This window comes from Streptomyces sp. GB4-14 (assembly GCF_022696125.1).
Lineage (GTDB): Bacteria > Actinomycetota > Actinomycetes > Streptomycetales > Streptomycetaceae > Streptomyces > Streptomyces werraensis.
This window is the reverse complement of sequence record NZ_RZHO01000002.1, coordinates 4,377,971-4,435,641: the sequence shown is the minus strand read 5'-3', so window position 1 is coordinate 4,435,641 and position 57,671 is coordinate 4,377,971. Positions and strand designations below refer to the sequence as shown.

The following is a 57,671-nucleotide window of genomic DNA, read 5'->3' as shown; positions in this document are numbered from 1 at the left end:
AGCTGGTCCGGGGTCAGGTCGCGTACGTCCGTGTCGGCGTCGGCGGCCTTGGCGGCGGCCACCACCTCCCGCACGGCGCGGTCGAGCAGCAGCTCCTCCTGGCCCACGGCGAGCGTCACGGGGGCGAGGGGGTCGTCGGATGCGTTCTTCCTGGCCATCGCCGACAAGCATCCCACGGGCCACCGACAGCCCCGCCCGCCCGGGCGTTCAGCCAGGAGCCACGGCCTACGGCTCCTCGCGCCAGCCGTCCCACCCGGCGAGGAACTCGTTCAGCTCGTCCGCGTCCAGCCGGCCCGCCTCGTCCCGCAGGACGACGAGCCACTGCGCGTCCTCCGCGTCGTCCTCCCCGGCGAGCGCGTCCCGCACGAGCCGCGGCTCCTCGTCCACGCCGAAGCGCTCCGCCAGCGCCTCGGCCACCTCCTCGGCCGCGTCCCGGTCGGGCAGCACCAGCACATGTCGCACATCACTCACACGGCTCATTGTCCGGTACGGGCCCGGCCGTCCGTCCCGCCGCCCCGCACCGTGCGTCGGTCGTCGCGGGGGCGATCCCGTCGGTCATGTCCTCAATGTCGCGCCACCTCCACCTCCACCTCCCCGTCACCGCTCCTGCCGGGAACGACCGCCAGCGCCCCGTCCCGGTCGGTCCGCAGCACGGCCGCTCCCTGGGCCCGCAGCGCCTCCACCGTCCCCGGGGCCGGGTGGCCGTAGGAGTTGTCCTCGCCGGTGCTGATCAGTGCCAGGCGGGGTGCGGCGAGGCTCACCAGGCCGGGGTCCTGGTAGGCCGAACCATGGTGGGCGACCTTGAGGACGTCGACGCCGGCCAGGTGCCGCGCCGCGGGTGAGCGGGCCAGGGCGCGCTGGGCCGGGGGTTCCAGGTCGCCGAGGAGGAGCAGGCGCAGGCCGCCGGTGCGGACCAGCATGGCCACGCTGGCGTCGTTCGGCCCCTCGGCCACCGGGTGGTCTCCGGGCGGCGGCCACACCACCTCCCAGGACAGGTCACCGGTGCGGCGCCGCTCCCCCGCGACGATCCGCGTCACGGGGAGGCCCGCGGCGGCCGCGGCACCCCGGACGGCCGCCGCCTGGTCGGCCGGCTCCTCCAGAGCCGTGGTCCCGATGCCGCCCACCTCGCGCCCGCGCAGCACCCCGGTCAGCCCGGCCACATGGTCGGCGTGGAAGTGGGTCAGCACGACGAGCGGGACGCGGGTCACTCCGAGGGAGCGCAGGCAGCGGTCGACCGACTCCGGGTCGGGTCCGGCGTCCACGACCACCCCGGAGCCCTCCCCCGCCGCCAGCACCAGCGCGTCGCCCTGCCCGACGTCGCACATCACCATCCGCCAGTCCGGCGGCGGCCACCCGGTGATCGTGCGCACCAGCGGCCGGGGCTGCACCACCACCAGGACCAGCAGCAGCGCGCACGCGGCGCACCACCAGGGGTGCCGCAGCAGCCGGCGCCCCACGAGCAGCACGGCCACGGTGACCGCGCCGAGCGCCGCCGCTCCGGCCCAGCTGCCCGGCCAGTCCACACCGGCGCCCGGCATCGCCGCCCCGGTCCGGGCGACCCGAGCGATCCACCCGGCGGGCCAGCCCGCGCACCACGCCACCGCCTCGGCCAACGGCATCGCGACCGGCGCGGCGGCCAGGGCCAGGAAGCCGAGCACGGTGGCCGGAGCGAGCGCCGCCTCGGCGAGCAGGTTGCAGGGGATCGCCACCAGGCTCACCCGGGCCGACAGCACGGCGACCACGGGGGCGCACAGCGCCTGCGCGGCACCGGCGGCGGCCAGCGCCTCCGCGATCCGGGGCGGCATCCCGTGGCGGCGCAGCGCCTCGCTCCAGCGCGGGGCGAGGGTCAGCAGCGCACCGGTCGCCAGCACGGAGAGCAGGAAGCCGTAGCTGCGGGCCAGCCACGGGTCGTACAGCACAAGGAGCAGGACGGCCGTCGCCAGGGCCGGGACGAGGGATCTGCGACGGCCGGTGGCGAGCGCGAGCAGCGCCACGGAACCGCAGGCGGCGGCGCGCAGAACACTGGGGTCCGGCCGGCACACGACGACGAAGGCCAGGGAAAGCACCGCGCCCAGTACCGCCGTGGTCCGCAGCGAGATGCCGAGGCGGGGTGCGAGTCCGCGCCGCTCGGCCCGTTGCGCCAGCCCCGGCGGGCCTAAGAGCAGGGCGAGCAGGATGGTGAAGTTGGCCCCGGACACGGCGAGGGTGTGGGTGAGGTCGGTCTCCCGGAACGCCTGGTCAAGCTCCGGCGTCACCCGCGCGGTGTCCCCGACGACCAGTCCCGGGAGCAGCGCCCGCGGGTCCTGCGGCAGATCCTCGGTCGCCTCGCGCAGTCCGGCACGCAGCCGGCCCGCGAGCCGCTGCGGGGCGGAGGGTCCGCCCACGGCGTGGGGGCCGTCGCGGCCGTCCACCCGCAGCACCGCCGCGAACCGGTCGCCGCCCTCCCGCGCCGGCGCGAGCCTTGCCTCGACCCTCAGCCGGGTGGAGGGCAGCAGGGCCGGCCAGGGCGAGCCCTGCTGCTCGGCGGTGGCGGTCCGCTTCCGGTCGCCGGTGTCGACGATCAGCAGGACCGGGGCCCGCGTCGCACGTGCCGTCGTACCGGCCCGCTCCACGCGCCGCACCTCGGCCTCGATCAGCACGGACACCGGGGCCGTGTGAGGGCCGCTGACCCGGGGCCGGGTGAGCCGTGGATCCGCGGTGACCTCCACCTCCGCGACCACCCGGGCGTACTCCCGGGCCAGCTCCGGGACCGGACCGCGCCGGACGTCCGCGCCATGCAGGCCCGCCGAGCCGGCGGCTGCCGCGACGCACAGCGCGGTGGCGGCGACGGCATGCGCGGTGACGCGTGCCCCTTCCGCCGGACGCCGACGTGCCGGGAGCAGGCGGCTGCCCGCCGCGAGCAGAACGACGGCGACCAGGACCGATGCGGCCACGGTGGTCACGGCCCAGCCCGGCGGGGCGTGCAGCGTCACCGCCGCCGTGGCCCAGGCGGCGAGGGCGGGCGGGACCAGCCGGAGGTCGGTCGGTCCCTCCTCCCGGGGACGAAAGGCGCCCTGCCGTTCGGCGTCGGCGTCGGCGTCGGGAGCGACGCGGGCGCGGGCGCGGGTGCTCATGGCCGTACGAGGTCGCGCAGGTCGGCGAAGCGGCGGTCGCCGATGCCGTTGACCTCCCGCAGCTCGTCCACCGAACGGAAGCCGCCGTTGCGGGTGCGGTAGTCGACGATGTGCTGGGCGAGCACGGGGCCCACCCCGGGGAGGGTGTCGAGCTGGTCGACGGTGGCGGTGTTGAGGGAGACGGGTGCCGCGGGACCGGCCGCCGCTCCCGTGCCCGCCGGGGCCGCGGGGGCCGCCGCTCCGGCCGGCGCCGACCCGCCCACCACCAACTGCTCGCCGTCGACGAGGAACCGGGCGCGGTTGAGGCCGCCCGTCCTCGTGCCGGGCCGCACCCCGCCGGCCGCCTTCAGCGCGTCCTCGACCCGTGAGCCGGCGGGCAGCCGGTGGACGCCCGGGTTCCGCACCTTGCCGCTGACGTCGACCACGATCTCGGGAGCCGCCGTTCCGCCCGCCTGCCCGAAGGAACCGGGAGCGCCCGAGGGACCTCCTCCGGCGTCCACGCCCTCCCCCTGCGCGGCCGGTGCCGCCCTCACCACCTCCGGCGCCCGTACCGGCTGGGTGCGCCCGGTCCAGAAGTGCTGCACGGCGAACACCAGGGCGAGCGCGAGCAGCGCGGAGAGCGCCACGACACTGCGCCGCTCCAGCCCGCACCGGGCCTGCACCCACAGGGGCAGCCGCTCCCGCAGCGCGGGGCCGAGAAGCCGCCCGGACGCGGGCGCCGGCGGCGGCTCCGGCTCGGGCACGCCGTCAGGTGTCTCCCGGTCCACCGGGTCCGGGGGGCCGGCCGCGTCCCGGCCAGGGCGCGCGGCGGGCAGGCGCACCGGGTAGGTGGCAGGCTCCTGCCCCTCCGGCCCGGCGCCGAGGAACCGCCCCGGACGGGCCGCCGCATCCACATCCCCGCCCGACCCGACGACCGCCGAAGGCGACCCCGCGCGCTCCGGCAGCCGCCTCAACTCCAGCGTCCGCTCCACCTCCGAGGCCCGTCGCCGCCCGGCAGCCGTCCGAGGCCTCGTCAGCAGTGCGTGCCCGGCCACCCCCTGACGGTCCACCACCACGGCCCTGCGACGCGGCCGCGAGGGCGGCACCCCGCCCTTCACTCCCGCTAACGCGTCTCCCGTCTCCGGCCCCGGCCGTGCCCAGCTGGGCGCCCTCCTCGCCCTCCGCACCGGACGCCCGCCACGCACCACGGGCTCACCGCCGAACAGCGTCTCGGCGCGACGCCGGAGCTCCTCCTCCGGATTCTGAAGGTCACCGTCCCGGGCCCACGCGCGCGCCCTGCTCGGGCGGCCCCGGCGATGACGGTGACGGTTGTGGGACGTGCGGCCGTCGGACAGGGGGCCGCGCCCCGGACCACTCGTCGGAACAGCGGTACGTGTGTGTGATCGATGTGCCATGCGACGAGGGTCGGGCACCACCGCGACCCCGCGATGATCATGGGCAGAATGCGTGGACAGGCACCCGGTTGTGGACAACGCCGTCACCCGTTCGAGGGGGAAAACCCCACTCCGGGGCACTCCGCACTTCGGGGCATTCCCCACATCTCAGGGAACGGCCCGCTCCGAACCTCACCGCGCCGAGACCACGACCCCCAGCAGCCCCGGCCCCGTGTGCGCCCCGATCACCGCGCCCACCTCGCTGACATGCAGCTCGGACAGTCCCGGCAACCGGGTGCGGAGCCGGTCGGCCAGGGCGGAGGCGCGTTCCGGCGCGGCGAGATGGTGGACGGCGACGTCCACCTCCGCGCCTCCCGCACGGTCCGCCGCGATCTCCTCCAGGCGGGCGATCGCCTTCGACGCCGTCCGCACCTTCTCCAGCGGTTCGATACGGCCGCCGGCCAGCTGCAGCAGCGGCTTCACGGCGAGGGCGGAGCCCAACAGCGCCTGCGCCGCGCCGATCCGGCCGCCCCGGCGCAGATAGTCGAGCGTGTCGACGTAGAAGTAGGCCGAGGTGTCCGCCGCCCGCTTCTCCGCCGCGGTGACCGCCTCGTCCACGGTGCCGCCCGCCTCCGCCGTCTCCGCGGCAGCCAGCGCGCAGAATCCCAGGGCCATCGCGATCATGCCGGTGTCGACCACGCGGACCGGCACCGGCGCCTCGCGGGCCGCGAGGACCGCCGCGTCGTAGGTGCCGGACAGCTCGGCGGAGAGATGGAGGGAGACGATGCCGGCCGCACCGGACTCGGCGACCCTGCGGTAGGTGTCCGCGAAGAGCGCGGGGCTCGGGCGGGACGTCGTGACGGGACGCCGCTTCTGCAAAGCCTGGGCGAGGGAGCGGGTGGAGATCTCGGTGCCCTCCTCGAGGGCGCGGTCCCCCAGCACCACGGTCAGGGGTACCGCCGTGATGCCGTGCCGCTCCATCGTCCGGGCCGGAAGGTAGGCCGTTGAATCGGTGACGATCGCGACATGGCGGGACATGAGCTGGAGGTTACCTGCCGTGGTGGCCCTGCGGCAGCCCGGGCCCGCAGGGGCGTCGTGCGCCGCGGGGTGGCCGGTGCCGCTCGGGCGGTGGTCACGTGGTGGATTCGGGGCGCGGCTTCTTCTGCCAGGGGTAGGTGGGGCGCGGGGCGGCCGGGGCGATGGCGGGCCGCTCCTGGTCGTCGCCCTGCTGCGGGTCGGCCTCCTGGCGGGCGGTGTCCGGCCAGGTCTGGCCGGGTCCGGCGGCGTCGGCGGCCGGGGCCTCGGGCCAGCGTGGCGGCGCGGGCGTGGACGGCTGGTCCGTGGTGGTCCAGTGCCGCAGGGCGCCGGCCTCCATGTCGATCTGCGCGCTCAGCGAGTCGAGGTCGTCGTCCGCGAAGCGGCGGGCGCGGTCGCGGGTGGCCCAGCGCAGGGAGTCGGCGGAGCTGGTGATGCGCTCGGTGCGCTCGCGCAGGTCGGGCAGGCGCGCGGACAGCGTGGCGCGGTCCGGCTCGCCCTCCAGGCGGCGCAGTTCGGCGTCCAGTTCGTGGCCGTGCGCACTGAGGCGCTGGAAGAGGGAGAGGGATTCCTTCACCGAGGCGTCCTCGGCGGCGACCGCCTCCAGGGCGTCCTGCGTGGCCCGCATCGAGGTGCGCAGCTTCAGCCGGAGCTGGGCGATCTCGCCGGCCGGGCCGGGCTGCGCGAACGCCTTAGCGCGCAGGGTGTGGTCCTCGACCGTGCGGCGGGCCTGGTGGATGTGGCGGTCCGCGCTGCGCTTGGCGGCGCCGACGACCTTCACCGTGGCGTACACGCCCAGGGCCACGAAGAGCACGAAAAGCAGGGCGACCACTGCGAACACCGCTTCCACGAGGCTCCTCCTCCGGGCACGTCCGGCCTGTTCCGGCACATGTGGTGCCGCTCTTCCACGGTAAACGCAACGGGCAGGCCCGGAGTTCCGGCGGAACCCCGAACCTGCCCGCAGACGATCCGGTCGTTACCCGTAAGGGTCCGACCGGTGAGGGTCCGACCGGTGAGGGTCGGACCGGTGAGGGCCTCAGGCCGGAACGATGTTCACCAGCTTCGGCGCCCGCACGATCACCTTCCGGATCCCCGCGCCGTCCAGCGCCGCGACCACCCGCTCGTCGGCCAGCGCGGTCTTCTCCAGCTCGTCCTCGGAGATGCCCGGGGACACCTCCAGCCGGGCCTTCACCTTGCCCTTGATCTGGACGACGCAGGTGACGGTCTCGTCGACCACGTACGCCGGGTCGGCCACCGGGAAGTCCCGGTGCACCACGGAGTCGGTGTGGCCCAGCTTGCGCCACAGCTCCTCGGCGATGTGCGGGGCCAGCGGCGCGATCAGCAGCACCAGCGACTCCGCGACCGGGCGCGGCAGCGGGCCGCCCCGCTTGGTCAGGTGGTTGTTCAGCTCGGTGACCTTGGCGATGGCGGTGTTGAACCGCATGCCCTCCAGGTCGCCGCGGACGCCGTCGATCGCCTTGTGCAGGGCGCGCAGGGTGTCCTCGTCGACGTCGTCGGTGTCGACGACGGTCACCTCGCCGCTCGCCTCGTCGACGATGTTGCGCCACAGCCGCTGCAGCAGGCGGAACTGGCCGACGACCGCGCGGGTGTCCCAGGGGCGGGACACGTCCAGCGGGCCCATGGCCATCTCGTACAGGCGCAGCGTGTCGGCGCCGTACTCGGCGCAGATCTCGTCCGGGGTGACCGCGTTCTTCAGGGACTTGCCCATCTTGCCCAGCAGGCGGGTGACGCGCTCGCCCTGGTACCAGTAGCCGCCGTCGCGCTCCTCCACCTCGGCGGCCGGCACGGCGATGCCCCGGCTGTCGCGGTAGACGTAGGCCTGGATCATGCCCTGGTTGAACAGCTTGTGGAACGGCTCGGCCGAGGACACGTGGCCCAGGTCGTACAGCACCTTGGACCAGAAGCGGGCGTACAGCAGGTGCAGCACGGCGTGCTCGGCGCCGCCGACGTACAGGTCGACGCCGCCGTGCGGCATGCCCTCGCGCGGACCCATCCAGTACTGCTCGATCTCCGGGTCGACCAGCTTCTCGGAGTTGTGCGGGTCCAGGTAGCGCAGCTCGTACCAGCAGGAACCGGCCCAGTTGGGCATGGTGTTGGTCTCGCGGCGGTACTTCTTCGGCCCGTCGCCCAGGTCCAGGGTGACGTTCACCCAGTCCTCGTTGCGGGACAGCGGCGTCTCGGGCTGGGTGTCGGCGTCGTCCGGGTCGAAGGTGCGCGGGCTGTAGTCGTCGACCTCGGGCAGTTCCAGCGGCAGCATCGACTCGGGCAGGGCGTGGGCGACGCCGTCCTCGTCGTAGACGATCGGGAAGGGCTCGCCCCAGTACCGCTGGCGGCTGAACAGCCAGTCGCGCAGGCGGAAGTTGACGGTGCCCTCGCCGTGGCCCTCGCGCTCCAGCCATTCGGTGATGCGGGCCTTGGCCTCGGTGACGTCCAGTCCGTCCAGGGAGACGTGCTCGGCGGAGGAGTTGACGATCCTCGCGTCGTGGGAGACGAAGGCGTCGTCCCACGTGGCGGGGTCGGTGCCGCGGCCGTCGGTCGGCTCCACCACGCACACGACGGGCAGTTCGAAGGCGCGGGCGAACGCGAAGTCGCGCGTGTCGTGACCGGGGACGGCCATGATCGCGCCGGTGCCGTAGCCCATCAGGACGTAGTCCGCGATGAAGACGGGCACCTGCTGCCCGTTGACCGGGTTGGTCGCGTAGGCGCCGGTGAAGACGCCGGTCTTGTCCTTGGCCTCGGCCTGCCGCTCGACGTCGGACTTCGAGGCGGCCTGCGCGCGGTAGGCGGCGACGGCCTCGGCGGGCGTGGCGTGGCCGCCGGTCCACACCTCGTGGGTGCCCTCGGGCCAGGCGTCCGGGGTGAACTTCTCGACCAGCGGGTGCTCGGGCGCCAGCACCATGTAGGTGGCGCCGAACAGGGTGTCGGGGCGGGTCGTGAAGACGGTGATCTTCTCGCCGTCGATCGGGAAGTCGACGCGGGCGCCCTCGGAGCGGCCGATCCAGTTGCGCTGCTGCAGCTTGATCGCCTCGGGCCAGTCCAGGGCGTCCAGGTCGTCCAGCAGCCGGTCGGCGTAGGCCGTGATGCGCATGTTCCACTGGCGCAGCTTGGCCTTGAAGACGGGGAAGTTGCCGCGCTCGGAGCGGCCGTCGGCGGTGACCTCCTCGTTGGCCAGCACGGTGCCCAGGCCAGGGCACCAGTTGACGGGCGCGTCGGAGGCGTAGGCCAGGCGGTACTCGCTCAGCAGGTCGGCGCGCTCGACGGGGCTCAGACCGCTCCAGGAGCGGCCGCCGGGCACGGGCCGCTCACCGGACTCGAACTGCGCGACCAGCTCGGAGATCGGGCGGGCCTTCTTCGCGTCCTGGTCGTACCAGGAGTTGAAGATCTGCAGGAAGATCCACTGGGTCCACTTGTAGTAGTCCGGGTCGATCGTGGCGAACGACCTGCGCTTGTCGTGGCCCAGTCCCAGCCGGCGCAGCTGGACCTGCATGTTCTTGATGTTGGCCTCGGTGGACACGCGCGGATGCGTGCCGGTCTGCACCGCGTACTGCTCGGCGGGCAGGCCGAAGGCGTCGAAGCCCAGGGTGTGCAGGACGTTGTGCCCGGTCATGCGCTGGAAACGGGCGTAGACGTCGGTGGCGATGTAGCCCAGGGGGTGTCCGACGTGCAGACCCGCACCCGAGGGGTACGGGAACATGTCCATGATGAACTTCTTGGGCCGCGCGACCAGCTCCGCATCGCCCGCCAGGTCACCCTTGGGGTTGGGCGCCGCGTACGTGCCCTCGGCGTCCCAGAAGTCCTGCCAGCGTGCCTCGATCTCGGCGGCCAGGGCGGCCGTGTAGCGGTGCGGCGCGGCCTCCGCGGCTGCGGGGTTCGTCTCGCTCATGATCCTCAAAGCTCCATCGATCGTCTCTGCCTGCTGCTGCGACTTCCTGGAAATGAAAAAACCCCTCGCACAGGAGGGGACGCCGCGCCGATTCCGACCTGCCGGAACATCGGCGGTCGGGACTGATCAGCGCGGCTCGCTAAGCAGGAGGCGTACGGCACGCATGCGGTCAGGGTACCGCAGGGACGGATCTGGCCGCGACGCCCTTCCACGACACACTGAACGAAGGTCAAGAGTTACTTCGCGTAACAACCCCTAAGCGGACAACACAACGGCCACATTGTCTTTTGATAACAGCGCAATAACTCAAACCTGGTACTGACGGGTACGGCGAGGCTTAGAGTTCGGCAGCGGGACCGCTTTACCGAACCGTTCGGAGTTGCCCCCATGAACCCTCGTCCACTCGGCAGCCCACCCCCCGCTCGGGGCAGGTCGGCTGCGACTCCGTCGTACCCGCTGTGCGTCCGGACGTCCGGAGGTGCGTCGTGAGGCCGGACGACAGCACGGCGGACGACTGGTTCGTCGACTTCCTCAACTTCGGCGTCGGCGTCCTGTCGCTCGTGTGCCTCAGCTGCTCCGTGATCTGGGGACTCGTGGCGCAGGACCGGATCCTGCTCGGCCCGCGGCAGCGGATCATCGCGCAGGCGGTGCACCGCACCACGGCGGTCGGGGCCGTCGTCTTCCTGCTGATCCACATCGTGGTCAAGCTGGCGCTGGACCACACCTCGTGGATCGCGGCCGTGATCCCCTTCGGGCTCGTCCTCACCGACGACGAGGCCGTCATGGGGCGGAGCTTCCTGATCGGCCTCGGCACCCTGGCCGGCATGCTGATGATCTTCGTGGCGATCACGGGCATCCTGCGCAACCGCTTCGCCTCCCCTGCGGAGGTCGCCGCCCGCTGGCGCGCGGTGCACATGCTGGCCTACCCGGCCTGGTGCGCGGCGCTGGTGCACGGCCTCTACGCGGGTCGAGCGGCCAAGCCGATCTTCATGATCCTGTACGGCCTGTCGCTGTTCGGCGTGTTCGCGGCCCTGGTGCTGCGGGCCTCGCCGCGCCCGGTCAAGCGCAAGGTGGCCGACCGGATCACCTCGATGCTGGGCCTCACCGAGCAGCCCGGCAGCCGGCTGGACGAGGCCAGAGCGCGCAACGCCGAGTCCGTCCTGCCCGGTTACGGCAGCGCCCGGGACGACAGCCGGTCGCGCCCGGGGCGCCCGTCGTTCGCCGCCCCCGAGCCCGCGCCGGCCCCGGAACCGGCGAACGGGTTCGCGGCCGCCTACCGCGCGGTGTCCCCCCGGCAGTCCGCCGCGCGGAACCCGCTCACGGACGCCACCGCCCGCATGGAGATGCCGGACCTCCAGGCCACGGAGGCGATACCCCGCGTGGACTCGCCCTCCAGCACCTCGGGCAGCTGGCCGATCCCGTCCCCGCCGCCGGTCGGCGAGGCCCCTCCGTCGGCCTACGACCCCCTCAACGACACCGGATACAACATCCCGACCTACAACAATTCGGTCGCCTCCGGTTACGGGTCGAGTGATGTGTACGACACCGCTGAGACAAACACCCTCTACGGCACGTACAACCCGGGTGACACGTACAACAGCGGTCCCGCCAATGCACCAACCCCCGGTGTGCCCTCGTCGTCCTACGACTTCGACGCACCGGGGTCGGGCGAACCTTGGAACACGCCTTCCGGAGGCTTTAAGTGAACGAGGCCCTGCCCGACGTCCCCGAAGTCCGCGTCGTAGGGCTTCCCCAGCTCACGTCGGGTTTCGACCTTGTCGACAGGCTCGATCTTCAGATGCACCTCAAGGTGCACGGCCCGCTCGAGCCCCTGGGCGGTGAGCAGCTCGCGCAGCTCGCCGAACGCATCAACCTCAGGGGCCGCGGCGGCGCGGGCTTCCCCTTCCACAAGAAGCTGCGCGCGGTCGCCGAATCGGCGATCAAGCGCGGCGTCCGGCCGGTCGTCGTCGTCAACGGCAGCGAGGACGAACCGGCCTGCCGCAAGGACACGGTGCTCATCAACCGGGCGCCGCACCTCATCCTGGACGGCGCGCTGCTGTGCGCCGAGGCCATGGGTGCCCGCACGCTCGTGGTGGGGGTGACCCGTGAATCCACGCAGCGCTCGATGGAACAGGCGCTCGCCGAGCGCGGCCTGAGCAACGGCCGCCGCTCGGCGCTGCGCGCCCGTGTGCAGCGCAACCCGGTGCGCATGGTGACGGGGGCCGCCGCCTCCCTGATCCGCTCCATCGACGGCGGCCCGGCCATCCCGCCGGGGCGCAAGACCAGCGCCTCCAGGAGCGGTGTGGGCGGCGCGCCCACACTGCTGTCCAACGCCGAGACGTTCGCCCAGCTCGCCATCGCCGCCCGCATCGGCCCGGAGCGCTACGGCAACACCGGCCTGTACGACGAGCCGGGCACCGTGATGCTCACGGTGTCCGGGGCGGTGGCCCGCCCGATGGTGGTCGAGGTGCCCACCGGCGTGCCGCTGCGCTACGTGCTCCAGCTGGCCGGCGCCCCGCCGGTCCCGCAGGGGGTGCTGACGGGCGGCTACCACGGCAAGTGGATCGACGCGGCGACCGTGAACGAGGCGATCATCTCCCGCAACTCGCTGGACGCGGTGGGCGGTTCGCTGGGCGCGGGCGCGATCCTGCCGATCAGTCAGGACACCTGCCCGCTGGGCGAGTCGCTGATGGTGGCCAAGTGGCTGGCGCAGGAGAGCGCCAACCAGTGCGGCCCCTGCTACCTGGGGCTCCCGGCCGCCGCGCGCGGGCTGGAGGACATCCTGGGCGGCGGCGGCGCGGCCGCGCTCGAGGCGGTGCGGCAGGTCGCGAAGAACGTGAAGCGGCGCGGGGCATGTTCGCACCCGGACGGCTCGGCGATGTTCCTGGAGTCGACGCTGAAGGCGTTCACCGAGGACATCGCGCTGCACGCCCTCGGCAACGGCTGCGGGCGACCCGTGGCCGGCGTGCTGCCGCTGTTCGAGGGCGGCGCGGCCCCGACGGGCATCCCGGGCGGCGAGGACGAGGACAGGAACGGCCCGAGCCGTCAGAAGATCTTCGTCGACTGGACGCTGTGCCGGGGCCACGGGCTGTGCGCGGACCTCCTTCCGGAGGTCTTCCAGCTCGGTGCGGACGGCTTCCCGACGGTGGCTCAGGCGCAGGTGCCGCGGTACGCGGAGGCGAAGGCGCTGCGCGCGGTGCGCCGCTGCCCGGCGCTGGCCCTGCGCATCGAGGAATCGGCGCCCCAGGCGAAGGCGCCGTCCCGGAACCTTCCGGTGCTCTCCCAGGGCCGCGGCAGGCGCGCTCTGGGGCGCTGACGCGCCGACGGGGACAACACGCAGCCGGCCCTCTCCGGCGGTCTCAGGCCGCCCGGAGAGGGCCGTTCGCGTTCTCGGTGTGACACACGGCGCACAACGACCGAGGGCGGACCATCCGTTCGGATGGTCCGCCCTCGACTTCTGTGGAGCTAAGGAGAATTGAACTCCTGACCTCCTGCATGCCATGCAGGCGCTCTACCAACTGAGCTATAGCCCCTTGCGGTGTTCCCCCGGGTTTCCCCGGCGGCGACGCCAACTTTACACGGTCCCCCCGGCCCAACACCAAATCGGTTTCGCTTCGCCCGGTTCCGCCCGGAACGCCCGCACCCGGAGGGGCGCTCCCCTCCCTCCGGCGCTCACGCCGTCACGAACGAGTAGAAGCGTTTGAGGGTGCAGTGCTCCTCCAGCAGCCGGCCGTAGATCGGCTCCCCCTCGAGTTCCCGGTACGTCTCGATGGGGTCGCCTTTTATGATCAGCGCCCGCGCGCACTCCTCGCACCAGTACTGGTAGTCGGGGTTGATCGGCTCCATGTCACGGACGATGGGCGTGCCGCTGCCGCACCAGTCGCACTTCCGCCTGTGTGCACCCATCGGTCAGCTCCAGCTGTGGCCGCAGGCCGTGCACACGTAGGAGATCCCGCCGTTGTCGCCGAGCACCTGGGCGACGTGTGCGGAACCGCAGGAAGGGCAGCTGAGACGCGTAGAGGTCCGTCGGGTCGACACCGCTCCGAGAAGGTGGTCGACCTCCTCGAGGATGCTCGCAGGCATCACAACTCCCTCCCGTCGGGCCGCGCCCCCTTCCGGTCGTTTGATTCTGCCACGACCGGGCCAATACGGTCAGCGACGCCGTGGTACCGGTAGGGACACGGCTGTACGCCTCGTAGAGGTATACGTCGGAGAACGCCGCCGCGCTCACCTGCGGACGACAAAAGATCCCGTCTCCGCTGAGGGAGACGGGATCTTCACCATGTGGAGCTAAGGAGAATTGAACTCCTGACCTCCTGCATGCCATGCAGGCGCTCTACCAACTGAGCTATAGCCCCTGGCCGCCACATGAAGTGACTTCCTGGTTTCGCCCCGCTCGGCGGGGCGAACAAGAAGAACTTTAGCCTGCGACCTGCCAGAAAGTGAAATCCGGGTCCGGAACGCCGCGGGGCGGGTCGTACGCCCGCCGCCGGAGGCCCCGGCGGCGGGCACGGCCGTCCTCAGTCGTCGTCGCCGAGCACCGGCTCCGGCAGGGTGCCGGCGTTGTGCTCCATCAGCCGCCAGCCCCGGGCGCCCTCGCCGAGGACGGACCAGCAGCAGTTGCTGAGGCCGCCCAGGCTCTCCCAGCTGCGCGGGTCGAGGTCGAGCAGCCGGCCGATGGTGGTGCGGATGGTCCCGCCGTGGCTGACGACCACGAGCGTGCCGTCCTCCGGGAGTTTCTCGGCGTGCCGCAGCACCACGGGGGCGGCGCGGTCGGCGACCTCGGTCTCCAGTTCGCCGCCGCCTCGGCGGACGGGCTCGCCGCGTTTCCACGCGGCGTACTCCTCGCCGTACCGGGCGATGATCTCGTCGTGCGTCAGGCCCTGCCAGACGCCCGCGTAGGTCTCCCGCAGGGCCTCGTCGTGGACGACGTGCAGGCCGGTGAGCGCGGCCAGCTCGGCGGCGGTGGCCGCGGCCCGCCTGAGGTCGGAGGCGACGATCGCGTCGGGCTTCAGACCCGCGAGCAGTCGGGCGGCCCGGCGGGCCTGGGCGACGCCGGTCTCGGTCAGCTCGACGTCCGTGGAGCCCTGGAAGCGGCGCTCCACGTTCCAGGAGGTCTGGCCGTGCCGCCACAGGATGACGCGGCGGCCCCGGCGCGCGGAGCCGCTCACCTCACCGGTGGCACTCACCGCCACTCACCTCCCGGCCCGGTCGCCTCCTCGGCCTCCTGGAGCTTGGCGTGCTCGGCGGCCTTGCCCCGGGTGGCCTTGGCGTCCTCCGGGAGGTCCAGCTCGGGGCAGTCCTTCCAGAGCCGCTCCAGGGCGTAGAAGACCCGCTCCTCGCTGTGCTGGACGTGGACGACGATGTCGACGTAGTCGAGCAGCACCCAGCGGGCCTCGCGGTCGCCCTCGCGGCGGACCGGCTTGGCGCCGAGCTCCTTGCTGAGCCGCTCCTCGATCTCGTCGACGATCGACTTGACCTGGCGGTCGTTCGGCGCGGAGGCCAGCAGGAATGCGTCGGTGATGGACAGCACGTCACTGACGTCGTAGGCGACGATGTCGTGCGCGAGCTTGTCGGCGGCCGCCTGGGCGGCGGTGGTGACGAGCTCGATGGAACGGTCGGTTGCGGTCACTGCGTGGCTTTCGGTCGACGGTCGGTTGACCTCCAGGGTCTCATGGACCGCCGGACGCACCCCACGTCATTACGCGGGGTGCGTCGTCCGTCGCCTCTCGTCGCCGCTTCTCACTCCGAGCCGGGGTCGTAGTCCTGGCCGAGGACGACCGCCACGCGCGCGTTGCCGGAGATCTTGCCCTTGGTGACGGCGTCGGCGGGCAGCCCCAGGGTCTTGGCGACCTCGGCGGCGTTCTCCTTCTCCGCGGGGTCGGCGTAGACGACCTCGGAGGCGGACTCGGCGGAGCCGGCGGTGCCGCCCTCCAGGAAGGTGAAGCCGCCGTTGAGCAGCACCACGCGGGCCTTCTCGGTGTTGTCCTTGTCGCCGGTGGCGTTGCGCACGGAGACGGTGACGGCGGCGTCCCGGTCGGGGCTCTTGGCGGTGCCGCCGAGGATGTCCTTGACGACGCTGTCGCTCGCCTCGTCGGTGAGCGTGCCGTCCTCCTCGACGGGCAGCAGCGCGGTGCGGTGGTCGCCGCCCTTGGCCCGGTCGGAGAGTCCGGCGAGGAAGGTGCCGAGGTCGGCGTCGGTGAGCGGCGGCTCGATGATCTGGCCGAGGGTCTGGACGGTGGTCGTGGCGGCGTCGGGGTCGGAGGTCATCTTGCGCAGCACCCCGTGCAGCACCTGCCCGAAGCGTTCCAGCTGGGCGTCCTGGGTCTCGCCGGGGCCTCGGTGGGTGGCGTAGGCGACGGCCATCTTGCCGCTGAGGGTCTGGCCCTCGCCCTTCCTGACCAGCGGCGCCTCGCCCTTCTTCTTGGCGTCCGGGTCGGGCACGTCGGTGTCGGTGTCGACCTCGATGTTGCCGACCAGGTCGACGAGCGTGAGCAGGAAGGGCGTGTCCAGCCGCCAGGTGCCCTCGATGTCGGTGCCGAGGACGGTGTCGAGGGCGGTCCTGGTGCCCTCGGAGCCGTCGTCCTCGACGGACTTGGCGAGTGTGGTGGTGGTGCCGTCCTCGGCGGTCAGGGCGAGGGAGTTGGGCAGCAGCACGGTGGTGCCCTGCTTGGTGGTGGCGTTGTCGACGAGCAGCGCGGTGGAGGTGCCGCCGTTCTCGGTGTCGTGCAGATGGACGACGAGGACGTCCCGCTTCTGCGCGCCCGCGGCGGTGGTGGTGCCGGTGCCCTTGTCGGAGGCGGAGAGTCCGGGCAGCTTCCCGGCGTACCAGAGGTAGCCGACGCCGCCGGCGACGACCAACGCGAACACCACGGTCAGGGCGATGATCCGGCTGCGGGCGCGGCGGCGGGCCTCCTCGCGGCGCTCGGTGCGGTTCTCGGTGAACTTGAGCCAGTCGATGACGTCCTCGGAGTCGTCGTCGGGCTCCTCGACGAAGGCGAACTGCTCGGTGCGGTACTCGGGGGCGGAGCCGGCGCCGTCGTCCCTCCCGTCGTCGGCCGGGCGGGCCTGCTGCGGGACGTGCGCGGTGCGCTCGGGGGCGTGGCCGGGCTGCTCCGGTATGTACGCGGTCTGCTCGGTCGTCCGGGGCTGCTGTCCGGTGCCGTCGGGGTGCGCGCCCTGCGCGCCGCCCTGCCCGTACGGGTCGTAGGCGGGCTGCTGGTGGCCGCCCGTGGCGTACGGGTCGTAGCCGTAGCCGCCGCCGTTCCCGTACGGGTCGTACCCGGGCTGCTGCTGCCCGCCGGTCGCGTACGGGTCGTAGTCGTAGCCCTGCTGACCCTGGTGGCCCTGCTGGGTCTGCCCGCCCTGCTGCCCGTAGGGGTCGTACTGCTGCTGTGTCCGCCGGCCGTCGGCCTGCCGGTAGACCGGCCGGCCGTACTCGTCGTAGCCGACGAGCTCGTACGGGCCCCCGTCCCCGTACCCCGCGTCGTATCCGTCGTTCACCGGTGCCCCTCTCGGCTCACTCGCCGCGATACAGCTGGCGCTTGGCGATGTAGCGCACGACACCGTCCGGCACCAGGTACCAGACGGGGTCTCCCTTGGCGACTCTCGCACGGCAGTCCGTGGAGGAGATGGCGAGGGCCGGGACCTCCACGAGCGAGACTCCGCCCTCGGGCAGGCCGGCGTCGGTCAGATGGTGGCCGGGCCGGGTCACGCCGATGAAGTGTGCCAGGGAGAACAGTTCCTCGCTGTCGCGCCAGGTCAGGATCTGGGCGAGGGCATCGGCGCCGGTGATGAAGAACAGGTCCGTGTCCGGGTTGAGCGCGTCGAGGTCGCGCAGGGTGTCCACGGTGTAGGTGGGTCCGCCGCGGTCGATGTCGATGCGGCTGACCGAGAACTGGGGGTTCTCGGCGGTGGCGATGACCGTCATCAGGTAGCGGTCCTCGGCGGGCGAGACCGCGCGGTGGCTCTTCTGCCACGGCTGGCCGGTGGGGACGAAGACCACCTCGTCGAGGTGGAACTGCGCGGCCACCTCGCTGGCCGCCACCAGGTGCCCGTGGTGGATCGGGTCGAAAGTGCCGCCCATGACGCCCAGACGGCGCTTGCCCCGCGCGACGGGGCCGGTGCCGGGGCCGGTAGGCATGTCCTGCTCTCCCATGCGTGCAGACCCTACCGGCCCGGTCTGGGGGCCCCGTGCGCCAGTGCCCTCGGGGCGGGCTCCCGGCGGCTCAGCGGTCGCGGTTGAAGCGGGTGGTGATCCACAGCAGGAGCAGCAGCGCGAACAGGGCGCCGCCGCCGGTGAGGTAGGGGCTGAGGCTCTCGTGGTTGCCGCCGTGCTCTCCGCCCTCGGCGGCGAGGGTGACCATCTGGGCAGCGGTGCTGGGGAAGCTCATCTTCGGCAGGACCTATCGCGTGTGGGCGGGATAAAGACGTGCGCTCATCGTATGCGGGCGGCTTTCCGGCGATCACGCCGACTCCGCCGTTGCGGGCGTGCGGCGTCGCTTCGGTGCCGTCCCGGCGCGGGGAGGCAACCGTTGCCCGGTGCCCGGTCGTCCTTCCGGTGGGGCCGCACGGAGCGGCCGTCCCCACTGCCCGCGCACGGGAATCCCGCCTAGGCTGGGTCGCCGCGGGGGGAGCGGGGGCCGCACCGGCGACCGCGCAGGTCCATCAGACGCACATGGGGGATACATGTCCGACGGCCACCAGCACAACGGGCACGAGAGGGTGCCCGGCAGGCAGCGCAGGCGTTTCCCCGGGATCTCCTCGCGTGCGTACGAACACCCCGCCGACCGGTCCGCGCTGGTGGCGCTGCGGAAGCTGAGCGGGTTCGACACGGTCTTCAAGGCGCTGAGCGGGCTGCTGCCCGAGCGGAGTCTGCGGCTGCTGTTCCTGTCCGACTCGGTGCGGGTCTCGGACCGGCAGTTCGCGCACCTCAACGACATGCTGCGGGACGCCTGCTACATCCTGGACCTGGAGAAGGTCCCGCCGATGTACGTCAACCAGGACCCGGTCCCCAACGCGATGTGCATCGGTCTCGACGAGCCGATCATCGTGGTGACCACGGGTCTGGTGGAGCTGCTCGACGAGGAGGAGATGCGGGCGGTCGTCGGGCACGAGGTCGGGCACGCGCTGTCCGGCCACTCGGTGTACCGGACGGTCCTGCTGTTCCTGACCTCGCTGGCGGTCCGGGTCGCCTGGATCCCGCTGGGCAACGTGGCGATCATGGCGATCGTGACCGCGCTGCGGGAGTGGTTCCGCAAGTCGGAGCTGTCAGCGGACCGCGCGGGGCTGCTGGTGGGGCAGGACGTCCAGGCGTCGATGCGCGGCCTGATGAAGATCGCGGGCGGCAACCATCTGCACGAGATGAACGTGGACGCGTTCCTGGAGCAGGCCGAGGAGTACGAGTCGGGCGGGGACCTGCGCGATTCCGTGCTGAAGATCCTCAACGTGCTGCCGCGTTCGCACCCGTTCACCACGGTGCGGGCGGCCGAGCTGAAGAAGTGGGCGGCCTCCCGTGACCACCAGCGGATCATGGACGGCCACTACCCGCGCCGCGAGGACGACAAGGGCGCGTCGGTACGGGACTCCTGGCGGGAGTCGGCCGGCGCCTACGCCGAGGAGGTGCGGACCTCCAAGGACCCGCTGATGAAGCTGGTCAGCGACATCGCGGGCGGGGCGGGCGACCTGGGCGACCGGGTCCGCCGCGGCTTCGGCGGCTTCACGGGATCCAAGCCGGGCCCCTCGCGCCCGGACCCCGCCGACGACGCCGACGGGAACCCGCCGCGCGACCAGGCCTGAGCGGGTGACGCGGGACAGGCCGGGCGGCCTGCCTGTGCGCCTGGGGCGCGGCCCTCGGGGCGCGCCCGGGTCTGCCCGCTCCCGCCCGGCGGCTGGTGCGCGCCGCGTGCACGGCGGCCGGGCGGGCGCGCCGAGCGCCTGACGCACCGCGCGCTGCCGACGATCGGCGGGCCGTCACGCCCGGCCGCCGCGCCGTCCGGCGGGCGCGGCGGCGTCCGGCCGCGCACCGCCGCTCACAGCCCGTGCGCGATCCGTGTGCGGGCGCCTGTCATGCGGGCGCCGGGCGCGTCAACGGGCTGCTCACAGCCGGGGCTGGGCCGCGTCCGCCAGGGTGCCGCAGAGGGCCGGGGCGGTGCTGTCGGGGGCGTAGGGGTTGGTGCCCGGTGGGGCCGTGTGCGGGGCGCGCTGGCCGGCGAGCAGGGGGTGCAGGCGCGGGGCCGGGTCCAGGGCGCAGGACTGGGGGCCCGCCTGGACGTGGGAGACGACCAGCTCCGCCTGGTGCAGCCGCAGGTCCTCGCGGTCGAAGCGGAACCGCAGCTCGCGGCGGACCGTGAACAGCGACGCCTCCGTGTCCCGGCCCGCGCCGGCCGGGCGGAGCGCGTAGACGACGGTGTGGTCGGTGGTGACCTCCAGGGTCCCGGAGTCGGCCTCGGAGGCCTGGAGGGTGCCGCGTACCCGGATGTGCGGGTCGGCCAGCCGCACGCGGGTGGGGTCGAAGCGGACGAACCATCCGGTGACCGCGTGCCGTCCGTCGGCGGCGGGCCGGTCGATGCTCTCGTCGAACTGCTCCTGCTGGCCGGAGTCGAGCAGCACCCGCACGGCGTGGGTCTCGCGGCCGGTCACCACGGCCGGGTCCAGGGCGGACCGTACGACGTAGTCCCTGGCGGTGAGCAGGGCGGACACCACCTGGTCGCCGGAGAAGTTCGCGGTGCGCCGGGTCGGCGGGAGGGGGACGCCCTCGGCGCCGGCGCGGAAGTGCGCGGCGGGGCTGTGCGCGTACAGCTGGTCGACGTCGCGGGCTCCGGGCACGGCGCCCTCAGGGGCGAGGGGCACCACGGTCATCCGTAAGGGCTCCGCGGGCCGCTCGGCGGCGGGGGTGCGGTAGGGGTGGCGTACGCCCATGTAGACGGCGGTGCCGAAGGCCACGGCGATCAGCAGGACCAGGACGAGGGCCTGCCGGGAGAGGCCGCTGCGGCGGGCCGGCGGGAGCCGGCGCACGGCGGGCGTGTGATCGGTGATGCGCTCCTGCGCGGAGAACTCCTGGAGCCGGGCAGCGCGCACGAAGGTCTCGTCGAAGACGACGGACCGGTACTCGTCGTCGCCGCCTCGGGGGGCTCCCTCGGGCGTCCCCTCGGGCGGGTCCGAAGGCTCTCCCATACCTTCAGGGTAGGTCCGGCGGGGTGCCGGTAAACGCCCGCCGGGGACCCAACTTCTGACAGGTTCTCACCAAGGCGGAGAAGGGGTCACGGCCCGCCGGTGGGGATCACGGGGACGGTCGGCCGGGAGTGGTCGGCCGACGCGGAGGGCGCGGCTCCGGCGTCTGGGCCGACGCCGGTGGTGGCGGGCGGCGGGGCGGGCTCCTGGCGCTGCGCGGACCCACCCCGGTAGACCGCCGAGAAGGCGAGCGCGACCATGCCGATGCCCATCACCAGGGCGAGCATCCAGGCGACCGGCCGGTGCCAGCGCACCTGTCTGCCGTAGGGGGAGCCGTACCCGGCCTCCAGGTCGTCGGCGTCCTCGTCGTCGGGGTCGTGGCCCCCTGCGCGGTAGCCGCCGTAGCCGTCGTGGTGCCGCCGGGAGCGGGCGCGGTGGGCCTCGGCCTCGGAGGCCTCGGCTCTGGCCTGCGCGGCGGCCAGGAGGCGCTCGACGGCGGTCGGCTCGTGCACCGCGGCCGCCTGTACGAAGGCCTCGTCGAAGACCACGGAGGCGAACTCTTCGTCCGACACCCCGCGGTCGTGGTCGTCGTCGGGCTTCCAGCCGTCAGGGAACGGCGTGCCCCCCACGTCCTCCGGCACTCGTCCAGAGTAGACCTGGGGGGTCAATTTGGGCAGACGGTACGGAAATCCGTCCGCCCACCGGACACCGCCCCGTCGAGCCGCCTCCGCGGGGCGCGCCGCTCAGCGCCGGGTGTGGCCGTCGCCGGTGACGATGTACTTCGTGCTGGTCAGCTCGGGCAGGCCCATGGGACCGCGGGCGTGCAGCTTCTGTGTGGAGATGCCGATCTCCGCGCCGAAGCCGAACTGGCCGCCGTCGGTGAACCGGGTGGAGGCGTTCACCGCGACCGTGGTGGAGTCCACCAGCTGGGTGAACCGGCGGGCGGCCTGCTGCGAGCTGGTGACGATGGCCTCGGTGTGGCCGGAGGTCCACAGCCGGATGTGCTCGACCGCCCGGTCCAGGGAGTCGACCACGGCGGCGGCGATGTCGTAGGACAGGTACTCGGTCTCCCAGTCCTCCGTGGTGGCCTCCACGACGGTGGCCCGGGAGTCCTTGGCGTACGCCATCACCCGCTCGTCGGCGTGCACGGTGACCCCGGCGTCGGCGAGGGCGTCCAGCGCGCGTGGCAGGAACTCGGCGGCGATGTCCTGGTGCACCAGCAGCGTCTCGGCGGCGTTGCACACGCCGACGCGTTGCGCCTTGCTGTTGACCAGGATGTCGACGGCCATGTCGAGGTCGGCATGGGCGTCGACGTAGACATGGCAGTTGCCGGTGCCCGTCTCGATGACGGGGACGGTGGACTCCTGCACGACCGTGTTGATCAGTGAGGCGCCGCCGCGCGGGATCAGCACGTCGACCAGGCCGCGGGCGCGCATCAGCTCCCGCACGCTGTCCCGGCTCTCCCCGGGCACCATCTGGACGGCGTCGGCGGGCAGGCCCGCGCCGTGCACGGCGTCGCGCAGCACCCGCACCAGCGCGGTGTTGGAGCGGTAGGCGGAGGAGGAGCCGCGCAGCAGGACCGCGTTGCCCGACTTCAGGCAGAGGGCGGCGGCGTCGACCGTCACGTTGGGCCGGCCCTCGTAGATGATCCCGACGACGCCGAGCGGCACCCGGACCTGGCGCAGGTCGATGCCGTTGGGCAGGGTCGAGCCGCGGACGACCTCGCCGACCGGGTCGGGCAGCGCGGCCACGTCGCGCACGTCGGCGGCGATGGCGCGGACCCGCTCCGGGGTGAGCGTGAGCCGGTCGATCATGCCCTCGCTGATGCCGGCCTCGCGCGCCTTCGCCACGTCCTGGGCGTTGGCCTCGACGATCTCGCTCGTGCGGACCTCCAGCGCGTCCGCGATGGCGAGCAGCGCGTCGTCCTTGGCGGCGCGCGGCAGCGGCGCGAGGGTGGCGGCGGCGCCCTTGGCGCGGTAGGCGGCCTGGCTGACCGGGGACATCGAGTCGAACGGCGAGAGCGTGGTCATGGAGGGAAGCGTAGTGCGCGGGCGGTGCGGCGGAGGCGTTCGTCCCACACCCCGAGACAGGGATATTCACGGTCAAAACGGGTGTGACGGGTGGGACGCGCACGCCACGGGAAGGACGCGGCACTACGGGAAGGGGTGCACCCCGACCGGGGTGGCCGGCACCGGCCCGTGCCCGGCGGCGACGCGGCTGCGGTAGGTGGCCCGGTCGATGACCTCCAGGCCCACGATCTCCCACGGCGGCAGCCCCGCGGTCCTCCGGTGCTCGCCCCACAGGCGCAGCGCCACCGCGGCCGCGTCGTGCAGGTCGCGGGCCTCCTCCCAGTAGCGGATCTCCGCGTGGTCGTCGGCGTAGCGGCTGGTGAGCAGGAACGGATGGTCGTGCGCGAGCTGTTCCAGCGCCCGCCGGACCTCCGCGACCGGCGCGGGCTCGCCGGAGACGCTGAGGGTGACGTGCCACAGGCGGGGCAGGTCGCGCGCCTCGCCGCCCCGGTACCGGTCCCCGGCCGCGACGCTGGTCAGGGCGCGCTCCTCGCCCGCCGCGCGGGAGCCGCGGCCACCGTGAGACACCGTCGTCCCAGGGCGCACTCGTCTCACGACGGCCTCCTTCACACGCGGACCGCCCGCACGCCGGGCGGAATGTGTCCCTGCGACAAAGTGGAGCAGGCCGCCGCGGATCGTGGGGCGGTTTCGCGGAACGTCCACCACCGAGGGCCGACGTTTTGGGGCATTACGGATGCAGGATCACGAGATCGTCCCTGTGTACGACCTCGCGTTCGTACCCGGGGCCGAGCTCCCGCGCGAGTTCGCGGGTGGAGCGGCCCACCAGGAGGGGGATCTCCTTGGCGTCGAAGTTGACGAGCCCGCGGGCCACCGCGCGGCCCTCCCGGTCCCGCAGCTCCACCGGGTCGCCCGCGCCGAAGTCGCCCTCGACGCCGGCGATGCCGGCCGGGAGCAGCGACTTGCGGCCCTCCACGACCGCGCGCACCGCGCCGTCGTCCAGGGTGAGCGAGCCCTGCGGGGTGGAGGCGTGCTGGAGCCACAGCAGCCGGTCGGCGGAGCGGCGTCCGGTGGGGTGGAAGTAGGTGCCGGTGTCGCCGCCGGCGAGCGCCTCGGCCGCGTGGACCGCGCTGGTCAGCACCACCTGGATGCCCGCGGCGGCGGCGATCCGGGCGGCCTCGACCTTGGTGACCATGCCGCCGGTGCCGACGCCCGCCCTGCCGGCGCTGCCGATCTCCACGTGGGCGAGGTCCTCGGGGCCCCTGACCTCGGCTATCCGTGAGGTGCCGGGGCGGGACGGGTCGCCGTCGTAGACGCCGTCCACGTCGGACAGCAGCACCAGCAGGTCGGCGCGGACCAGGTGGGCGACGAGGGCGGCGAGACGGTCGTTGTCGCCGAAGCGGATCTCGTCCGTGGCGACCGTGTCGTTCTCGTTGACGACCGGGAGGGCGCCCATCGCGAGCAGCTTGTCCAGGGTGCGGGAGGCGTTGCGGTGGTGGGCGCGGCGGCTCATGTCGTCGCTGGTCAGCAGCACCTGGCCGACGCGGATGCCGTAGCGGGCGAAGGAGGCGGTGTAGCGGGCGACGAGCAGGCCCTGGCCGACGCTGGCGGCGGCCTGCTGGCGGGCCAGGTCGCGGGGGCGGCGGCGCAGTCCCAGCGGGGCGAGACCGGCGGCGATGGCGCCGGAGGAGACGAGGACGACCTCTCGCTCCCTGCCGCTCCTGGTCTTGGCCAGGACGTCCACGAGCGCGTCCACGCGATCGGCGTCCAGTCCGCCCGCGGCGGTGGTCAGCGACGAGGAGCCGACCTTGACGACGATCCTGCGCGCCTCGCCCACGGTCTGCCGTGCCCCTGCCACCTTGCCGTCGCTCCCTCACGTCGATCGTTCCGCCCGGCAGGCAATCTACGCGAAGCGCGACGAAGGACGCTCGGCGGTCCAGCCTCCGGACACCACGCCGGACACGGCCCGCGGGCCCTCGGGACGCCGTACTCCGTCCGTGCGACCCGGGGCGTGGACACCTGTGCGACGGCACCTGGCCTGCGGCGGCGCTACACGCGCGTGTCGTCTTCCGGCCGACGGCCGTTAACCCCAGCGCACGTCCCTCACGACCCTGGAGTGACCGCAGTGCCCCTACCCACGTCCCGTCGGCGGTTGAGGGCGGGTATCCGCCGGCCCCGCCTTCCGCTGCTCCGCGCGCCCGGCCGCCCCGCGCTCGCCACGCTCCTCACGGCGTCCGTCCTGGCCGGCGCCTACGGGGTGCAGGCCGTGGCGGCGCTGGCCCCGCACGTGCCGCTGCTGCTGGCCGCCACCGCCCTCTCGCTGGCCGTCGAGGGCGTGCTGTACCGCTGGCAGCGTGGGGTGCCCGCGCTGTTCGCCAAGGCGCACGCGGACATCACCGTCCGCCATGTGCTGCGCGACCTGCTGCTGGTGGTGGGCCTGCTGCGGCTCGGCGAGCAGCACCGCGAGACGCAGTACGCGCCGCTGCTCGCCGGTCTGCTGCTGTGCTACGCCCTGCACTGCGCGATCCAGGCGGTGTCCGTGCTGGTGCGCCGCACCCGCACGCTGCCGGTGGTGACCCGCAACGTCGACGCCTCCGCGCTGCGTCTGTCCCCCGCCCCGCCCGCGCTGCTGCGCCGCCCAGGGCACCGGCTGCCGTTGTTCGGGCTGCCCGCGACGGCCGGGCTGACGGCGACGGCGGTGACGGACGACGCGCGGTGCGCGGCGGCCGGGATCGCGGTGTCGCTGGCGCTCGCGCTGGGCGGTCTGGCCGCGCTGTCGCTGCGGCTGCTGCCCGGGAGGCGCCCGGCCGGCGAGCAGGAGGTGCTCGCCTGGTTCGACGCCTGGCTGGCCGAGTACCGGCCCACCGTGGGGCTGTACTTCTCCGGCGGGCCGTCCTCCGTCTACCAGGCGGGGATGTGGCTGGAGCCGCTGGCCCGGCTGGACGGCCGGCCGCTGATCGTGCTGCGCGAGCGGCACATGGTGTCGCGGATCCCGGCGACCGACATCCCGATCGTGTGCCTGCCGAAGGTGCCGACGCTGATGCGGCTGGAGCACTCCACGCTCCAGGTGCTCATCCACCCCTCCAACTCCGGCAAGACCTCGCAGGTGCTGCGCATCCCCACGATCAAGCACGCCTTCGTCAACCACGGGGAGAGCGACAAGCTGTCGTCCTGCAACCCGTACGCGAAGGCGTACGACGAGGTGTGGGTCGCGGGTCCGGCCGCGCGCGAGCGGTACGCGCTGGCCGAGGTCGGGGTCGAGGACAAGGACGTGGTGGAGATCGGCCGCCCGCAGCTCGACGCGGTCCGGCCGTACGCGGGGCCCCCGGCGGGCGCGTACGTCACCGTGCTGTACGCGCCGACCTGGGAGGGCTGGGACGGCAATCCGGGCAACACCTCGGTGATCGCGGCCGGCGAGAACCTGGTGCGGGCGCTGCTCGCGGACCCGGGCGTGCGGCTGCTGTACAAGCCGCACCCGCTGACCGGCTCGGTGGATCCGCGCGCGGGCGCCGCCGACCGCCGCATCCGGGAGCTGATCCGGGCGGCCGGCCGGGCCCGCTCCGGTCCGCGCCCCGCCCCGTCGGAGGAGCTGGCCGCCCGCACGGCCGAGCTGGACCGGCTGACCGCCGCGGAGTTCAGGGAGGGCGCCGACCAGGCGGAGCGGATGCTCGTCCAGTCCGCTCCCCCGGCGGGCCGCGCGAAGGCGGTGGCGCGGGCGACCGAGGCATGGGAGGCGGCCTACTGGGCGTCGCTGCCGGAGTGGGAGCACCAGGTCGTGGTGGACTCCCGTCCCTCGCTGTACTCCTGCTTCGACGTGGCCGACCTGCTGATCAGCGACGTGTCGAGCGTGATCAGCGACTTCCTGGCGAGCGGCAAGCCGTACGCGGTGACGAACACCGGCGGCCTCACCGAGGAGACGTTCCGCGCCCGGTTCCCGACGGTGGCGGCGGCGACCGTCCTCACCCCGGACGCGACGGGGGTGCCGGCCCTGCTGGAGACGGTCCGGCACCCGGAGAAGGACGGTCTGGCCGAAGCGCGCGCGGAGCTGCGCCTGCGCCTGCTGGGCCCGTCCGAGCCCTCGTCCCAGGAACGCTTCGCCGAGGCGGTACGCGCCCTGAGCGCGGCGGCCGCGACGCACAGGGCCCGGATGACCGGCAGGGCGACGGCGGGAGTCCCGGCCCCCCGCCAGGTCCGGCCGACGCCCGCCCGGATCACTCTGCCCGCGCGGGAACGGCCGGAGCAGCTCGCCTGACGACGCGCGGAAGGGCGCTCACGGAGCAGGACGGCGGGTCGCCGCGCGTGGATGCGCGGCGACCCGCCGGGGGTCCGGGCGGTGCCGTCAGGCGCGCTCGAAGGAGCTCGGGTACGGGAAGTACCACTCCAGGAAGTCGTGGACGTAGGAGCGCACGTAGTCGCGGCGCTCGGGGGCCGTGTCCACGTCGTTGAGGCAGAAGAAGTCGTAGCCGCGGCGCGCCTTGAGGGACTCGACGCGCTCCTCCAGGTGGGGCTTGCCGACGTCGACGTAGCGGTACTTGAACTTCGCCGGGACGGCGCGGCCGGTGAGCAGCGCCAGGTGGTGGTGGAAGGAGGTGGCCGGCGACACGTCCTCGATCGACCGGAACCGGGAGCGCATGGTCCGCTCGATCGCCTCCGGGTAGTCCCGCTCCAGGTCGGCCAGCACGTCCCGGCGCTGGGGGTGCGGGGTGTGCAGGAACTTGTGGGTGATGGACACCCCGTAGGTCTCCTCCAGCAGCCGGCGCACGTTCCGCCCGGCGGAGTTGGGGGCGGAGGCCTGCGGGTGCGGGGCGCCGACGCCGATCTGGTACGTGGAGAAGGGCAGCCGGGCGACACCGCTGGCGTGGAAGAAGTGCTGGGGGGTGACGCTGCGGCCGACGAACACGTCGTCGTTGAAGTACAGGTAGTGGTCCGACAGGCCCGGGATGTGGTGCAGCCGTGTCTCGATGGCGTGCGAGTTGAAGACCGGCAGGACGCCCTCGGGGAAGATGTCCTTGTGGTCGACCACGGTCACGCCCGGCGCCTCCGGGTCGAGCCACTGGGGAGTCTGGCCGTCGGTGACGATGTACACGTGCCGCACGAAGCCGGCGTACATCTGGAGCGACCGCAGCGAGTACTTCAGCTCGTCGTGGCTGGTGTAGCGGGACTCGCCTACCTCGCGGGCCGCGATGCCGGCGTCTCCGTCGCCGCGGTACTTCTGGCGTTTGGCCCGCAGTTCGGGGTCCTGGCCGTCGACCCAGGTGTAGACGACGTCGATGGGGAACGTCACGTCCTCCACCGTGGTCACGGTGAACGGCGCGAAGGTGGGGTGGTCGCGACCGGCGACCGTGACCTTCGCGGGCGTCTGCTCCGCGGTCGGCACCACGTCGGCGATGCGGTTGCGGCGCGGCGCCACGAGGGAGTCGGCCAGGACGTCGGCGGAGGCCTGCGGCGACACCCGTGCCAGCTCCGCCTCCGCCTGCGGACCCGCCAGCACCTCGGCGCCGTCCTGCCAGAACTCCACGTCGCAGCCGAGCAGCGGACCGCCCAGGACCTGGCCGGCGGGGCCCAGACGCACCACGCCGAAGCGGATCACCGGGGCCGAGGACAGCGACTTCGGCCAGACCTCGTCCGCGAAGAGCGAGAAGTCCGACACACCCCCGGAGCGGGGACGCGCCGCGAACACGACCGTGCCCGCGTACAGCTCGCGCATCGACCGCAGGAACGCCTCGCGGTCGGCCTCGCGGACGCCCAGGGCCCACGCGGTCCGGGACACACCCGGCACCACGAAGTACGAGATGCCGGCGCGCTCCAGCGCGTCCGCGACCAGTGCCAGGTTGTCCGCCGCGGCGCCGGCCGCCGTGAACCCGTCGACCACCCGCCCCCACAGCGGCTGACCGTCGAACGAGACCTGGCGCACACCCGCGTCGGACCCCAGCAGACCCTGCCGCTGCCGGGCGAGCCGTGCCGCCGAGGCCCGGTCGCGCACCTTGCGGCCGACGCCGAGTCCCCGGCGCGCCAGCCGGCGGATCCGCCGCGAGGCCGGTGCCATCAACGCTTCCCGGAGGAGGTGCTTTCAGGTGCCTTCTCGAAGGAGCTCGGGAAGGGGAAGTACTCCTCCAGGAAGGAGAACATGCGGGCGGTGACCTCTTCGCGCTGCTCCGGCGGCACGTCGACGTCGTTGAGGCAGAAGAAGTCGTAGTTGCGCTTGGCCCGGATGCCCTCGAGACGGCGGTCCGCGTCCTCGCGGCTGATGTTGACGTACCGGAAGCGGAACTTGCCGGGGACGCCCTTGCCGGTGATGTACGCGTGGTTGTAGTGCATCGACGCGGTCATCGCGATGTCGTCGGGCGACCGGAAGCGCGAGCGCATGGTCTGGCCGACCTCCTCGGGGAACATCTCCTCGAGCTCCTGCAGCACCGACCGCACCTGCGGCAGCGGGGTGTGCATGAAGTTGTGCGTGATGAAGCGGTCGTGGGCCTTCATCAGCAGCTGGCGCACGTTCTTGCCGGCCGAGTTGGTCGCGGTCTCGCCGCCGTGCGGCTGGCCGACGCCCACCTTGAGCGGCGAGAACGGGATGCGGGCGATGCCGTTCGCGTAGAAGAAGTGCTGCGGGGTGACGCTGCGGCCGACGAACACGTCGTCGTTGAAGTACAGGTAGTGGTCCGACAGCCCCGGGATGTGGTGCAGCCGAGTCTCGATGGCGTGCGAGTTGAAGACCGGCAGGACGCCCTCGGGGAAGATGTCCTTGTGGTCCACGACCGTGATGCCGGGCGCGTCGGCGTCCAGCCACTCCGGCGTCTGGCCGTCGGTGACGATGTAGATGTGCCGCACGAAGCCGGCGTACATCTCCAGCGAGCGCAGCGAGTACTTCAGCTCGTCGTGGCTGGTGTACCGGGACTCGTTGGTCTCCTTGTCGAGGATCGCCGGGACGCCCTCGCTCTTGTACTTCTGCCGCTTGGCGCGCAGCTCGGGGTCCTCGCCGTCGACCCAGGTGTAGACGACGTCGATGGGGAACGTCACGTCCTCCACCGTGGTCACGGTGAACGGCGCGAACGTCGGGTAGTCGCGGCCCTGCACCGAGATCTTCGCGGACTTCTGCTCGCTGGTCGGCATGACGTCCGATATCCGGTTGCGCCGGGGGGCGACCAGGGAGTCGGCCAGCACGTCGGCGGAGGCCTGCGGCGACACGCGCGCCAGCTCCGCCTCCGCCTGCGGACCCGCCAGCACCTCGGCGCCGTCCTGCCAGAACTCCACGTCGCAGCCGAGCAGCGGGCCGCCCAGGACCTGGCCGGCGGGGCCCAGACGCACCACGCCGAAGCGGATCACCGGGGCCGAGGACAGCGACTTCGGCCAGACCTCGTCCGCGAAGAGCGAGAAGTCCGACACACCGCCGGGACGGGGACGCGCCGCGAACACGACCGTGCCCGCGTACAGCTCGCGCATCGACCGCAGGAACGCCTCACGGTCGGCCTCGCGGACGCCCAGGGCCCACGCGGTCCGGGACACACCCGGCACCACGAAGTAGGAGATCTCCGCGCGCTCCAGCGCGTCGGCGACGAGTGCCAGGTTGTCCGCGGCGGCGCCGGCCGCCGTGAACCCGTCGACCACCCGCCCCCACAGCGGCTCGCCGTCGAACGAGACCTGGCGCACACCCGCGTCGGAGCGCAGCAGGCCCTGCCGCTGCCGCGTGACCCGCAACAACCACGCCCGGCGCTTCTGCGCCTGCATCGCGCTCTTGGTGCGCGACTTCAGACTGCTTCCGATGCGGGTACGCACACTCACTTCAATCCCAAACCTTTCGGCGAGTCCCGACGTGGCCTACATGATGGAGGTGTCAAGACGACCAGCGGCAACGAGCGCTGTACCCCCATACGGCGCCACACGCGGAGCACGCGAGGCTCCTCCAGGGTCAAGCCGCAGGGGGGAAGTTTACAGCAACGGTGTCACATTCCTGTTCGATGACATGCGCCGCCACGACGGGCGGAGTTCACACCTTCGTTGCTTGTGTTTGCGACCGTCAATTCCGGCACTTACATCTCCCGTAAGGGTATTCTTCGGACTTATCCGCCCCTCTTGAGATTCCGACCGTTCCCGGTCACCCGGCGATCATTTTCGTGACGTAGCACACACTCGCGTTTGAGCGCAGAGTGTTCGGGCGAGCATGCAGACTTACGGTCATGCGTGTACCTTCACTCCCCGAAGTCCGCCGCCTCACGGAGAAAGAGCGAGACGCCTGGTGGACCGTTCTCCTGGTCGATCCCGTCGCCACCCCTCTTGTCCGCTGGACCGCCATGTGGACACGGGTGACCCCGAACCAGATCACCTGGGCCGCCCTGGTGCTCGGAATCGGGGCCGCGGCCTGCTTCGCGCAGGGTGACTGGCAGTGGCTCGTGGCCGGAGCCGTCGTCTATCACGTCAGCTTCATCCTGGACTGCATGGACGGGAAGCTCGCCCGTCTGACGGGGAAGGGCTCGGCGTTCGGCGCCTGGCTGGACTACATCTTCGACCGCGTCCGCGTGCTGGTGTGCGCCATCGCCCTGATGGGCGGGCAGTACCAGCGGACGGAGGACGTCACCTACATATGGCTCGCCGTGGCCGTGGTGTTCCTCGACATGCTCCGCTACATGGACGCGCTGGAGATATGGAAGGTCCGCCTCAACATGCGGCGGCGCCAGCGTGAGCGCGCCGAGGAACTGGGCCTGATCGACACCACCCAGGACAACGGCTCGGACGACGAGGCCGACGACACCCCGGTGAAGGGCACCGCCAGGGTCCCCGCCCAGCCGACGGCCGGCGACGCCTCCGCGGCCGCCTCCACGGCGCCGGCCGCTCCCGCGCACGTCGTGCCCCCGGCCAAGACGTTCATCACGCGCCTGCCCGGGTACGTGCCCCTGCGCGATTTCCTCGTCAGCCACCGGATCCGCATCCATCTGTTCAGCGGCATCGAGTTCCAGATGACGATCTTCATCGTCGCACCGCTGCTCAACTCGATCCTCTGGCCGACGGTCGTCGCGGGAGCCCTGCTCCTCGCCTTCGAGGTGCTCGTCGTCTACCGCCTCCTCCTGGCCACCCGCGCCTTCGAGCGCACGATGGCCCGGTACGACCGTCTGGAGGCCGAGATGAGGTCCGAGACGTCCAGCCCGTCGGAGCAGGCCACGCTGGTCTGAGAGGGGGAAGCCCTCCCGGCGGACAGGACCAGCACAGACGTTCCCGGCAGAGAGCGCGTGGACCCCGGCGAACGGGACCCTCCCGGCGCTGTCCGGGACACGGACTTCTCGGTGCCGTTCGGTGCCGGAGGCCGTCCGGTCGCTCGTCAGGAGTTCACGGAGCGGCTGGGCGTGTCCCGGGACGGGGTGACCCTGCCGGGCCGGCCGAGAATGTGGTGATCGTGGATTCCGTGACGGGGGACCTCCTCGACAAGGACACGGAATTCGTCCGGAACATCCACGTGATCTCCTTGGAGCGGCGCGGCAGGAGCCGGATGTCCGGGGCAGACGCGGCTGCTCCGCGAACCGCCTGCGGGCGGTTCCGAGTTACTTGTTACGACAATGCGACAGAAGATGCGACGGTTCGCCACCCGGGCGGAGATACGCTCGAGCGTCCGACTCCGCGTCGAGCACCGGAGCCGGCAGGTCCCGGCAGCGCCCGGCCCCGGACCGTGTCGCAGACTTCTCATGTCTCGCAGACGCTCCCCGAACAAGGAGAACCCCCGAATTGTCCGCCCGCGATCTCGCGTCCCCACCGCGGCCGTCAGCAGATGGTGCCCCGTCCGTCCCCCCCACGCGGGGCGGCTCCCCCGCACCGCCGTCCGGCGGTAGGCCCGCCCAGGCGGCGGGCGGCGCCGGACTGAGGCTGGACATCCAGGGACTGCGCGCCGTCGCGGTCACGCTCGTGGTGGTCGCCCACGCGGGTGTGTCGTCGCTGGCCGGCGGCTTCGTCGGGGTGGACGTCTTCTTCGTCATCTCCGGCTTCCTCATCACCTCGCTGATGCTGCGCGAGTGGAAGCGCGAGGGCAGGATCTCGCTGGGCCGCTTCTACGCCCGCCGGGCCATGCGCCTGCTGCCCGCCTCCACGCTGGTCGTCATGGCGACGCTGGCCGGGTCATGGCTGTTCCTGGGCCCGCTGCGGTTCGCGGACTACGCCAAGGACGCCATCGCCTCCGCCTGGTACGTCGTCAACTTCCGTCTGGCCGAGACGGGCACCGACTACTTCAACACGGACGTGCCGCCGTCGCCGTTCCAGCACTTCTGGTCGCTGGCGGTGGAGGAGCAGTTCTACCTGATCTGGCCCGTCCTGCTGATCGTCGCGCTGAAGATCTTCCGCCGCCGCGCCCTGCTGGCGATCCCGCTGCTGGCCCTCGCCGCCGCGTCGTTCGCCGTGAACCTGCACCTCACCGAGACGTCCCCGTCCTGGGCCTACTTCGGCTCGCAGGGCCGCATCTGGGAGCTGGCGGTGGGCGCCCTGCTGGCGCTGGTGGCGCACCGGCTGAACGACATCCCGCGTGCCGTCGCCGCGGTCCTCAGCTGGGCCGGCCTGGCCGCCATCGCCTACGCGGCGGTGGCCTTCGACGACCACACCGTCTTCCCCGGCCACAACGCCGTGGTCCCCGTGCTCGGCGCGGCCGCCGTGCTGGCCGGCGGTGCGGCGGGCGGCCGGTACGGCGCGGGCCTGGTGCTGTCGCTGCGTCCCGCCGTGTGGGTCGGCGGCGTCTCCTACGCCTGGTACCTGTGGCACTGGCCGCTCATCGTCATCGTGCCCGCGGCCCTGGGCTTCGGCGAGAACGAGGGCCCGCTGCGGCTGATCGCCGCCCTGGGCGGTCTGGTGCTGGCCTGGCTGACGCTGAAGCTGGTCGAGGACCCGATGCGGTTCCACCGGGCGTTCAAGGCGCACGCGGCCCGTGGTCTGTCGCTGGGCCTCGGTCTGTCGGCGGTCGCTGCGGTGGCCGCGCTGGTCGCCGCGCAGTTCCCGCCGAGCCTGTCCTCGGGCGGCGCCCAGCAGAACACCAAGCAGGCGATCGCCCAGGCGCCCGACCCGCAGGCGGCGCTGACCCGGCTGCTGCAGAACCCGGCGGACAAGATGCCGTCCAACCTCTCGCCGAACGTGCACGACGTGGCGTACAAGCGGACGGCGGTCTACAACGACGACTGCGCGCTGACCATGTCGGAGGAGAAGCAGACGCAGCCGTGTCTGTACGGCGACAAGAACGGCGACCGCAGCGTGGTGCTGTTCGGCGACTCGCACGTCGCGCAGTGGTTCCCGGCGTTCGACGCGATCGCCCGCGAGCACGGCTGGAAGCTGTACTCGTTCACCAAGAACGCCTGCAAGGTCTCCCAGATCACCATCGCCTACAACAACGGTCCCTACTCGTCCTGCGACGACTGGCGTGAGGTGACCATCGACAAGATCCGCGCGATGGAGCCCGAACTGGTCGTCACCTCCAGCTCCAACTCCGCGAAGCTGTGGGGTGAGGGTGACACCGCCACCGAGTGGGGCAAGGGCCAGGCCGAGACGTACCGGATCCTCCAGCAGGGCCGCACCCGCGTGCTCACGCTGCTGGACAACCCCTGGCCGAAGAACAACGCGGTGGACTGCGCGGTGGCCAACCCGGACGACCTGTCCGAGTGCGCCAACAAGCTGTCCGAGTCCGACAAGCAGCCCTCGGTGACCAAGGCGATCCGCGAGGCGGCGGCCGCCGAGGACGTGGCGGTCATCGACCCGTCCCCCTGGGTCTGCGCCCCCTCCGGCAACTGCCCGGTCGTGGTGGGCAACACGCTGGTGTACCGGGACTACGGCCACCTGGCGGACGCCTACGTCGAGGCCCTGACCCCGGTGGTGGAGGAGCGGCTGCTGAAGCTCTTCGGGGCGGACCTGAGCCGGACGCCCGGCAACTGAGCCACCGCACGTACGAGGAGGGCCCGTTCCGTTCGGAACGGGCCCTCCTCGTACGTGCGGTGCGCGCGGTGCGCCGTGCGGACTAGAACGGCTCGAAGCCGTCGAACTCCCGCTCCGCCTCGTCGCGCTGGGCGTCGCGGTCACGGCGGCGCTGGGCGGCCGGACGGGGCGCCTCGAAGCGGTGGTCCTCACCGCGGCGGCCGAGCATCTCCGCACCGGCGCTGACGGACGGCTCCCAGTCGAAGACCACGGCATTGTCCTCGGGGCCGATGGCGACGGCGTCGCCGCCGCGGGCGCCCGCCTTCATCAGCTGCTCCTCGACGCCGAGGCGGTTGAGCCGGTCGGCGAGGTAGCCGACGGCCTCGTCGTTGTTGAAGTCGGTCTGCCGCACCCAGCGTTCGGGCTTCTCGCCGCGCACCCGGAACACCAGCTCGCCGCCGGCCTCCTCGCGGGTGACGGTGAACCCGGTGTCGTCGACCGCCTTGGGACGGATGACGATGCGGGTCGCCTCCTCCTTCGGCCGGGCCGCGCGCGCCTTGGCCACCAGGTCGGCGAGCGCGAAGGACAGCTCGCGCAGACCGGTGTGGGCCACGGCGGACACCTCGAAGACGCGGTAGCCGCGCTCCTCCAGGTCCGGGCGGACCATGTCGGCGAGGTCCTTGCCGTCGGGCACGTCGATCTTGTTGAGGACGACGAGCCGCGGCCGGTTGTCCAGGCCGCCGTACTGGCGCAGCTCCTCCTCGATGACGTCGAGGTCGGAGACGGGGTCGCGGTCGGACTCCAGGGTGGCGGTGTCCAGCACGTGCACCAGGACGCTGCACCGCTCGACGTGGCGCAGGAACTCCAGGCCGAGGCCCTTGCCCTGGCTGGCGCCGGGGATCAGGCCGGGGACGTCGGCGATGGTGTAGACGGTCGAACCGGCGGTGACCACGCCGAGGTTCGGCACCAGCGTGGTGAAGGGGTAGTCGGCGATCTTCGGCTTGGCGGCGCTGAGCACGGAGATCAGCGACGACTTGCCGGCGCTGGGGTAGCCCACGAGGGCCACGTCGGCGACGGTCTTGAGCTCCAGCACGACGTCACGCAGGTCGCCCGGCTCGCCGAGCAGCGCGAACCCGGGGGCCTTGCGGCGCGCCGAGGCGAGGGCGGCGTTGCCGAGCCCGCCGCGGCCGCCCTGGGCGGCGACGTAGGAGGTGCCGTGGCCGACGAGGTCGGCGAGCACGTTGCCCGCCTTGTCGAGCACCACGGTGCCGTCCGGCACGGGCAGGACCAGGTCCTGGCCGTCCTTGCCGGAGCGGTTGCCGCCCTCGCCGGGCTTGCCGTTGGTGGCCTTGCGGTGCGGCGAGTGGTGGTAGTCGAGCAGGGTGGTCACGGACTGGTCGACGGTCAGGATGACATCGCCGCCGCGTCCGCCGTTGCCCCCGTCGGGGCCGCCGAGCGGCTTGAACTTCTCGCGATGGACGGAGGCACAGCCGTGACCTCCGTTACCCGCGGCGACATGCAGCTCGACGCGGTCCACGAAGGTGGTCATGGAATGTGCCTCCAGTTACTACGGGGTTGTCTCTTGGGTAACACGCGAAAGGCGGACCCGCTTCCCGTCGGGGAAGTGAGGTCCGCCTCGCGAAAGTGTCCGATCAGGCGACCGGGACGATGTTCACGACCTTGCGGCCACGGCTGGTGCCGAACTGCACCGAACCGGCCTGCAGCGCGAACAGCGTGTCGTCGCCGCCACGGCCGACGCCGGCGCCCGGGTGGAAGTGGGTGCCGCGCTGGCGGACCAGGATCTCGCCCGCGTTCACGACCTGACCGCCGAAGCGCTTCACGCCGAGGCGCTGAGCGTTGGAGTCACGACCGTTGCGGGTGGACGATGCGCCCTTCTTGTGTGCCATCTCTCCTCAGTCCCTTACTTCGCAGCCGCGGGGATCTCAGTGACCTTGATCGCCGTGTACTGCTGGCGGTGGCCCTGACGACGGCGGTAGCCGGTCTTGTTCTTGTAGCGCAGAATGTCGATCTTCTGGCCCTTGTGGTGGTCCACGACCTCGGCCTGGACCTTGATCCCGGCCAGCACCCACGGGTCGCTGGTCACGGAGTCGCCGTCGACGACGAGCAGGGTCGAGAGCTCGACCGTGTCGCCGACCTTGGCGGTGGAAATCTTGTCAACCTCGACGATGTCGCCGACAGCAACCTTGTGCTGGCGACCACCGCTGCGCACGATGGCGTACACGCGGATCTCACTCTCACTCGAAGAACGGCACCCCCGCAGGCCAGTCGCCCACGCACATACGCGGACGACCTCTCCCGGTCGCGGCCCGCGTCCGGGAGGAAGAGGTTTACGGGGATGTGGCGGTCCCGATGGACACGCCGACGGTCAAGGTTACGGGGCCGGAGCCACGGGGGTCAAACCGGACCCCTCTGCGCCTGTGCCGCTCAGTGACCGGCGACGATCTCCCGTCCGCGGGCGAGGTCGTCGTGGTTGTCGATCTCGACCCACCGGACGTCGCCGATCGGCGCCACGTCGATCCGGAAGCCCCGGTTCACCAGCTCCTGGTAACCGTCCTCGTAGTACAGCTGCGGATCCCGCTCGAACGTCGCCTTCAGCGCGTCCGCCAGCGCCTGCGCGGCCCCGCCCTCGATCAGCGTCACACCGATGTACTCGCCGGTCGCCTCGGCCGGGTCCATCAGCTTCGTGATCCGCCGCACCCCCTTCCCGGGGTCGACGACGACCTTCATCTCCTCGTCGGCGAGCTTCTTCACCGTGTCCAGCGCCAGGATGATCTGCTTGCCGTCACCCCGCGCGTCCAGCAGCGTCCGCTCCACCGACACCGGGTGCACCGTGTCGCCGTTGGCGAGGATCACACCGTCCTTCAGGGCGTCCCGCGCGCACCACAGCGAGTAGGCGTTGTTCCACTCCTCCGCCTTGTCGTTGTCGATGAGCGTCAGCTTCAGCCCGTACTTCGCCTCCAGCGCCGCCTGCCGCTCGTACACCGCCTCCTTGCGGTAGCCGACCACGACACCGACCTCGGTCAGACCGATCTCCGCGAAGTTGCCGAGCGTCAGGTCCAGGACGGTCGCGGCGTCCGGGTCGCCCTCCGCGCCCACCGGCACCAGGGCCTTGGGGAGCGTGTCGGTGTACGGACGCAGACGCCGGCCGGCGCCGGCCGCGAGCACGAGGCCTATCATCGCGGTCGTTCTCCTTCGGGGACGGAAAAAAGCGTGTGGCCCTGCCCCGCAGGGGACAGGACCACACAGCGTAGACGCTGGTCAGCTCTCGTCGGCCGCGGCCGTGACGGAGGAGGGCGCCTGCTGCTCGGCAGCGGCCGTCTTCTTCGTCGTGGCCTTCTTCGCCGTCGACTTCTTGGCGGTGGTCTTCTTCGCCGCCGTCGTCGTCTTCTTGGCCGCCGTCTTCTTGGCCGTCGTCGTCTTCTTCGTCGCGGCCTTCTTCGCCGTGGCCTTCTTGGCCGTCTTGCGGGCGGCCTTCTTGGCCGGAGCGGCCTCCTCGGCGCCCTCGGCGCCCTCGGCACCCTCGACGGGCTCGGCGGCCCGGACGGCCTCCGGCTCGGCGGCGGGCTCCTCGGCGGGCTTCTGCTCGTCCGCCGGGGCGGACGGCAGGACCACGACGGCCGTGTCCTCGGACGCGGTCGCGGTGCTCGGCTTGCGCACCGCACGACGCCGCGGACGGGCCGGGGCGGGCGCCTCGGGCGCGGCCTCCGGGGCCGGGGCCTCCGCCGGGGTCTCCTCGGCCTTCGGCGTCTCCTCCGTCCTCGCGGACTCGGCGACGGTCACCACCGCGGCCTCGGCACCCGCCGGGGAACCGGCCGGCGCGGACACCTTGCGGGTGGCCCGGCGGCGGGTACGGCCCTGGGGAGCGGCCTCCTCGGCCGGCGGCACCACGGCGTCCTCGGCGGCGGCCGGCTCGGCCAGCGCCTCGGCGGCCGACTCCGGCTGCACGGGACGCCGCGCCTCCTCGGCGGCCGTCACGTCCTGCGCCGTGGGGACGGTCTGCGTCTCCTCGGCGGCGGGCGCCTCCTCGGCGCGCTCCTCGGCCTGCTTGCGGCCGCCCTTGGCGGTCTCACGCTGCGGGGAGCCCGCGGGCGCGGAGGCCCGACGGCTCGCCCGGCGGCGCGTACGGCCCCGGGAGGCGGCGGCCTCCGCCTCGGCGGCGCTGCTGTACAGCTCCTCGTCCGGGGTGAACTCGGGAGCCGGCAGCGCGGCCGGCTCGGCCACCTCGGCGGCGACCTCGGCCGGCGTCTCCGACTCGGCCTCGGCCTCCTGCTCGGGCGTCTCCACGGCCGCCTCGTGCTCGTGCGGCTGGTCCGCCGCGCCGGCCCGGGCCCGCTTGCGGCGCTTGCCGCCGCCGGAGGAGGACGGCTGGTCGAGGTGGACGATGACACCGCGGCCGTTGCAGTGGACGCAGGTCTCGGAGAACGACTCCAGCAGGCCCTGGCCGACCCGCTTACGGGTCATCTGGACCAGGCCCAGCGAGGTCACCTCGGCGACCTGGTGCTTGGTCCGGTCCCGGCCCAGGCACTCCAGCAGACGGCGCAGCACCAGGTCCCGGTTGGACTCCAGCACCATGTCGATGAAGTCGATGACGATGATGCCGCCGAGGTCGCGCAGCCGCAGCTGGCGCACGATCTCCTCGGCCGCCTCCAGGTTGTTCCTGGTGACCGTCTCCTCGAGGTTGCCGCCCTGGCCGGTGAACTTACCGGTGTTGACGTCGATGACGACCATCGCCTCGGTCCGGTCGATCACCAGCGAACCGCCGCTGGGCAGCCAGACCTTGCGGTCCAGCGCCTTGGCGAGCTGCTCGTCGATCCGGTACGTGGCGAAGACGTCGACCTCGCTGGTCCACCGCTGCAGGCGGTCGGCCAGGTCGGGCGCGACGTGGGAGACGTAGCCGTGGATGGTCTCCCAGGCCTCGTCACCGCTGACGACGACCTTGGAGAAGTCCTCGTTGAAGATGTCCCGGACGACCCGGACGGTCATGTCCGGCTCGCCGTACAGCAGCGTCGGAGCGGTGCCGCCGTTCTTGGACTTCTTCTTGATCTCCTCCCACTGCGCCTGGAGCCGCTCGACGTCACGGCGCAGCTCGTCCTCGCTCGCGCCCTCGGCGGCGGTGCGCACGATGACGCCCGCGTCCTCGGGGACGATCTTCTTGAGGATGGTCTTCAGCCGGGCCCGCTCGGTGTCGGGCAGCTTGCGGCTGATGCCGGTCATCGAGCCCTCGGGCACGTACACGAGGTAGCGGCCCGGGAGGGAGACCTGGCTGGTGAGGCGGGCGCCCTTGTGGCCGATCGGGTCCTTGGTGACCTGGACCAGCACCGGCTGTCCGGACTTCAGCGCGGACTCGATGCGGCGCGGACCGCCGGACATGCCGAGCGCGTCGAAGTTGACCTCGCCGGCGTAGAGCACGGCGTTGCGGCCCTTGCCGATGTCGATGAAGGCGGCCTCCATGGACGGCAGCACGTTCTGCACCTTGCCCAGGTACACGTTGCCGACGTACGAGGTGGCCTGCTCCTTGTTGACGTAGTGCTCGACGAGCACGCCGTCCTCGAGCACGCCGATCTGCGTGCGGTCGCCGTGCTGGCGGACCACCATGACGCGCTCGACGGCTTCGCGGCGGGCCAGGAACTCGGCCTCGGTGATGATCGGCACGCGCCGGCGGCCCTGCTCGCGGCCCTCGCGGCGGCGCTGCTTCTTGGCCTCCAGGCGGGTGGAGCCCTTGATGGACTGCACCTCGTCGGACGGCTCGGCACCCTTTTCCCGCAGGGGGCGGGGCTCGCGGACCTTGACGACGGTGCGCTCGGGGTCGTCGGCGGACGGCTCGGGCTCCCCTCCGCTGTCCCCGGCGCGGCGACGGCGGCGACGACGGCGACGGCTGCTGCTGGAGCCGCCGTTGTCCTCGCGCTCCTCGCGCTCGCGCTCCTCGGCGTCCTCGTCGCTCTGCCCGTCGGTGTCCTCGGCGTCCTGCTCGGACTGCTCGGTCCCGGCCCGCCCGGCGGCTTCGGTGTCGCCGTCCTGCTGCTCGCCGCTGTCGGCGTCGGCGGACTCGCCACGGCGACGGCGACGGCCGCCGCGGCGACGGCGGCGGCGCGAACCGGACGACTCGTGGTCGTCGTGGTCGTCGCCCTCGTCCGTGTCGTCGCCCTCGTCGCTCTCGGCGCCGTCGGTCCGGTCGTCGGTCTGCTCGGCCGTGTCCTCGGCCTCGGGGGTCTCCTCGGCTGCCGGGGCGGCGGCCTCGGGGTCGTCGGAGGCGCCCTTGCGGCGACGGCGACGGCGGGAGGCGGCGGGCTGCTCCTCCGGGAGCTCCTCGGTCTCCTCCTCCGGCTCCGCGGCCTCGGCCAGTCCGGCGGCGGCCTCGGCGGCCGCCCGCTCCGGGGTCTGGAAGCGGGGCTCGGTGAACACCGGCGGCTGGAACACGGCGACGGCGGGACGCGCGGGACGACGCGGGGCGTCCTCCGTGTCCTCGGCATCGGCGCCGCGGGCGGGGCGCGCGGGCTCGGCGAAGCCGGCGGCGGCCTTGCGGACGACGCGCCGACGGCGGCGCGGGCCGCTCTCCTCGGCGGGGGCCTGCGCGGCGGGCGCCTCGGCGGGGGTCTCGTCCTGCTTGTCGTTCTCCGTCACCGGGGCCTCCTCGGCGGTCGGGGCGGCCTGCTCGGTCCCGTCGTCGCCCTGTGCGGCGACGGCCTCGGCCGTCGCGTCGGCGGCGGGAGCACCGGCGGGCGCGGACGCGCGCCGAGAGGCACGGCGGCGGGTGCGGCGCGGGGCGGCGTCCTCGGTGACGTCGGCGGCGGGCTCGGGGGCCGTCCCGGCGGCGGCCGGGGCGGTCTCTTCCGCTGCGGGCTCCTCCGCCTCGGGCTCGGCGGGCGTCTCGGCCGCGGTCTCGGCCGCCGGGGCGGTCACGGTGCGCGTGGCGCGGCGCCGGGTGCGGCGCGGAGCGGCGTCCTGCGTGGCGTCGGCGGCCGGCTCGGTCGGGGTGTCGGTGGTCTCGGGGGCCGCGGCGGTCTCGTCGGCGGCCGGGGTCTCGGCGGCAGGCGCCGGGGCGGTCACGGTGCGCGTGGCGCGGCGCCGGGTGCGGCGCGGAGCGGCGTCCTCCGTGGCGTCGGCGGCCGGCTCGGGCGCCGGGGCGGCGGCCTCGGACGCGGGCTGCGCGGCGGGTACGACGGTCTCGGCGGCCTCCGCGGACGCCGGTGCTCCGGCGGGGGCGGCCGCGCGGCGGACCACACGGCGACGCCGGGGCGCGGGGGCCCCGGTCTCCTGCTGGGTGTCGGTCACGCTCTCGGCGGGCCGGGGCGTCTCGGCCGGTTCGGCGGTCGCCTTCGCGGCAGGCACGGCCGGCGTGACGGTCTCCGCGGTGCTGCCTTCGGCGGCGGCGGGCGGACCCGCCGGGCGGGACGCGGCCCTGCGTCGCCGGCGGGGCGGCAGGGTGTCGCTGGGGGTGTTCGGTTCGGAGCCCTCGGTGGGCTCGGTCGGTTCGAGCATGCGGGCGTTTCTCCCGTCAGGCTCCCGGGCGCCGCGCCTGGTCCGGCGATGCCGGTGACGTCCGCGGCCCGCGCGATGCGCGGTGGCCGCCGTCCGGGGCGCGGGCGCCGCTCGGAAGCTCTCTGTGTCCTGTCTCGCCGGTTCCGTACGCCGAATGCGTACGGCCTGGCGAAAGTCTTCTGGTCGGTGCGCTGCCCGACCCAGGTGGCTCCCGAGTTCGAGGGCGGCGCTTACGACGTCCGTCCCTACGCGGGACCTTCCTTACGCCGGCGCCGTCGCGGCGGCAGTGGCGGCGGCCGTGTGCGGCTCGGTCGCTGCTGCCTCGCGGTCGGGCGCGAGCGGGTCGGTCACCGTGCCGGTCTCTTCATCGAACAGCCCCTGCGCCAGCCTGGTCACCGCTACGGGGACCGGCGGCGCCAGGTCGGCCACGGCGCGGAGACCGGACAGGACGTCGTCGGGTCGTACGGCAGGCGTCACGTGCCGAACAACCAGCCGCAGTATCGCACAGGGCCGGTCGGTCGGCCTATCGGCCGGCGAGGAGTCCGTCCGGGCGTCTTCCTCGACGGTTTCGAGGGAGGCGACCGCGGAACGGGCGTCGAAGGTACGGATGCCGTTCTTCATACGGCGCTGGACCTCGACGGTTTCGGCCGCCTCGAAGGCGTCCACCGCGCGGCGGGCGTCCTCGGGGGCGACGCCGTCCAGCCGCAGTTCCCACACCGAGGCCGTGAGCCGGTCGGCGAGCCCGGAGGTGCGGGCCTCGACGGCCTCGACGATGTCGAGTCCGGCGGGCATCGACTCGTCCAGCAGGACCCTCAGACGCTCGGGGTCCCTCGGCTCGGTGAGCGCGATCTCCAGGTACTCGGCCTCGCTGCCGGTGCCGGTGGGTGCGGCATTGGCGTACGACACCTTCGGGTGCGGCGTGAAACCGGCCGAGTACGCCATGGGCACCTCGGCGCGGCGCAGCGCGCGCTCGAAGGCACGCTGGAAGTCACGGTGGCTGGTGAACCGGAGGCGGCCGCGCTTGGTGTAGCGCAGTCGGATGCGCTGCACCGCGGGTGCGGGCGGCGGGCCTTCGGGCTGTCGCTTGCCCAGTGGATCTTCTCCTTGTCGCAAGGGGGCGCGGGGAGCGCCTTCCCTTCCAGGGTACGGCCGTACGGGACGGCCCCGGCGGGCCCGGTCGGGCACCGGGGCCGTGTCCCTTTCAGGGTACGTGCCCGTGGTGACGGCGGTTCCCCGCCGTCACCAGCTGGCGGGACGCTCTCCCTGCGCGCCGGTACCCGCTCCCGTACCCCGGGAGACACCGGACATGCCGTCCCCGTGCGGGGCGGACACCGGGGGCCCGAGCGCGGTGTCGCGCCGACGGGGAAGTCGGGTGCGGGTCCGCTCACGGCGTTCGGGGCGCACCACCGGGGGTTTGGCGCCCGCGACCGGCAGCGGGCCGGAGATGGCGACCGCGACGGCGACCCGGCCGGGACGAGACGCCTGGTCAGGGCTCGATCAGCGCTTGATCAGCGGAATCCGGTCGTCCTGCCCGTCCGACGAACCGACTGCTCCCTTTCCGTCCCGGTCGCCGCGTGCGCCTGCTGTTCCGGGATCACCGACGAGCGCCCGCCGGACGTCCTGGCGCACCTGGCGGACAGTCGCGCGGACGGAACGGAGAGTGTCCTGTGTGACGCGAACCACACTCCGAGCGGCCTCCGCGAGCGGCCTCAGCACCGCGTCACGGACGGCGTGACCGACCGGCGTGAGCACGGTCCGGTACGCCCAGCGGGCCGGCTCCACGACCGTCCACCGGAAGAAGGCGGCCAACGCCCGGCCCACGGCGAGCGAGACGTGCCCGGCGACCCGCCAGGCGTGCCCGAGGGCCTCCCCGACCTCCCGCGCGACGACGGCCAGCACTCGGCCGACGGGCGCCAGCACCCAGCGCCACACGGCGTGCGCGGGCCACACCACCAGGACGCGGAGCGTCCAGTACAAGGCCGTGGCGAGCGCGGCGACGAGCATCGAGGCCAGCGCGAGGAGCCCCCGGCCGCACCACGCCAGCGCGCACCCGACCGGAGTGAGCACCCACCGGTACAGCCACACCGACGGCACGACGAGAAGCCGGTGTCCCAGCCAGGCCAGGGCGTGCCCGAGAGGCATGAGCACCCACCGGTACAGCCACCCGGCCGGGACGACGACCAGTACCGTGCCCAGCCACCGCAGCGCCGCCCCGAGCGGCACGAGCACCCAGCGCCAGAGCGCCACGAACGGCCACACGAACACCGCGCGCCCCACCCACACCAACGCGCGCCCCACCGGACGGAACACCGTGTCGCCGAGGAACCGCCCCACGACCACCAGGACGTCCCACACCATCCGCAACGGCACCACCAGCACGAGCGCCACGATCCGCACCGGCATGCGGAGCGCGACGACGAGGCACCCCTCGCCGGCCTGCTGCTCCCGTGACTTCTCCAGATCCATACCGGCAAGGACGCCGGGGACGCCCGCGCGGATGCGAACACCCGGTTCCGGCGGTTTCTTCATATGCTGAACGTCTCATCGAAAAAAGGAAATTCGGAGCCTTCGACAAACCAATTGTCGCCATGGCCGTTCACTCATTCGCCGCGCATCCAAGTGAAAGTGCCGCCGTTAGTCGCTGTATGAAGGCAAGCAGGTCAGGTCCGCCCCAACTGCACTTCACGCGAACGCTGTTGAGTGCTCCCGCCGGCCCGATGAATCAATCCTGACATGAATGATGAACGCTACGACCCGCTCTGGTACAACGCCGACGCAGCGGACCCGTTCACCGAAATGGGAACCGGCCGGCACCGTGCCGGGGCCGTCTACGCGGAGCCCGTCGAGCCCCCCATGCCTCCCTGGGACCCGGCCGAGGAACTGGCCTACCTCCTCCAGGAAGCCCGCACCGACGAGTACACCGCCCCCACGGTGCCGCCCCCGCGCGAGGAGACCTCGGTCACCGCTCCCCCGGCCGGCAGCCCCTTGGGCAACCTGCAGGAGATCACGGCCGAACTGCCGCCCCTGCGCTCCGCACCCCGCGCCCACCGCAAGCCCCCACGGCCACGCCCCGACGCCCTGCGCGTCGCCAGCTACGCCATCGCCGCGATGGCGGCGGTCACCGTCTCGATGGTGAGCGTCTTCAGCGGCGTGGTCACCTACGAACCGCTGCTCCTCGTCACCACGGCGCACAGCAGCGGCGACTCCTCGTCCTGGTGGCCGATCCTGGTGTACGGCCCCTGGCTGGCCGGATCCCTCTCCATCCTCCGCGCGGCCCTCCACCAACGACGTGCCCTGCACTCCTGGTTCGTGGTCCTGCTCTTCTCCTCCGTCGCGGTCCTGCTGTGCGTGGCCCAGGCGCCCCGCACCGTCACCGACACGGCGGCCGCGGCCCTCCCCGGCGTCGCCGCCCTGGCCTGCTTCCAGCAGCTGGTCCGCCAGATCACCCTCACCCGCCCGCCCCGCCGCACGGTCAGCCCCCGCCACCGCGTCCGCCCGTACGGCGGCCGCCAGGTGCCCTGAGAGCCCGTCCACGGACAACGGAGCAGCGCCCCCCGCCCGAAGAGGCCGCTGCTCCGTTGTTCGTTCTCCCGTGTCGCCGCCCGGTCGCCCGGGCCACGCTCAGTGCGCGTGACCGCTCGGCACCGGACCCGCGTTCTTGACCGTCAGCGGCAGCAGTTTCTTGCCCGTCGGGCCGATCTGGATGCTCGTGTCCATCTGCGGGCACACGCCGCAGTCGAAGCACGGCGTCCAGCGGCAGTCCTCGACCTCGGTCTCGTCGAGGGCATCCTGCCAGTCCTCCCAGAGCCAGTCCTTGTCCAGGCCCGAGTCGAGGTGGTCCCAGGGGAGGACCTCCTCGTAGGTGCGCTCGCGGGTGGTGTACCAGTCGACGTCCACGCCGAACGGGGCCAGCGCCTTCTCCGCGCACTGCATCCAGCGGTCGTAGGAGAAGTGCTCGCGCCAGCCGTCGAAGCGGCCGCCGTCGTCGTAGACCGCGCGGATGACGGCGCCGATGCGGCGGTCGCCGCGCGAGAGCAGGCCCTCGACGATGCCGGGCTTGCCGTCGTGGTAGCGGAAGCCGATGGAGCGGCCGTACTTCTTGTCGCCGCGGATCTTGTCGCGGAGCTTGGCCAGGCGCTCGTCCGTCTCCTCGGCGGACAGCTGCGGCGCCCACTGGAACGGCGTGTGCGGCTTGGGCACGAAGCCGCCGATCGACACGGTGCAGCGGATGTCGTTGGAGCCGGAGACCTCACGGCCCTTCTGGATGACGCGCGTGGCCATGTCGGCGATCTGCAGCACGTCGTCGTCGGTCTCGGTGGGCAGGCCGCACATGAAGTACAGCTTCACCTGACGCCAGCCGTTGCCGTAGGCCGTGGCGACGGTCCGGATCAGATCCTCCTCCGAGACCATCTTGTTGATGACCTTGCGGATGCGCTCCGAGCCGCCCTCGGGCGCGAAGGTGAGACCGGAACGGCGGCCGTTGCGGGTCAGCTCGTTCGCCAGGTCGATGTTGAACGCGTCGACGCGGGTCGAGGGCAGCGAGAGGCCGATCTTGTCTTCCTCGTAGCGGTCCGCGAGGCCCTTGGCGATGTCGCCGATCTCCGAGTGGTCGGCGGAGGACAGGGAGAGCAGGCCGACCTCTTCGAAGCCGGTCGCCTTCAGGCCCTTGTCGACCATCTCGCCGATGCCGGTGATGGAGCGCTCGCGCACCGGGCGGGTGATCATGCCGGCCTGGCAGAAGCGGCAGCCACGGGTGCAGCCGCGGAAGATCTCCACCGACATGCGCTCGTGGACCGTCTCGGCGAGCGGCACGAGGGGCTGCTTGGGGTAGGGCCACTCGTCGAGGTCCATGACGGTGTGCTTGGACACGCGCCACGGCACGCCGGAGCGGTTCGGCACGACGCGGGCGATCCGGCCGTCGGGGAGGTACTCGACGTCGTAGAAGCCGGGAACGTAGACCCCGCCGGTCTTGGCCAGGCGCAGGAGGAGCTCCTCGCGGCCGCCGGGGCGGCCCTCCTCCTTCCAGGCGCGGATGATCCGCGTGACCTCCAGCACGGCCTGCTCACCGTCACCGATGATCGCGCAGTCGATGAAGTCGGCGATCGGCTCCGGGTTGAACGCCGCGTGGCCGCCGGCCATGACGATCGGGTCGTCGTCGGTGCGGTCCCGGGCCTCCAGCGGAATGCCGGCCAGGTCCAGCGCGGCGAGCATGTTGGTGTAGCCCAGCTCCGTGGAGAAGCTCAGGCCGAACACGTCGAAGGCCCGCACCGGACGGTGGCTGTCGACGGTGAACTGCGGCACACGGTGCTCGCGCATCAGCGCCTCGAGGTCCGGCCAGACGCTGTAGGTGCGCTCGGCCAGGACGCCGTCCTGTTCGTTGAGGACCTCGTAGAGGATCATGACGCCCTGGTTGGGGAGTCCGACCTCGTACGCGTCCGGGTACATCAGCGCCCAGCGGACGTCGCAGGAGTCCCAGTCCTTGACCGTGGAGTTGAGCTCTCCGCCGACGTACTGGATCGGCTTCTGCACATGCGGGAGCAGAGCTTCGAGCTGCGGGAACACAGACTCGGCGGCTTCGGCAGGCATCTCGCGAACCTTCGTGTGGTGACTGCGGTCCCCCCGGGCCGATGCCTCAGGGGCGGGTGACCATCCAGCCTAACCCGCCCGAAGGGGTCTCCCGTACGGCGCTCAGAACGGGAACGCCCGGCTGATCGAGCTCCACGCCTCGGGCAGCGCCTCCTCGGCGACCCGGGCGCGGTGCGCCTCACCGGCGTACAGCACCCCGTAGGTGAAGTCGCTCTCCCCCGCCGCGTGCGCCACGGCGGCCAGCTCGCGCAGGGTGCGGCGGGCCATGACGCTGTCCTGGTGGTCGCCGAGAAGGCCCTGCAGCGACTTCATGTCCCTGACCGCCTCCTCGGCGGGTTCGCCCAGCGCGGGGACCGCGGCCTCGGCCGCGTACCGGGTGCGCTTGGTCTTCTTGCGCGCCTCGTGCAGCGCGGTGTCGCGTTCCGGTCCGGGCGGCAGTTCCAGGGCGTGCTCGACGAGCCGGGCCAGCTTGCCGAAGTCCTTCGCGACGGCCTTGGCGAGGACCTTGTCCGGGCGGGCGGCGGCCTTCTTGCGCAGGGGCGGGTCGGCCAGCAGGGCGTCGAGGGTGTCGAGGAGGGAGAGGTGGCGGCGTGAGTCGAGGATGGCGACGAGCTCGTGGTGGGCGCCCTTGTGGCGGGCCTCGGACCAGGCGGCGAGGCGCTCGGCGACCGGGCCGGTGACCTGGTCGTCGGGGAGCCGGCCGAGGGCCTGGGTGAGGCGTTCGGCGAGGACCTCCTGGTCGCGGTCCTTGCCCAGCTCGGCGGCCAGCCACTTCAGGTCGGCGGCGGCCGGACCGGTGGCCGCGCGGTCGAGGACGGAGCGGAAACTGCGGAAGGTGCTGCGCAGCCGCCGGGTGGCGACGCGCATACGGTGGACGGCGTCGGGCACGTCCTGCCGCACGGCGGGGTCCAGCTCGACCAGGGCGTCGCGCTGGGCGCGGACGTAGGCGAGGACGTGGTCGCCGGCGGTGACGGGGGCGCCGTCCGGGCGGGGGCGGTGCTTGTGCCCGGGGGCGGCCTCGGGGGCGGTGGCGGGCGGCGTGCCGGCGGCGGCCTCACGCGCGGAGGATCCGGCGGCGGGCGCGGTCTCGGTCCGGGTCTCGGTCTCGGCGAGGGCGCGGGCCAGCTTCGAGGACGACGACGAGGGCCGTACGCCCGCCTTCCTCAGCCGTTTCTCCACCTTGTCGAGGAAGGCCGGGTCGCCGTCGTCGGCGAGTTCCACCTCGATCTCGGTCCAGTGCGCCTCGCCGCCCTCGCCGGTGAGGCGTTCGGCGTGCACGGTGTCGACGCTCACCTCGGCGAGCAGCCGGTCCTGTTCGTCGAGGAGGTGCCGGACGTCGCGGTCGGAGCGGAGGCGGACCACGGGCCGCAGCTCCCGGTCGCGGACGCGGGAGCGGACCAGGGCGGCGAGCTCGTCCGGGAGCGTGTCGGAGAGCGGGGCGCGGATCTCGTCCCGCACGCCGGGGGCGACGGGGAACTTGAGGTGCCAGCCGGCGTCGGCGCCTCCCGTGCGGCGGCGCAGGGTGACCGAGGCCGCGGCGAGACGCTGGTCGGCGGTGTCGTGGTAGGTGGCGTCGAGGTGGGTGACGCCCCGGCCGCGTACGGACGCGACGCCGGGGACGCGGGTCAGGTCGGGCAGAGCGGCGTCGTCGGACTCGTACTTCCGCTCGATCTCGCGCTTGGTGTCCGCCATGTAACGAATCTAGTCGTCCTGGGTGCGGAGCGGCAGTGGGCCGCTCCGCACCGGTGACGGTCGGTCGTGGGGTCAGGCGGACATGGGGCGCTGCATGCGGATCGACTGCAGCAGTCCGACCGCCAGCCAGGTCGCGAACATCGAGGAACCGCCGTAGGACACGAACGGCAGGGGCAGACCGGTGACCGGCATGATGCCCAGGGTCATGCCGATGTTCTCGAAGGTCTGGAAGGCGAACCAGGAGACGATGCCCGCGGCGACGATCGTGCCGTAGAGGTCGGTGGTGTCGCGGGCGATGCGGCAGGCGCGCCAGAGGATGATGCCGAGCAGGCCGATGATCAGCGCGCCGCCCACGAAGCCCAGTTCCTCGCCCGCGACCGTGAAGACGAAGTCGGTCTGTTGCTCGGGGACGAACTGGCCGGTGGTCTGCGAGCCCTGGAAAAGGCCGGAGCCGGTCAGTCCGCCGGAGCCGATGGCGATGCGGGCCTGGTTGGTGTTGTAGCCGACGCCGGCCGGGTCGAGCTCCGGGTTGGCGAACGCGGCGAAGCGGTTGATCTGGTACTCGTCGAGGATGCCGAGCTGCCAGACGGCGATCGCGCCTGCCGCGCCCGCCCCGAGCAGGCCGAAGATCCAGCGGTTGGAGGCACCGGAGGCGAGCAGCACGCCGAGCACGATGATGACCATCACCATGACCGACCCGAGGTCGGGCATGAGCATCACGATCAGCATCGGCACCACGGCGAGGCCGAGCGCCTGGAGCACCGTGCGGTGGTCGGGGTAGGGCTTGTCGCCCGCGTCGACCCGGGCCGCCAGCAGCATCGCCATGCCCAGGATGATCGTGATCTTCACGAACTCCGAGGGCTGGAGGGAGAAGCCGCCGGGCAGCTTGATCCAGGAGTGGGCGCCGTTGATCGTGGAGCCCAGCGGGGTGAGCACCAGCAGGATCAGGAACACCGAGGCGCCGTACAGCAGGGGGACCGCCGTGCGCAGCCCGCGGTGGCCGAGCCAGATGGCGCCGATCATGAGGGCGACGCCGATGCCGGTGTTGAGCCAGTGCCGGACCAGGAAGTAGTACGGGTCGCCCTGGTTCAGCTCGGTGCGGTTGCGGGTGGCCGAGTAGACCAGGAGCGAGCCCAGCAGGGACAGGGCGAGCGCCGCGAGCATTATCGGCCAGTCCATCCTGCGGGCCAGGCCGTCGCGGGCGAACACCCTCGTCCAGCCGGCCCGCTCGGGCCCGTACCCGGAGACCTGGAAGCTGTTGACGCCGCCGGTCATGACGCCGTCCTCTCCGGGCGTGCCGCGCGCGACCTGGGGCGCCGGCCACGCGGATGTCCCCCGCCGCGGCCGGGGCCGCCGCCGCGCCGTCGTCCGCGGCGGGTGTCGCGGTTGGTGTTCTCCGGGGACGGGGTCGTGCCCGCCTGCTGCGGGTCGGCCGGGTCGTCGCCCTGCGGAGCGGTGGCCTCGCCGTCCGGGGAGGGCGAGGGGCGGAACTCCTTGGCGAAGTCCTTGGCGATCTTCGGCGAGGTGATGGTGCCGTCCGTGCGGACCTTGGGGAGGGTCTTCTGCGGCTTGGGCAGCAGCGCCTTCCTGCTGTCGATCTCGCCGTCCTCGGACACGCCGTAGAGGGCGTTGTAGATGTTGCGCACGGCGGGGCCCGAGGCGCCGGAACCGGTACCACCCTGGGAGATCGTCATCACGATCGCGTAGTCCTCGGTGTAGGTGGCGAACCACGAGGTGGTCTGCTTGCCGTACACCTCGGCCGTACCGGTCTTGGCGTGCATCGGGATCTTGTCCTGCGGCCAGCCCCCGAACCGCCACGCGGCCGTACCGCGGGTGGCGACTCCCTCGAGGGCTTCGTCTATCTGCTTGAGCGTCTTCTTCGACGTGGGCAGCTTGCCGTGCGCCTTGGGCTCGATCTCCGTGACGGTCTTGCCGTCGGGGCTGATGACGGCCTTGCCGACGGTCGGGTCGTACAGCGTGCCGCCGTTGGAGATGGCCGCGTAGATGGTGGCCATCTGGATCGGGGTGACGAGCGTGTCGCCCTGGCCGATGGAGTAGTTCACCGAGTCACCGGCGCGCAGCCGGTTGCCTTCGAGGCAGTTCTCGTAGGCGATCTGCTCGGCGTAGCTGCCGCCCTTCTTGCCGTACTTGCACCAGGCGTCCTTGTTGGCCTTCCAGTAGTCGGCCTTCCACTGGCGGTCGGGGACGCGGCCGGTGACCTCGTTGGGCAGGTCGATGCCGGTCTCCTCGCCGAGGCCGAACTGGTGGGCGACCTTGTAGAACCAGTCGTTGGCGTTCTTCTTCGGCTTGTTGCCGCCGTCGCGCTTCCACTCCTCGTGGGAGAGGGCGTAGAAGACGGTGTCGCAGGAGACCTCGAGTGCCCGGCCGAGGCTGATCGGGCCGTGGTTCTGCGACTCGAAGTTCTTGAAGACCTGGCCGCCGATGGAGTACGAGCTGGAGCAGTTGTAGGGGCCCTCGAAGGAGTAGCCGGCCTTGATGGCGGCGGCCGTCGGGATCACCTTGAAGATGGAGCCGGGCGCCGACAGGCCTTGGATCGCGCGGTTCAGCAGCGGGTAGTTGGACTTCTTGCCGGTGAGCTCGGCGTAGTCCTTGGCGGAGATGCCGCCGACCCAGGCGTTGGGGTCGTAGGTCGGGTTGGAGGCCATGGCGACGACGCGGCCGGTCTTGGCCTCCATGACGACCACGGCGCCGGAGTCGGCCTCGTAGTTCCGCCCGGTGTTGCGGTCGTGCTGCTTGCGGGCCTCCTTCATCGCCTCGTTCAGTTCGTACTCGGCGATGCGCTGCACGCGGGAGTCGATGCTGGTGACGAGGTTGGCGCCGGGCTCGGCGGGGTCGGCCTGGGCCTGGCCGAGGACGCGGCCGAGCTTGTCGACCTCGTAGCGGGTGACGCCGGCCTTGCCGCGCAGCTGCTTGTCGTACTGCCGCTCCAGGCCGGAGCGGCCGACCATGTCGGAGCGCAGGTAGGGCGAGTCGGTGTCCTGGGCCTGCTGGATCTCCTCGTCGGTGACCGGCGAGAGGTAGCCGAGGACCTGGGCGGTGTTGGCCTTGCCGGGGCTCGGGTAGCGGCGCAGCGCCTGGGGCTCGGCGGTGATGCCGGGGAAGTCCTCGGCGCGCTCGCGGATCTGCAGGGCCTGCCTGGGGGTGGCCTCGTCGGTGATGGGGATCGGCTGGTAGGGCGAGCCGTTCCAGCAGGGCTGGGGGGTCTCGGCGTTGCACAGCCGGACCTTCATCATGACGTCCTGGGGCTTCATGCCGAGGACGCCGGCCAGCTTGGTGAGGACCGCCTTGCCGTCGTCCTCCATCTTCATGAGGTCCGTGCGGGAGGCGGAGACGACCAGGCGCGTCTCGTTGTCCGCGAGGGGGACGCCGCGGGCGTCCAGGATGGAGCCGCGCACGGCGGGCTGGACGACCTGCTGCACGTGGTTGCCGGAGGCCTCCTTGGCGTACTGGTCGCCCTCGCGGATCTGGAGGTACCACAGCCGCCCGCCGAGGGTGCCGAGCAGGGAGATGACGAGGACCTGGATGACGACGAGCCGGACCTGGACGCGTGTGCTTCGGCCGGTCTCGGGGATGTTGGTCACGCTGCTTCCTCCCCTCTCAGAGCGCGTGCGGATGTGAGCTGACGAGTGGTGAACGACCGGCCGGTGGACACGCGTTCCAGCCGCGTTCACCCGAACCGGTGAAGTTTCGGGAGGTCACAGGCGCTTGACCCCCTTGATGCGTCCGGCGCGGGCCGAGCGGGCGCGGGCCGCCTTGACCCGCAGGCCGTTGCGCTGGCCGCCGATACGCAGGCCGGTGCCGCCGGCCAGCCAGCCCGAGGAGATGTCGCCGGACTTGGCGGAGGTCGTCTCGGCGAGCGGGTCGTTCTCGGCGCGCCGCGCGAGGGCCATCACGCCCGGCACCACGAAGGGCGCGAGCAGCAGGTCGTACAGGGCGGCGGTGAACAGCAGGCCGCCGAGGCCGACATGACGGGCCGCGGTGTCCCCGACGAGGGCGCCGACGCCGGCGTAGAGCAGGGTGGAGCCGACGGCGGCGGCGACCACCACGAGCATCGGTCCGGCCGCCGTCCTCACCTGCCCGCTCTCGGGTTTGACGAGTCCGGCGAGGTAGCCGATGACGCACAGCACGAGGGCGTAGCGCCCGGCGGCGTGGTCGGCGGGCGGGGCGAGGTCGGCGAGGAGACCGGCGGCGAAGCCGACGAGGGCGCCGCCGACGTGGCCGTAGACCAGGGCGAGTCCGAGGACGACGAGCAGCAGCAGGTCGGGGACGGCGCCGGGGAGGTGGAGGCGGGCGAGGACGCTCACCTGGACGACGAGGGCGACGACGATCAGCGAGCTGGAGAGCAGGATCCGGTTGACGCGCATGGGGTGACAGCTCCTACTGCTCTGGCTGGTCGGGACCGTCGGCGGGCGCCGAGGGCGTGACGGTCACGGTCACGGTCGGCGTCGGGGTCGGCTTGGGCTTCGCGGGCAGCACCGTGTCGCGGGGGTCCTTCTCGGGCGCCTGGACGACGACGCCGACCACGTCCAGCTTGCTGAAGTTGACGAACGGCGTGACGTACAGGGTGCGGGTCAGGTCGCCGCCGGAGGGGTCGACGCGGGAGACGACGCCGACGGGGACGCCGGGCACGAACGGCTTGTCGGCCTGCGAGCCGAAGGTGACCAGCCGGTCGCCCTTCTTGATCTCGGCCTTGCCGTTGAGCAGTTCGACGCGCAGTGGGCGGTCGCCCTGGCCGGAGGCGAAGCCGAGTTCGTCGCCGGCCTCCATGCGGGTGCCGACGGTGAAGTCGGGGTCGCTGGCGAGCAGCACGGTGGCGGTGCTGGGTCCGACGGTGGTGACGCGGCCGACCAGGCCGTCGCCGTTGAGGACGGTCATGTCGCGCTCGATGCCGTCGTCGGCGCCGGCGTCGATGGTGATGGTCCAGGAGAAGCCCTGGGCCGCTCCTATGGCGATGACCTGGGCGCCCTTGATGCCGTACTGGCCCTTGCCGGCGACGCCGAGCAGCTTGTCGAGCTGCTTGAGGCGGCTGCGGCTGCGGTCGTCGCTGCCGAGTTCGGCCTTGAGCGCCGCGTTCTCCCGCTCCAGCCGGGCGAGCCGGTCGTGGCGGTCGCCGGACTCGCGGACGGCGGTGACGGCGTTGCCGATCGGGTCGACCGCGCTGGAGACGCCGTTCTCGATCGGGCCGAAGACCGACGCCGCCGCCTGGCGGGCACCGTCGACCGGCGAATCCTCCCCGCCCCGGATGTCCACCGTGATCAGCGCGAACGCGATGGCGATCAGCAGCACCAGGAGCAGCCGGCTCTCTTTCGTGTCCCTCACGTGCGGCGGCCGTGCCTTCCTCGTCGAGAACGGGTATGAGGTGGTTTCTGTTCAGGTTTCAGGTGGCGTGAGGGGTCTTCGGGGCGTCACCGCCCGGATCGTCCCTCGACACCAGCGCTCCGCCGCACGGGAGGGAAGGTCCCGTACGGCGGAGTCGTGGCGGTGTGTCATCGGCGGGGCTGGGCGTCCAGGACCTGCTGCAGCGCCTCGAACTCCTCGACGCACTTGCCGGAGCCGAGCGCCACGCTGTCCAGCGGGTCCTCGGCGATGTGGATCGGCATGCCGGTCTCCCGGCGCAGCCGCTCGTCGAGTCCGCGCAGCAGGGCGCCGCCGCCGGTGAGCACGATGCCGCGGTCCATGATGTCGCCGGACAGCTCGGGCGGGCACTTGTCGAGGGTCGTCTTGACCGCGTCCACGATGGCGTTGACCGGTTCCTCGATCGCCTTGCGCACTTCGGCGGCGGAGATCACCACGGTCTTCGGCAGTCCGGAGACGAGGTCCCGGCCGCGGATTTCGGTGTGCTCGTCGGTGTCGAGGTCGTACGCCGAACCGATCGTGATCTTGATCTGTTCCGCCGTCCGCTCACCCAGCAGGAGCGAGTACTCCTTCTTGATGTGCTGGATGATGGCGTTGTCCAGCTCGTCGCCCGCGACGCGGATGGACTGGGCGGTGACGATGCCGCCGAGGGAGATGACCGCGACCTCCGTCGTGCCTCCGCCGATGTCCACCACCATGTTGCCGGTGGCCTCGTGGACCGGCAGACCGGAGCCGATGGCGGCCGCCATGGGCTCCTCGATGATGTGCACCTGGCGGGCGCCGGCCTGGGACGACGCCTCGATGACGGCGCGGCGCTCGACGCCCGTGATGCCGGAGGGCACGCAGACGACGACCCGCGGGCGAGCCAGATACCGCCGCTTGTGGATCTTCAGGATGAAGTAGCGGAGCATCCGCTCGGTGATCTCGAAGTCGGCGATGACGCCGTCCTTCAGGGGGCGCACGGCGACGATGTTGCCCGGCGTGCGTCCGATCATCTTCTTCGCTTCGGCACCGACCGCGAGGATGCCACCGGTGTTGGTGTTGATCGCGACGACGGACGGCTCGTTGAGTACGATTCCGCGACCCCTGACGTACACCAGCGTGTTGGCGGTCCCGAGGTCGACAGCCATGTCACGGCCGATGAACGACATTGAGTTCCCCATCAGGATTCGTCTGGCCTTCCCACGAGCTTTTGAGGGCTTTTCAGGTCGGCGAGGTGGGTGCGGTGACGCGATGGCGTCCATGGTAGACGTGCCTTCGCGCACACTGTGCGAGGGTCTCCGCCATTGTCATCAGATGGCGCGTCGCCCTGCCTTTGGAGACGGGCCAACGGGGGCATCCGTTCCCCCGAACGCCATGCATATGCCAGAAAAGGCCCGAGGGCAAAGCTCTCAGACCATGCGAGGTACGACAAACAACCGGGCCGCGTCCGCGATGTGATCGTTATGCGCGGATTTCGTCGGGGCGGCACGCCCGTGCGCGCGGCGACGCCCCCGTGTGTCCGCGCGGCCGCACCGGGTCACCGCCGGGACCCGTCAGGGGCAGGCGCGCCGGTCACGGACGCGACCGGCGCGCGCCGGGGAACGCTCAGGCGCGGCCCGGGAAGAAGATCTTGATCTCGCGCGCCGAGGACTCCTCCGAGTCGGACGCGTGGATCAGGTTCTCCCGCACGATCACGCCGTAGTCGCCGCGGATCGAGCCCGGGGCGGCGGCGATGGGGTCGGTCGGTCCGGCGAGCTGGCGCAGGCCCTCGATGACCCGCTCGCCCTCGACGATCATCGCGACGACCGGGCCGGACGCCATGAACTCCACCAGCGGCTCGTAGAAGGGCTTGCCCTTGTGCTCTCCGTAGTGCTGCTCCAGCGTGTCCTGGTCCAGCGTGCGCAGCTCCAGCGCCGTGATCCTCCAGCCGGCCTTGCGCTCGATGCGGCTGATGATCTCGCCGGTCAGGCCACGACGGACGGCGTCGGGCTTGAGGAGGACGAGGGTGCGCTGGCTCACTGCGGGCTCCTTGTGGGTCAAATGGTGCGGGGCACCGAGATTACCGGGCGTGTCGGACGGCCCGTCACGCAGTGTCGGGCTGTTCCGCCTGTGCGGCGAAACGGGCCTTCGCCTCGTCCACCTTTCGCCCGAAGTGCACCGACGCCCACCACAGCAGCGCGAACACCGCGCCCATGAAGAACATCATCGGGACGAACACGCCGGAGGCGATGAGCGCGATCTGCAGCGCCCACCCGAGGGCGACCCCGCCCGGCCGGCCGACCATCCCGCACAGCGCCACGGACAGGAACATCGCGATGCCGCAGACCGTCCACACCGTGCCGGTCGACAGGTCGGGCTGCTTCATGGCGACAAGACCGGCGAACCCGATGACGAAGAACTCGCCGATCAGTGTCGAAGAACAGAGCGTACGCACGGGATGTCAGCCCTTCCCCAGGAGTAGCCGGGCCTCGCCGACCGTGATGACGGAACCGGTGACGAGCACACCGCCGCCGGCGAACTCGCCCTCCTCCTCGGCCAGCGTGATCGCGGCCTCCAGGGCGTCCGGCAGCCGCGGCTCGACCTGCACCCGGTCCTCCCCGAACACCTCCACGGCGATGGCGGCCAGCTCGTCGGCGTCCATCGCGCGGTGGCTGGTGTTCTGGGTGACGACGACCTCGGCGAAGATCGGCTCGAACGCCTCCAGCAGTTCGCGTACGTTCTTGTCGCGGCTCGCGCCGACGACGCCGATGAGGCGGCTGAACTGGAAGGCCTCCCCGATCGTGTCGGCCGCCGCCCGCGCGCCGGCCGGGTTGTGGGCGGCGTCCAGCACGACGGTCGGCGACCTGCGCACGACCTCCATGCGGCCCGGCGAGGCGACGGAGGCGAACGCCTTGCGCACCGTGTCGATGTCGAGCGGCTGGGCGTGCTGGGAGCCGACGCCGAAGAACGCCTCGACGGCCGCGAGGGCCACCGCCGCGTTGTGCGCCTGGTGCGCTCCGTGCAGCGGCAGGTACACCTCGGTGTACTCACCGCCCAGCCCGCG

At 72.4% G+C, this 57,671-nt stretch carries 45 protein-coding genes and 2 tRNA genes (2 of these 47 running past the window's edge); 7 read left to right on the top strand and 40 right to left on the bottom strand.

Features of this window, described 5'->3' with window-relative positions:
- The 7 genes from holA to leuS all read right to left on the bottom strand — a co-directional run.
- On the bottom strand, nucleotides 1-158 hold the 5' end (the start) of the coding sequence (gene holA / locus ELQ39_RS21550) for a DNA polymerase III subunit delta (protein WP_242593484.1). Its footprint begins 832 nt before the window's first position; only the first 158 of its 990 coding nucleotides appear in the window; it begins with the start codon at nucleotides 156-158; the stop codon falls past the left edge of the window.
- Between the two features lie 67 nt (nucleotides 159-225).
- Nucleotides 226-471 (bottom strand): hypothetical protein, encoded by a 246-nt coding sequence (locus ELQ39_RS21545; RefSeq protein ID WP_190000589.1) that lies wholly within the window; start codon nucleotides 469-471, stop codon nucleotides 226-228.
- Nucleotides 472-563: 92 nt separating this feature from the next.
- A complete protein-coding gene (locus ELQ39_RS21540; RefSeq protein ID WP_242593482.1) occupies nucleotides 564-3,113 on the bottom strand; it encodes a ComEC/Rec2 family competence protein in 2,550 nt (849 codons plus the stop codon).
- Nucleotides 3,110-4,147, bottom strand: a complete 1,038-nt coding sequence (locus tag ELQ39_RS21535) for a helix-hairpin-helix domain-containing protein (protein WP_242593480.1) — start codon at nucleotides 4,145-4,147, stop codon at nucleotides 3,110-3,112. The genes ELQ39_RS21540 and ELQ39_RS21535 overlap by 4 nt, the downstream gene beginning before the upstream one ends.
- Nucleotides 4,148-4,678: 531 nt before the next feature.
- Nucleotides 4,679-5,524, bottom strand: coding sequence for a DegV family protein (locus ELQ39_RS21530; protein ID WP_190000591.1), 846 nt, complete (start codon nucleotides 5,522-5,524; stop codon nucleotides 4,679-4,681).
- A gap of 94 nt (nucleotides 5,525-5,618) precedes the next feature.
- Nucleotides 5,619-6,371, bottom strand: a complete 753-nt coding sequence (locus tag ELQ39_RS21525; RefSeq protein ID WP_225628161.1) for a hypothetical protein — start codon at nucleotides 6,369-6,371, stop codon at nucleotides 5,619-5,621.
- 186 nt (nucleotides 6,372-6,557) lie between these two features.
- Nucleotides 6,558-9,425, bottom strand: a complete 2,868-nt coding sequence (gene leuS, locus ELQ39_RS21520) for a leucine--tRNA ligase (RefSeq protein ID WP_242593478.1) — start codon at nucleotides 9,423-9,425, stop codon at nucleotides 6,558-6,560.
- A gap of 485 nt (nucleotides 9,426-9,910) precedes the next feature.
- On the opposite strand from leuS, the gene ELQ39_RS21515 reads away from it, so the two are divergent.
- Both ELQ39_RS21515 and ELQ39_RS21510 read left to right on the top strand, forming a co-directional pair.
- Complete coding sequence (locus ELQ39_RS21515; RefSeq protein WP_242593476.1) at nucleotides 9,911-11,131, top strand: ferric reductase-like transmembrane domain-containing protein; 1,221 nt, start codon at nucleotides 9,911-9,913, stop codon at nucleotides 11,129-11,131.
- Nucleotides 11,128-12,741 (top strand): ferredoxin, encoded by a 1,614-nt coding sequence (locus ELQ39_RS21510; RefSeq protein WP_242593474.1) that lies wholly within the window; start codon nucleotides 11,128-11,130, stop codon nucleotides 12,739-12,741. Before ELQ39_RS21515 ends, ELQ39_RS21510 begins: the two co-directional genes overlap by 4 nt.
- A gap of 144 nt (nucleotides 12,742-12,885) precedes the next feature.
- On the opposite strand, the gene ELQ39_RS21505 is transcribed toward ELQ39_RS21510, so the two are convergent.
- The 9 genes from ELQ39_RS21505 to ELQ39_RS21465 all read right to left on the bottom strand — a co-directional run bounded on the left by ELQ39_RS21505 (nucleotide 12,886) and on the right by ELQ39_RS21465 (nucleotide 17,818).
- A tRNA-Ala gene (locus ELQ39_RS21505) sits at nucleotides 12,886-12,958 on the bottom strand.
- Nucleotides 12,959-13,097: 139 nt separating this feature from the next.
- Nucleotides 13,098-13,331, bottom strand: a complete 234-nt coding sequence (locus ELQ39_RS21500; RefSeq protein WP_006136074.1) for a hypothetical protein — start codon at nucleotides 13,329-13,331, stop codon at nucleotides 13,098-13,100.
- A 3-nt stretch (nucleotides 13,332-13,334) separates the two neighbouring features.
- Nucleotides 13,335-13,508: a hypothetical protein gene (locus tag ELQ39_RS21495; RefSeq protein WP_006136075.1), complete on the bottom strand. Its 174-nt coding sequence runs from the start codon at nucleotides 13,506-13,508 to the stop codon at nucleotides 13,335-13,337.
- A 202-nt stretch (nucleotides 13,509-13,710) separates the two neighbouring features.
- A tRNA-Ala gene (locus ELQ39_RS21490) sits at nucleotides 13,711-13,783 on the bottom strand.
- 162 nt (nucleotides 13,784-13,945) lie between these two features.
- Nucleotides 13,946-14,620, bottom strand: coding sequence for a histidine phosphatase family protein (locus tag ELQ39_RS21485; protein ID WP_190000596.1), 675 nt, complete (start codon nucleotides 14,618-14,620; stop codon nucleotides 13,946-13,948).
- The gene (gene rsfS / locus ELQ39_RS21480; RefSeq protein ID WP_189906503.1) at nucleotides 14,611-15,057 is read right to left on the bottom strand and encodes a ribosome silencing factor; all 447 of its coding nucleotides are present in this window, start codon (nucleotides 15,055-15,057) and stop codon (nucleotides 14,611-14,613) included. Before rsfS ends, ELQ39_RS21485 begins: the two co-directional genes overlap by 10 nt.
- Before the next feature lie 110 nt (nucleotides 15,058-15,167).
- Nucleotides 15,168-16,928, bottom strand: a complete 1,761-nt coding sequence (locus tag ELQ39_RS21475) for a LytR C-terminal domain-containing protein (RefSeq protein ID WP_242593471.1) — start codon at nucleotides 16,926-16,928, stop codon at nucleotides 15,168-15,170.
- Between the two features lie 16 nt (nucleotides 16,929-16,944).
- Entirely contained in the window at nucleotides 16,945-17,583 is a 639-nt protein-coding gene (gene nadD / locus ELQ39_RS21470) for a nicotinate-nucleotide adenylyltransferase (RefSeq protein WP_019523116.1), read from the bottom strand.
- 70 nt (nucleotides 17,584-17,653) lie between these two features.
- Nucleotides 17,654-17,818, bottom strand: coding sequence for a hypothetical protein (locus ELQ39_RS21465; protein WP_167534615.1), 165 nt, complete (start codon nucleotides 17,816-17,818; stop codon nucleotides 17,654-17,656).
- A 295-nt stretch (nucleotides 17,819-18,113) separates the two neighbouring features.
- Here ELQ39_RS21465 and ELQ39_RS21460 point away from each other — a divergent pair, with 295 nt between their 5' ends.
- On the top strand, nucleotides 18,114-19,223 hold the full coding sequence (locus ELQ39_RS21460) for a M48 family metallopeptidase (RefSeq protein ID WP_242593469.1): 1,110 nt from the start codon (nucleotides 18,114-18,116) through the stop codon (nucleotides 19,221-19,223).
- A gap of 300 nt (nucleotides 19,224-19,523) precedes the next feature.
- Here ELQ39_RS21460 and ELQ39_RS21455 read toward each other — a convergent pair whose 3' ends face one another.
- The 5 genes from ELQ39_RS21455 to proB all read right to left on the bottom strand — a co-directional run bounded on the left by ELQ39_RS21455 (nucleotide 19,524) and on the right by proB (nucleotide 24,482).
- Nucleotides 19,524-20,600 carry an SCO2583 family membrane protein gene (locus ELQ39_RS21455; RefSeq protein WP_190000599.1) on the bottom strand — a complete coding sequence of 359 codons (1,077 nt, stop codon included), beginning with the start codon at nucleotides 20,598-20,600 and terminating at the stop codon, nucleotides 19,524-19,526.
- An 86-nt stretch (nucleotides 20,601-20,686) separates the two neighbouring features.
- Entirely contained in the window at nucleotides 20,687-21,238 is a 552-nt protein-coding gene (locus ELQ39_RS21450; protein WP_443334347.1) for an SCO2584 family spore wall biosynthesis protein, read from the bottom strand.
- 102 nt (nucleotides 21,239-21,340) lie between these two features.
- Complete coding sequence (locus tag ELQ39_RS21445; RefSeq protein WP_190000601.1) at nucleotides 21,341-22,627, bottom strand: glutamate-5-semialdehyde dehydrogenase; 1,287 nt, start codon at nucleotides 22,625-22,627, stop codon at nucleotides 21,341-21,343.
- A 123-nt stretch (nucleotides 22,628-22,750) separates the two neighbouring features.
- Complete coding sequence (locus ELQ39_RS21440) at nucleotides 22,751-23,221, bottom strand: hypothetical protein (RefSeq protein ID WP_225629424.1); 471 nt, start codon at nucleotides 23,219-23,221, stop codon at nucleotides 22,751-22,753.
- A gap of 133 nt (nucleotides 23,222-23,354) precedes the next feature.
- Nucleotides 23,355-24,482: a glutamate 5-kinase gene (gene proB, locus ELQ39_RS21435; RefSeq protein WP_242593465.1), complete on the bottom strand. Its 1,128-nt coding sequence runs from the start codon at nucleotides 24,480-24,482 to the stop codon at nucleotides 23,355-23,357.
- Nucleotides 24,483-24,776: 294 nt separating this feature from the next.
- Between proB and ELQ39_RS21430 the strand changes: the two genes are divergently transcribed.
- Entirely contained in the window at nucleotides 24,777-26,876 is a 2,100-nt protein-coding gene (locus ELQ39_RS21430) for a hypothetical protein (RefSeq protein WP_391664765.1), read from the top strand.
- Between the two features lie 87 nt (nucleotides 26,877-26,963).
- Here ELQ39_RS21430 and ELQ39_RS21425 read toward each other — a convergent pair whose 3' ends face one another.
- Nucleotides 26,964-28,670, bottom strand: coding sequence for a stealth conserved region 3 domain-containing protein (locus ELQ39_RS21425; protein WP_242593462.1), 1,707 nt, complete (start codon nucleotides 28,668-28,670; stop codon nucleotides 26,964-26,966).
- Nucleotides 28,670-30,349 carry a stealth family protein gene (locus ELQ39_RS21420; protein WP_277995240.1) on the bottom strand — a complete coding sequence of 560 codons (1,680 nt, stop codon included), beginning with the start codon at nucleotides 30,347-30,349 and terminating at the stop codon, nucleotides 28,670-28,672. Before ELQ39_RS21420 ends, ELQ39_RS21425 begins: the two co-directional genes overlap by 1 nt.
- A gap of 449 nt (nucleotides 30,350-30,798) precedes the next feature.
- On the opposite strand from ELQ39_RS21420, the gene ELQ39_RS21415 reads away from it, so the two are divergent.
- Nucleotides 30,799-31,788, top strand: a complete 990-nt coding sequence (locus ELQ39_RS21415; protein WP_225629427.1) for a CDP-alcohol phosphatidyltransferase family protein — start codon at nucleotides 30,799-30,801, stop codon at nucleotides 31,786-31,788.
- Nucleotides 31,789-32,335: 547 nt separating this feature from the next.
- Nucleotides 32,336-34,513: an acyltransferase family protein gene (locus tag ELQ39_RS21410; RefSeq protein WP_190000606.1), complete on the top strand. Its 2,178-nt coding sequence runs from the start codon at nucleotides 32,336-32,338 to the stop codon at nucleotides 34,511-34,513.
- A gap of 82 nt (nucleotides 34,514-34,595) precedes the next feature.
- On the opposite strand, the gene obgE is transcribed toward ELQ39_RS21410, so the two are convergent.
- The 7 genes from obgE to ELQ39_RS21375 all read right to left on the bottom strand — a co-directional run bounded on the left by obgE (nucleotide 34,596) and on the right by ELQ39_RS21375 (nucleotide 44,458).
- The gene (gene obgE, locus ELQ39_RS21405) at nucleotides 34,596-36,041 is read right to left on the bottom strand and encodes a GTPase ObgE (RefSeq protein ID WP_190000607.1); all 1,446 of its coding nucleotides are present in this window, start codon (nucleotides 36,039-36,041) and stop codon (nucleotides 34,596-34,598) included.
- Between the two features lie 103 nt (nucleotides 36,042-36,144).
- A complete protein-coding gene (rpmA, locus tag ELQ39_RS21400) occupies nucleotides 36,145-36,399 on the bottom strand; it encodes a 50S ribosomal protein L27 (RefSeq protein ID WP_006132816.1) in 255 nt (84 codons plus the stop codon).
- Between the two features lie 14 nt (nucleotides 36,400-36,413).
- Entirely contained in the window at nucleotides 36,414-36,734 is a 321-nt protein-coding gene (rplU, locus tag ELQ39_RS21395) for a 50S ribosomal protein L21 (protein WP_006132815.1), read from the bottom strand.
- Nucleotides 36,735-36,937: 203 nt separating this feature from the next.
- Nucleotides 36,938-37,690, bottom strand: coding sequence for a phosphocholine cytidylyltransferase family protein (locus tag ELQ39_RS21390; protein ID WP_225644988.1), 753 nt, complete (start codon nucleotides 37,688-37,690; stop codon nucleotides 36,938-36,940).
- An 81-nt stretch (nucleotides 37,691-37,771) separates the two neighbouring features.
- Nucleotides 37,772-41,992, bottom strand: a complete 4,221-nt coding sequence (locus tag ELQ39_RS21385; protein WP_242593460.1) for an Rne/Rng family ribonuclease — start codon at nucleotides 41,990-41,992, stop codon at nucleotides 37,772-37,774.
- Between the two features lie 261 nt (nucleotides 41,993-42,253).
- On the bottom strand, nucleotides 42,254-43,042 hold the full coding sequence (locus tag ELQ39_RS21380) for a TIGR03936 family radical SAM-associated protein (RefSeq protein ID WP_190000610.1): 789 nt from the start codon (nucleotides 43,040-43,042) through the stop codon (nucleotides 42,254-42,256).
- Between the two features lie 447 nt (nucleotides 43,043-43,489).
- Nucleotides 43,490-44,458 (bottom strand): hypothetical protein, encoded by a 969-nt coding sequence (locus tag ELQ39_RS21375; RefSeq protein ID WP_242595643.1) that lies wholly within the window; start codon nucleotides 44,456-44,458, stop codon nucleotides 43,490-43,492.
- 267 nt (nucleotides 44,459-44,725) lie between these two features.
- Between ELQ39_RS21375 and ELQ39_RS21370 the strand changes: the two genes are divergently transcribed.
- Nucleotides 44,726-45,514: a DUF2637 domain-containing protein gene (locus tag ELQ39_RS21370; RefSeq protein ID WP_242593458.1), complete on the top strand. Its 789-nt coding sequence runs from the start codon at nucleotides 44,726-44,728 to the stop codon at nucleotides 45,512-45,514.
- Nucleotides 45,515-45,613: 99 nt separating this feature from the next.
- On the opposite strand, the gene ELQ39_RS21365 is transcribed toward ELQ39_RS21370, so the two are convergent.
- From ELQ39_RS21365 to folC, 10 genes are all read right to left on the bottom strand, one after another.
- Nucleotides 45,614-47,578 (bottom strand): TIGR03960 family B12-binding radical SAM protein, encoded by a 1,965-nt coding sequence (locus ELQ39_RS21365; protein WP_225628023.1) that lies wholly within the window; start codon nucleotides 47,576-47,578, stop codon nucleotides 45,614-45,616.
- A gap of 102 nt (nucleotides 47,579-47,680) precedes the next feature.
- Complete coding sequence (locus tag ELQ39_RS21360) at nucleotides 47,681-49,270, bottom strand: CYTH and CHAD domain-containing protein (RefSeq protein WP_242593456.1); 1,590 nt, start codon at nucleotides 49,268-49,270, stop codon at nucleotides 47,681-47,683.
- Between the two features lie 72 nt (nucleotides 49,271-49,342).
- Entirely contained in the window at nucleotides 49,343-50,545 is a 1,203-nt protein-coding gene (gene rodA, locus ELQ39_RS21355) for a rod shape-determining protein RodA (RefSeq protein WP_242593454.1), read from the bottom strand.
- Nucleotides 50,542-52,872, bottom strand: coding sequence for a penicillin-binding protein 2 (gene mrdA / locus ELQ39_RS21350; protein WP_242593452.1), 2,331 nt, complete (start codon nucleotides 52,870-52,872; stop codon nucleotides 50,542-50,544). Before mrdA ends, rodA begins: the two co-directional genes overlap by 4 nt.
- A 114-nt stretch (nucleotides 52,873-52,986) precedes the next feature.
- Nucleotides 52,987-53,655 (bottom strand): rod shape-determining protein MreD, encoded by a 669-nt coding sequence (gene mreD, locus ELQ39_RS21345; RefSeq protein ID WP_190000616.1) that lies wholly within the window; start codon nucleotides 53,653-53,655, stop codon nucleotides 52,987-52,989.
- 13 nt (nucleotides 53,656-53,668) lie between these two features.
- Entirely contained in the window at nucleotides 53,669-54,610 is a 942-nt protein-coding gene (gene mreC, locus ELQ39_RS21340; protein WP_190000617.1) for a rod shape-determining protein MreC, read from the bottom strand.
- A gap of 167 nt (nucleotides 54,611-54,777) precedes the next feature.
- Nucleotides 54,778-55,797: a rod shape-determining protein gene (locus tag ELQ39_RS21335; RefSeq protein WP_006133575.1), complete on the bottom strand. Its 1,020-nt coding sequence runs from the start codon at nucleotides 55,795-55,797 to the stop codon at nucleotides 54,778-54,780.
- Nucleotides 55,798-56,233: 436 nt separating this feature from the next.
- Nucleotides 56,234-56,647 carry a nucleoside-diphosphate kinase gene (ndk, locus tag ELQ39_RS21330; protein WP_019527665.1) on the bottom strand — a complete coding sequence of 138 codons (414 nt, stop codon included), beginning with the start codon at nucleotides 56,645-56,647 and terminating at the stop codon, nucleotides 56,234-56,236.
- A 64-nt stretch (nucleotides 56,648-56,711) separates the two neighbouring features.
- Nucleotides 56,712-57,062: a DUF4233 domain-containing protein gene (locus tag ELQ39_RS21325; RefSeq protein ID WP_225628026.1), complete on the bottom strand. Its 351-nt coding sequence runs from the start codon at nucleotides 57,060-57,062 to the stop codon at nucleotides 56,712-56,714.
- Nucleotides 57,063-57,068: 6 nt separating this feature from the next.
- Nucleotides 57,069-57,671 carry the end of a bifunctional tetrahydrofolate synthase/dihydrofolate synthase gene (folC, locus tag ELQ39_RS21320; RefSeq protein WP_242593451.1) on the bottom strand. 918 nt of this gene lie beyond the right edge of the window, so 603 of the gene's 1,521 nt are visible here — the last part of the coding sequence; the start codon falls outside the window, past its right edge — the gene reads right to left on this strand; the stop codon is at nucleotides 57,069-57,071.

Bases quoted from the DNA above. Each gene is read 5' to 3' on its own strand.
- ELQ39_RS21540 (WP_242593482.1), bottom strand. From the start codon at position 3,113: ATGAGCACCCGCGCCCGCGCCCGCGTCGCTCCCGACGCCGACGCCGAC.
- ELQ39_RS21530 (WP_190000591.1), bottom strand. From the start codon at position 5,524: ATGTCCCGCCATGTCGCGATCGTCACCGATTCAACGGCCTACCTTCCG.
- leuS (WP_242593478.1), bottom strand. From the start codon at position 9,425: ATGAGCGAGACGAACCCCGCAGCCGCGGAGGCCGCGCCGCACCGCTAC.
- ELQ39_RS21500 (WP_006136074.1), bottom strand. From the start codon at position 13,331: ATGGGTGCACACAGGCGGAAGTGCGACTGGTGCGGCAGCGGCACGCCC.
- ELQ39_RS21495 (WP_006136075.1), bottom strand. From the start codon at position 13,508: ATGCCTGCGAGCATCCTCGAGGAGGTCGACCACCTTCTCGGAGCGGTG.
- nadD (WP_019523116.1), bottom strand. From the start codon at position 17,583: ATGGGAGAGCAGGACATGCCTACCGGCCCCGGCACCGGCCCCGTCGCG.
- ELQ39_RS21465 (WP_167534615.1), bottom strand. From the start codon at position 17,818: ATGAGCTTCCCCAGCACCGCTGCCCAGATGGTCACCCTCGCCGCCGAG.
- ELQ39_RS21460 (WP_242593469.1), top strand. From the start codon at position 18,114: ATGTCCGACGGCCACCAGCACAACGGGCACGAGAGGGTGCCCGGCAGG.
- ELQ39_RS21455 (WP_190000599.1), bottom strand. From the start codon at position 20,600: ATGGGAGAGCCTTCGGACCCGCCCGAGGGGACGCCCGAGGGAGCCCCC.
- ELQ39_RS21445 (WP_190000601.1), bottom strand. From the start codon at position 22,627: ATGACCACGCTCTCGCCGTTCGACTCGATGTCCCCGGTCAGCCAGGCC.
- ELQ39_RS21425 (WP_242593462.1), bottom strand. From the start codon at position 28,670: ATGGCACCGGCCTCGCGGCGGATCCGCCGGCTGGCGCGCCGGGGACTC.
- ELQ39_RS21420 (WP_277995240.1), bottom strand. From the start codon at position 30,349: ATGCAGGCGCAGAAGCGCCGGGCGTGGTTGTTGCGGGTCACGCGGCAG.
- ELQ39_RS21415 (WP_225629427.1), top strand. From the start codon at position 30,799: ATGCGTGTACCTTCACTCCCCGAAGTCCGCCGCCTCACGGAGAAAGAG.
- obgE (WP_190000607.1), bottom strand. From the start codon at position 36,041: ATGACCACCTTCGTGGACCGCGTCGAGCTGCATGTCGCCGCGGGTAAC.
- rpmA (WP_006132816.1), bottom strand. From the start codon at position 36,399: ATGGCACACAAGAAGGGCGCATCGTCCACCCGCAACGGTCGTGACTCC.
- ELQ39_RS21390 (WP_225644988.1), bottom strand. From the start codon at position 37,690: ATGATAGGCCTCGTGCTCGCGGCCGGCGCCGGCCGGCGTCTGCGTCCG.
- ELQ39_RS21385 (WP_242593460.1), bottom strand. From the start codon at position 41,992: ATGCTCGAACCGACCGAGCCCACCGAGGGCTCCGAACCGAACACCCCC.
- ELQ39_RS21375 (WP_242595643.1), bottom strand. From the start codon at position 44,458: ATGGATCTGGAGAAGTCACGGGAGCAGCAGGCCGGCGAGGGGTGCCTC.
- ELQ39_RS21370 (WP_242593458.1), top strand. From the start codon at position 44,726: ATGAATGATGAACGCTACGACCCGCTCTGGTACAACGCCGACGCAGCG.
- ELQ39_RS21365 (WP_225628023.1), bottom strand. From the start codon at position 47,578: ATGCCTGCCGAAGCCGCCGAGTCTGTGTTCCCGCAGCTCGAAGCTCTG.
- ELQ39_RS21360 (WP_242593456.1), bottom strand. From the start codon at position 49,270: ATGGCGGACACCAAGCGCGAGATCGAGCGGAAGTACGAGTCCGACGAC.
- rodA (WP_242593454.1), bottom strand. From the start codon at position 50,545: ATGACCGGCGGCGTCAACAGCTTCCAGGTCTCCGGGTACGGGCCCGAG.
- mreD (WP_190000616.1), bottom strand. From the start codon at position 53,655: ATGCGCGTCAACCGGATCCTGCTCTCCAGCTCGCTGATCGTCGTCGCC.
- ELQ39_RS21335 (WP_006133575.1), bottom strand. From the start codon at position 55,797: ATGTCGTTCATCGGCCGTGACATGGCTGTCGACCTCGGGACCGCCAAC.